49 protein-coding genes (2 of these 49 cut by a window edge) are annotated in these 57671 nt (G+C 61.8%); 36 read left to right on the top strand and 13 right to left on the bottom strand.

Annotated elements, in window-relative coordinates:
* A protein-coding gene (gene ligA / locus U5A57_RS05195) for an NAD-dependent DNA ligase LigA (RefSeq protein WP_321908808.1) crosses the window boundary here: on the top strand, positions 1 to 1815 show its 3' portion. It extends 255 nt beyond the left edge of the window; 1815 of the gene's 2070 nt are visible here — the last part of the coding sequence; its start codon lies off the left edge, out of view; its stop codon occupies positions 1813 to 1815.
* A complete protein-coding gene (gene def / locus U5A57_RS05190) occupies positions 1812 to 2345 on the top strand; it encodes a peptide deformylase (protein ID WP_321908807.1) in 534 nt (177 codons plus the stop codon). Before ligA ends, def begins: the two co-directional genes overlap by 4 nt.
* Before the next feature lie 78 nt (positions 2346 to 2423).
* On the opposite strand, the gene U5A57_RS05185 is transcribed toward def, so the two are convergent.
* The 4 genes from U5A57_RS05185 to map form a co-directional block, all read right to left on the bottom strand.
* Positions 2424 to 3362: a pseudouridine synthase gene (locus U5A57_RS05185; RefSeq protein WP_321908805.1), complete on the bottom strand. Its 939-nt coding sequence runs from the start codon at positions 3360 to 3362 to the stop codon at positions 2424 to 2426.
* The gene (locus U5A57_RS05180) at positions 3359 to 4306 is read right to left on the bottom strand and encodes a hypothetical protein (RefSeq protein ID WP_321908804.1); all 948 of its coding nucleotides are present in this window, start codon (positions 4304 to 4306) and stop codon (positions 3359 to 3361) included. The genes U5A57_RS05185 and U5A57_RS05180 overlap by 4 nt, the downstream gene beginning before the upstream one ends.
* A 258-nt stretch (positions 4307 to 4564) precedes the next feature.
* Positions 4565 to 7144, bottom strand: a complete 2580-nt coding sequence (locus U5A57_RS05175; protein ID WP_321908803.1) for a [protein-PII] uridylyltransferase — start codon at positions 7142 to 7144, stop codon at positions 4565 to 4567.
* Positions 7145 to 7438: 294 nt separating this feature from the next.
* Positions 7439 to 8260, bottom strand: coding sequence for a type I methionyl aminopeptidase (gene map, locus U5A57_RS05170; RefSeq protein WP_321908801.1), 822 nt, complete (start codon positions 8258 to 8260; stop codon positions 7439 to 7441).
* 421 nt (positions 8261 to 8681) lie between these two features.
* Here map and rpsB point away from each other — a divergent pair, with 421 nt between their 5' ends.
* From rpsB to U5A57_RS05090, 16 genes are all read left to right on the top strand, one after another.
* On the top strand, positions 8682 to 9437 hold the full coding sequence (rpsB, locus tag U5A57_RS05165) for a 30S ribosomal protein S2 (RefSeq protein WP_112172807.1): 756 nt from the start codon (positions 8682 to 8684) through the stop codon (positions 9435 to 9437).
* Positions 9438 to 9648: 211 nt separating this feature from the next.
* Positions 9649 to 10530, top strand: a complete 882-nt coding sequence (tsf, locus tag U5A57_RS05160) for a translation elongation factor Ts (RefSeq protein WP_158757668.1) — start codon at positions 9649 to 9651, stop codon at positions 10528 to 10530.
* A gap of 252 nt (positions 10531 to 10782) precedes the next feature.
* The gene (gene pyrH / locus U5A57_RS05155) at positions 10783 to 11499 is read left to right on the top strand and encodes a UMP kinase (protein WP_028204061.1); all 717 of its coding nucleotides are present in this window, start codon (positions 10783 to 10785) and stop codon (positions 11497 to 11499) included.
* Positions 11500 to 11591: 92 nt separating this feature from the next.
* Positions 11592 to 12152, top strand: a complete 561-nt coding sequence (gene frr, locus U5A57_RS05150) for a ribosome recycling factor (RefSeq protein ID WP_028204060.1) — start codon at positions 11592 to 11594, stop codon at positions 12150 to 12152.
* A gap of 72 nt (positions 12153 to 12224) precedes the next feature.
* Positions 12225 to 13001 (top strand): isoprenyl transferase, encoded by a 777-nt coding sequence (locus U5A57_RS05145; RefSeq protein ID WP_321908793.1) that lies wholly within the window; start codon positions 12225 to 12227, stop codon positions 12999 to 13001.
* Positions 12995 to 13804, top strand: coding sequence for a phosphatidate cytidylyltransferase (locus U5A57_RS05140; protein ID WP_321908791.1), 810 nt, complete (start codon positions 12995 to 12997; stop codon positions 13802 to 13804). The genes U5A57_RS05145 and U5A57_RS05140 overlap by 7 nt, the downstream gene beginning before the upstream one ends.
* A 38-nt stretch (positions 13805 to 13842) precedes the next feature.
* Positions 13843 to 15024: a 1-deoxy-D-xylulose-5-phosphate reductoisomerase gene (locus tag U5A57_RS05135; protein WP_321908789.1), complete on the top strand. Its 1182-nt coding sequence runs from the start codon at positions 13843 to 13845 to the stop codon at positions 15022 to 15024.
* 109 nt (positions 15025 to 15133) lie between these two features.
* A complete protein-coding gene (gene rseP, locus U5A57_RS05130; protein ID WP_321908788.1) occupies positions 15134 to 16522 on the top strand; it encodes an RIP metalloprotease RseP in 1389 nt (462 codons plus the stop codon).
* Positions 16523 to 16590: 68 nt separating this feature from the next.
* On the top strand, positions 16591 to 18897 hold the full coding sequence (bamA, locus tag U5A57_RS05125) for an outer membrane protein assembly factor BamA (RefSeq protein ID WP_321908786.1): 2307 nt from the start codon (positions 16591 to 16593) through the stop codon (positions 18895 to 18897).
* 68 nt (positions 18898 to 18965) lie between these two features.
* A complete protein-coding gene (locus U5A57_RS05120) occupies positions 18966 to 19517 on the top strand; it encodes an OmpH family outer membrane protein (protein ID WP_321909194.1) in 552 nt (183 codons plus the stop codon).
* A gap of 47 nt (positions 19518 to 19564) precedes the next feature.
* A complete protein-coding gene (lpxD, locus tag U5A57_RS05115; protein WP_321908785.1) occupies positions 19565 to 20638 on the top strand; it encodes a UDP-3-O-(3-hydroxymyristoyl)glucosamine N-acyltransferase in 1074 nt (357 codons plus the stop codon).
* A gap of 225 nt (positions 20639 to 20863) precedes the next feature.
* Entirely contained in the window at positions 20864 to 21328 is a 465-nt protein-coding gene (gene fabZ / locus U5A57_RS05110) for a 3-hydroxyacyl-ACP dehydratase FabZ (RefSeq protein ID WP_112172932.1), read from the top strand.
* A gap of 78 nt (positions 21329 to 21406) precedes the next feature.
* Positions 21407 to 22195 (top strand): acyl-ACP--UDP-N-acetylglucosamine O-acyltransferase, encoded by a 789-nt coding sequence (lpxA, locus tag U5A57_RS05105; protein ID WP_321908781.1) that lies wholly within the window; start codon positions 21407 to 21409, stop codon positions 22193 to 22195.
* Positions 22196 to 22198: 3 nt separating this feature from the next.
* Positions 22199 to 23368, top strand: coding sequence for a lipid-A-disaccharide synthase (lpxB, locus tag U5A57_RS05100; protein WP_321908779.1), 1170 nt, complete (start codon positions 22199 to 22201; stop codon positions 23366 to 23368).
* Positions 23365 to 24135: a ribonuclease HII gene (rnhB, locus tag U5A57_RS05095; RefSeq protein WP_321908778.1), complete on the top strand. Its 771-nt coding sequence runs from the start codon at positions 23365 to 23367 to the stop codon at positions 24133 to 24135. Before lpxB ends, rnhB begins: the two co-directional genes overlap by 4 nt.
* A 100-nt stretch (positions 24136 to 24235) precedes the next feature.
* Positions 24236 to 25021 (top strand): RNA methyltransferase, encoded by a 786-nt coding sequence (locus tag U5A57_RS05090; RefSeq protein WP_321908777.1) that lies wholly within the window; start codon positions 24236 to 24238, stop codon positions 25019 to 25021.
* A 69-nt stretch (positions 25022 to 25090) separates the two neighbouring features.
* Here the strand turns inward: U5A57_RS05090 and U5A57_RS05085 are convergent, their stop codons facing one another.
* Positions 25091 to 25906 carry a pyruvate, water dikinase regulatory protein gene (locus U5A57_RS05085; RefSeq protein WP_321908775.1) on the bottom strand — a complete coding sequence of 272 codons (816 nt, stop codon included), beginning with the start codon at positions 25904 to 25906 and terminating at the stop codon, positions 25091 to 25093.
* Between the two features lie 399 nt (positions 25907 to 26305).
* Between U5A57_RS05085 and ppsA the strand changes: the two genes are divergently transcribed.
* The 3 genes from ppsA to U5A57_RS05070 all read left to right on the top strand — a co-directional run bounded on the left by ppsA (position 26306) and on the right by U5A57_RS05070 (position 30344).
* Positions 26306 to 28705: a phosphoenolpyruvate synthase gene (gene ppsA, locus U5A57_RS05080; RefSeq protein WP_321908774.1), complete on the top strand. Its 2400-nt coding sequence runs from the start codon at positions 26306 to 26308 to the stop codon at positions 28703 to 28705.
* Positions 28706 to 28842: 137 nt separating this feature from the next.
* Entirely contained in the window at positions 28843 to 29328 is a 486-nt protein-coding gene (locus tag U5A57_RS05075) for an NfeD family protein (RefSeq protein ID WP_321908773.1), read from the top strand.
* Positions 29329 to 29384: 56 nt separating this feature from the next.
* A complete protein-coding gene (locus U5A57_RS05070) occupies positions 29385 to 30344 on the top strand; it encodes a stomatin-like protein (RefSeq protein ID WP_321908771.1) in 960 nt (319 codons plus the stop codon).
* 72 nt (positions 30345 to 30416) lie between these two features.
* On the opposite strand, the gene smpB is transcribed toward U5A57_RS05070, so the two are convergent.
* Entirely contained in the window at positions 30417 to 30863 is a 447-nt protein-coding gene (gene smpB / locus U5A57_RS05065; RefSeq protein ID WP_028204044.1) for an SsrA-binding protein SmpB, read from the bottom strand.
* Between the two features lie 102 nt (positions 30864 to 30965).
* On the opposite strand from smpB, the gene U5A57_RS05060 reads away from it, so the two are divergent.
* Positions 30966 to 31403: a type II toxin-antitoxin system RatA family toxin gene (locus U5A57_RS05060; RefSeq protein ID WP_042265786.1), complete on the top strand. Its 438-nt coding sequence runs from the start codon at positions 30966 to 30968 to the stop codon at positions 31401 to 31403.
* Positions 31400 to 31732, top strand: coding sequence for an RnfH family protein (locus tag U5A57_RS05055; protein ID WP_321908769.1), 333 nt, complete (start codon positions 31400 to 31402; stop codon positions 31730 to 31732). Before U5A57_RS05060 ends, U5A57_RS05055 begins: the two co-directional genes overlap by 4 nt.
* A gap of 93 nt (positions 31733 to 31825) precedes the next feature.
* Here the strand turns inward: U5A57_RS05055 and U5A57_RS05050 are convergent, their stop codons facing one another.
* Positions 31826 to 32878 (bottom strand): DMT family transporter, encoded by a 1053-nt coding sequence (locus U5A57_RS05050; RefSeq protein ID WP_321908768.1) that lies wholly within the window; start codon positions 32876 to 32878, stop codon positions 31826 to 31828.
* A 268-nt stretch (positions 32879 to 33146) separates the two neighbouring features.
* Between U5A57_RS05050 and guaB the strand changes: the two genes are divergently transcribed.
* The 3 genes from guaB to guaA all read left to right on the top strand — a co-directional run bounded on the left by guaB (position 33147) and on the right by guaA (position 37112).
* A complete protein-coding gene (gene guaB, locus U5A57_RS05045) occupies positions 33147 to 34607 on the top strand; it encodes an IMP dehydrogenase (RefSeq protein ID WP_321908767.1) in 1461 nt (486 codons plus the stop codon).
* Positions 34608 to 34613: 6 nt separating this feature from the next.
* Positions 34614 to 35336: a hypothetical protein gene (locus U5A57_RS05040; protein ID WP_321908765.1), complete on the top strand. Its 723-nt coding sequence runs from the start codon at positions 34614 to 34616 to the stop codon at positions 35334 to 35336.
* A 192-nt stretch (positions 35337 to 35528) separates the two neighbouring features.
* A complete protein-coding gene (gene guaA, locus U5A57_RS05035; RefSeq protein WP_321908764.1) occupies positions 35529 to 37112 on the top strand; it encodes a glutamine-hydrolyzing GMP synthase in 1584 nt (527 codons plus the stop codon).
* 124 nt (positions 37113 to 37236) lie between these two features.
* Here the strand turns inward: guaA and tssE are convergent, their stop codons facing one another.
* The 6 genes from tssE to tssK all read right to left on the bottom strand — a co-directional run bounded on the left by tssE (position 37237) and on the right by tssK (position 45021).
* Positions 37237 to 37662, bottom strand: coding sequence for a type VI secretion system baseplate subunit TssE (tssE, locus tag U5A57_RS05030; RefSeq protein WP_321908762.1), 426 nt, complete (start codon positions 37660 to 37662; stop codon positions 37237 to 37239).
* Positions 37663 to 37673: 11 nt separating this feature from the next.
* Positions 37674 to 40406: a type VI secretion system ATPase TssH gene (tssH, locus tag U5A57_RS05025; RefSeq protein ID WP_321908761.1), complete on the bottom strand. Its 2733-nt coding sequence runs from the start codon at positions 40404 to 40406 to the stop codon at positions 37674 to 37676.
* A gap of 140 nt (positions 40407 to 40546) precedes the next feature.
* Positions 40547 to 41032, bottom strand: a complete 486-nt coding sequence (locus U5A57_RS05020; protein WP_321908759.1) for an Hcp family type VI secretion system effector — start codon at positions 41030 to 41032, stop codon at positions 40547 to 40549.
* A 94-nt stretch (positions 41033 to 41126) separates the two neighbouring features.
* Entirely contained in the window at positions 41127 to 42920 is a 1794-nt protein-coding gene (locus U5A57_RS05015; RefSeq protein WP_321908758.1) for an OmpA family protein, read from the bottom strand.
* The gene (locus U5A57_RS05010; RefSeq protein WP_321908756.1) at positions 42917 to 43672 is read right to left on the bottom strand and encodes a DotU family type IV/VI secretion system protein; all 756 of its coding nucleotides are present in this window, start codon (positions 43670 to 43672) and stop codon (positions 42917 to 42919) included. Before U5A57_RS05010 ends, U5A57_RS05015 begins: the two co-directional genes overlap by 4 nt.
* Positions 43669 to 45021 (bottom strand): type VI secretion system baseplate subunit TssK, encoded by a 1353-nt coding sequence (gene tssK / locus U5A57_RS05005; protein WP_321908753.1) that lies wholly within the window; start codon positions 45019 to 45021, stop codon positions 43669 to 43671. The genes U5A57_RS05010 and tssK overlap by 4 nt, the downstream gene beginning before the upstream one ends.
* Positions 45022 to 45593: 572 nt before the next feature.
* On the opposite strand from tssK, the gene tssB reads away from it, so the two are divergent.
* The 10 genes from tssB to U5A57_RS04955 form a co-directional block, all read left to right on the top strand.
* Positions 45594 to 46106, top strand: coding sequence for a type VI secretion system contractile sheath small subunit (gene tssB / locus U5A57_RS05000; RefSeq protein ID WP_321908750.1), 513 nt, complete (start codon positions 45594 to 45596; stop codon positions 46104 to 46106).
* A gap of 82 nt (positions 46107 to 46188) precedes the next feature.
* Positions 46189 to 47736, top strand: coding sequence for a type VI secretion system contractile sheath large subunit (gene tssC, locus U5A57_RS04995; RefSeq protein WP_321908748.1), 1548 nt, complete (start codon positions 46189 to 46191; stop codon positions 47734 to 47736).
* Between the two features lie 104 nt (positions 47737 to 47840).
* Complete coding sequence (locus tag U5A57_RS04990; RefSeq protein WP_321908746.1) at positions 47841 to 50180, top strand: type VI secretion system tip protein VgrG; 2340 nt, start codon at positions 47841 to 47843, stop codon at positions 50178 to 50180.
* A 65-nt stretch (positions 50181 to 50245) separates the two neighbouring features.
* Entirely contained in the window at positions 50246 to 52603 is a 2358-nt protein-coding gene (locus U5A57_RS04985; protein WP_321908744.1) for a hypothetical protein, read from the top strand.
* On the top strand, positions 52600 to 53490 hold the full coding sequence (locus tag U5A57_RS04980) for a hypothetical protein (RefSeq protein ID WP_321908741.1): 891 nt from the start codon (positions 52600 to 52602) through the stop codon (positions 53488 to 53490). The genes U5A57_RS04985 and U5A57_RS04980 overlap by 4 nt, the downstream gene beginning before the upstream one ends.
* A gap of 112 nt (positions 53491 to 53602) precedes the next feature.
* The gene (locus U5A57_RS04975) at positions 53603 to 54385 is read left to right on the top strand and encodes a hypothetical protein (RefSeq protein ID WP_321908739.1); all 783 of its coding nucleotides are present in this window, start codon (positions 53603 to 53605) and stop codon (positions 54383 to 54385) included.
* A gap of 210 nt (positions 54386 to 54595) precedes the next feature.
* Positions 54596 to 55057 carry a hypothetical protein gene (locus U5A57_RS04970; RefSeq protein ID WP_321908737.1) on the top strand — a complete coding sequence of 154 codons (462 nt, stop codon included), beginning with the start codon at positions 54596 to 54598 and terminating at the stop codon, positions 55055 to 55057.
* A gap of 55 nt (positions 55058 to 55112) precedes the next feature.
* On the top strand, positions 55113 to 55373 hold the full coding sequence (locus U5A57_RS04965; protein ID WP_321908736.1) for a PAAR domain-containing protein: 261 nt from the start codon (positions 55113 to 55115) through the stop codon (positions 55371 to 55373).
* Positions 55373 to 56611: a hypothetical protein gene (locus U5A57_RS04960; protein ID WP_321908734.1), complete on the top strand. Its 1239-nt coding sequence runs from the start codon at positions 55373 to 55375 to the stop codon at positions 56609 to 56611. Before U5A57_RS04965 ends, U5A57_RS04960 begins: the two co-directional genes overlap by 1 nt.
* Positions 56608 to 57671, top strand: partial view of an ImcF-related family protein gene (locus U5A57_RS04955; RefSeq protein ID WP_321908732.1) — the 5' end (the start) only. Its footprint extends 2539 nt past the window's final position; 1064 of the gene's 3603 nt are visible here — the first part of the coding sequence; its start codon is at positions 56608 to 56610; the stop codon falls past the right edge of the window. The genes U5A57_RS04960 and U5A57_RS04955 overlap by 4 nt, the downstream gene beginning before the upstream one ends.

The following is a 57671-nucleotide window of genomic DNA, read 5'->3' as shown; positions in this document are numbered from 1 at the left end:
GACGTGCCGATGCTGTCGCTGAACAACGGCTTTGCGGATGAGGACATTGTCGCGTTCGACAAGCGCGTGGCCGATGCGCTCGGCAAGATCGAGGGCGCCGAAGTCGGCGCAGTCGAATACGCCGCTGAACTCAAGTTCGACGGCCTCGCCATCTCGCTGCGCTATGTCGACGGCGTGTTCGTCCAGGCGTCCACGCGCGGCGACGGCGCGACCGGCGAGAACGTCACGGAGAACGTGCGCACGATCCGCTCGCTGCCGCTGCGCCTGAAGGGCAAGCGCGTGCCGAAGGTGCTCGACGTGCGTGGCGAGGTGCTGATGTTCCGCCGCGACTTCGAGCGCATGAACCAGCGTCAGCGCGACGCCGGCCACAAGGAATTTGCGAACCCGCGCAACGCGGCGGCGGGCAGCCTGCGTCAGCTTGATCCGAAGATCACCGCGCAGCGGCCGCTCTCGTTCTTCGCTTACGGCATCGGCGTTCTCGAGGGCGAGCCGATGCCGGCCACCCATAGCGAACTGCTCGACTGGTACGCGGAAATGGGCTTGCCGGTCAATTCCGAGCGTGCGGTCGTGAAAGGCGCGCAAGGTCTGCTGGAATTCTTCCGCGCCGTGGGCGAGAAGCGCGATGGCCTGCCGTACGACATCGACGGCGTGGTCTACAAGGTGAATCGCCGCGACGAGCAGGACGCGCTCGGCTTCGTTTCGCGCGCGCCGCGCTTCGCGCTCGCGCACAAGTTCCCGGCGCAGGAAGCGCTCACGAAGCTGCTGGCCATCGACGTGCAGGTGGGCCGCACTGGCGCGATTACGCCGGTTGCGCGGCTCGAGCCGGTGTTCGTCGGCGGCGCGACGGTGACGAACGCCACGCTGCACAACGAAGACGAAGTGCGCCGCAAGGACATCCGTATCGGCGACACGGTGATCGTGCGGCGCGCCGGCGACGTGATTCCCGAGGTGGTCAGCGCGCTCATGGACCGCCGACCGGCCGACGCCCAGGAGTTCGTGATGCCGACCGAATGCCCGGTCTGTGGATCGCGCATCGAGCGTCTGCCCGACGAGGCGATCGCTCGCTGTACAGGCGGTCTCTTCTGTCCGGCGCAACGCAAGCAGGCGCTCTGGCACTTCGCCCAGCGCCGCGCGCTCGATATCGACGGCCTGGGCGAGAAGATCATCGACCAGCTGGTTGACCAGAACCTCGTGCGCACGCCCGCCGATCTTTTCAATCTCGGCTTCGGCACGCTTGCGCAGCTCGATCGCATGGCCGACAAATCGGCGCAAAACCTGCTCGACTCGCTTGAAAAGGCCAAGTCCACGACGCTTGCGCGTTTTATCTACGCGCTCGGCATCCGGCACGTGGGTGAGTCGACGGCAAAGGATCTCGCCAAACACTTTGGCTCGCTCGATCCAATCATGAGCGCTTCGGTCGAGGAACTGCTCGAAGTCAACGATGTGGGGCCGATCGTCGCGCTCGCCATTCACGAGTTTTTTGCGGAAGAGCATAACCGCACGGTGATCGAGCAACTGCGCGCGCCGGGCAAAGTAACATGGGCGGAAGGTCCGCCCGCGCCGAAGGCGCCAGTGGGCGTGCTGGCCGGCAAGACGGTGGTGCTCACCGGCACGCTGCCCACGCTCTCGCGCGACGAGGCGAAGGAAATGCTGGAGGCGGCCGGCGCAAAGGTGGCCGGCTCGGTGTCGAAGAAGACCGATTACGTGGTGGCGGGCGCCGACGCGGGCAGCAAGCTCGCAAAAGCCGAGGAACTCGGCGTGCCGGTGCTCGACGAAGAAGCAATGCGCAAGCTCCTGGAGGGGCAAACGACATGATTCGCGAAATTCTCAGAATGGGCGATCCGCGCCTGCTCAGCATTGCCCGGCCGGTCGATCACTTCGATACGCCCGAACTGCACGAACTCATTGCCGATATGTTCGACACGATGCACGCGGCGAACGGCGCAGGCCTCGCCGCCCCGCAGATCGGCGTCGACCTGCAGCTGGTGATCTTCGGTTTCGAACAGAACGAGCGCTATCCCGAAGCGCCGGCCGTGCCGCAAACGGTGCTCATCAACCCGGTCATCCATCCTCTGTCGCACGACATGGAAGAGGGCTGGGAGGGGTGTCTTTCGGTGCCGGGCATGCGTGGTGCCGTGAGCCGCTATTCGATGATTCGCTATGACGGCTTCGATCAGTACGGCCAGCCCATCGAGCGTGTGGCGGAGGGTTTTCACGCGCGGGTCGTTCAGCACGAATGCGACCATCTGATCGGCAAGCTGTACCCCATGCGTATTACCGACTTCTCGAAGTTCGGCTTTACCGAGGTTCTGTTTCCGGAACTCGATCCGAACAGCGACGACTGAAGATCGAAGCATCATGAAAAACGGGAGCCATCTGGCTCCCGTTTTTCATGCAACGCGGCGTTTGGCGCCGATGCGGCGTTAGAACGCCTCGTCAGCGGCCAGATAGCGCCATTGGCCTTGCGGCAGCGCGCCGAGCAGCACGCGGCCCATGCGCACGCGCTTGAGGCCCACGACCTTGAGGCCGACCAGTTCGCACATGCGGCGGATCTGGCGCTTCTTGCCTTCGCGCAGCACGAAACGCAACTGCTCGCCGTTTTGCCAGCTCACCTGCGCGGGCTTGAGCGGCACGTCGTCGAGCGACAGGCCGTGGCGCAGTTGCGCGAGCAACTCGGCCGGGAAGTGCTGATCGATTTCGGTCTCGATGTCGTTGTAGGTGACGCGTACGAGATATTCCTTGTCGATGTCCGAGCTCTCGCCGATCAACTGCTTGGCCACACGGCCGTCCTGGGTCAGCACGAGCAGACCGGTCGAGTCGATGTCGAGCCGGCCAGCCGGTGCGAGCGTGCGCAGATGTTTGGCCGAAAAACGAATGCCCGAGTGATCGCCGTCCCAATGATTCTCGCCGGTGATCAGTACGGCGGCGGGCTCGTAGCCGTCCTCGGCCTGGCCCGACACATAGCCCACGGGCTTGTGCAGCAGGATCGTCACCTGGCGCGCCTGCGCGGCGAGCGCTGACGGATCGACCTCGATGCGCTGATTCGGCGTGACCTTGGCCCCGAGCGTGTCGACGACTTCGCCGTCGACATACACCCAGCCTTTTTCGATCCACTCGTCGGCTTCACGGCGCGAGCACAGGCCCAGTTCGGACATGCGCTTGGACAGGCGCAGGGTGTTGTCGCCGTCGACTTCCTCTCGCGGCGTGCGGCGCGGTGCGGATTCGGCGTTGTCGGTACGCCGCGGGGGCTTCCCGGCCGACGTCACGGGGCGGGCAGTCTGGCGTGCGCCGCCGCTTTCTTCGGCGCTGCGGCGTGTGCGCGTCGCGCCGCCCTCACGGTCATCGCTTCGGACGGATTTCACCGGGCGCGCGAAGCGTCGCTCCGTTCCCTCGTCGCGGGCGCGTGCTGGGCGGCGGTCGTCACCTTCGGTACGTCGTTCGAAGCGACGCTCACCACTTTCTTCGCGGCCGCGCGGGGGGCGGCGGTCGTCACCTTCGGTGCGCCGTGCGTAGGGCCGTGCGTCACCTTCTTCGCGGCTGCGCGGGGGACGGCGATCGTCACCTTCGGTGCGCCGTGCGTAGGGCCGTGCGCTACCTTCATCGCGGCTGCGCGGGGGACGGCGATCGTCGCCTTCAGTGCGCCGTGCGTAGGGCCGTGCGCTACCTTCTTCGCGGCTACGCGGGGGACGGGGGTCGTCGCCTTCAGTGCGCCGTGCGTAAGGCCGTGCGCTACCTTCTTCGCGGCTACGCGGGGGGCGGCGGTCGTCGCCTTCGGTGCGCCGTGCGTAGGGCCGTGCGCCACCTTCTTCGCGGCTACGCGGGGGACGGCGGTCGTCGCCTTCGGTGCGCCGTGCGTAAGGCCGTGCGCTATCTTCATCGCGACCGCGCGGGGGGCGGCGGTCGTCGCCTTCAGTACGCCGTGCGTAGGGGCGTGCGCCACCTTCATCGCGGCTGCGCGGGGGGCGGCGGTCGTCGCCTTCGTCACGGCGCGTGAACGGACGTGCACCATTTTCCTCACGACCACGCGGCGGACGACGATCTTCGCCTTCGGCACGGCGCGCGTAGGGGCGTGCGCTACCTTCTTCGCGGCTACGCGGCGGACGACGATCGTCGCCTTGAGCGCGGGGAGCGAAACGACGCTCACCGCCTTCCTCACGAGCACGCGGCGGGCGCCGGTCTCCACCCTCGTCACGGCCGCGCGCAAATCCACGCGCCTCGTCGCCGGTGCGACGGGCGGGGCGGCGCTCGTCGCCGTAGCCGCCTTCGCGAGCAGGCCGCGCTGGACGGCTCGAACCGTCGCGTTCACGCGCCGTGGTTGGCCGTGCCGGGCGCGTGTCGCCGGCGCGAGGCGCGGTGCGCTCGCCCGAGGCGCGCGCAGGCTTGCCGGCCGATGTCTTCGCAGCCGACGCCGGCCGAGCGTCCGCCGGCCGCGCCTCAGCCGGCCGTACCGGCTTACGCGCGGTCGTGCTGCCGCGGCGGACGGGGGCGCGTTCCGGAGTGGTCGGGCGCGGATGTTTGGCTGTCAGTTTGGCTCGCATGGATCTGGGTATTTCGCTTGGGTCATTCACACTGCGATCGCGCGCAGCAGTTCGGTTTCGACGTGAATCTGCCGGCGGTTGTCGGAAAGTCCCGATCCGTCGAGCAGAAACACGTCTTCCACACGTTCGCCGAGCGTATTGATCCGCGCCGCATGGACGCCGACATGATGCTCCGCGAGTACGCGCGCGATGGAATAGAGGAGGCCCGGCCGGTCGTTCGCCGACACGGACAGGATGTAGTACTGGCCGCGCTCGTCCGCCCGCAGGTCGACGCGCGGCGTCACCGGGAAGGTGCGCGACAGGCGTGAGAGCCGGCCCTTTGACGGTTCGGGCAAGGTATTGTCCGTCGCTTTCAGGCGCGCCGCGAGTTCCTGTTCGACGAGGTTCGCGATATCGCGGTAGTGCACGTCGCCCTCGGTGTGGGCGACGATGAAATTATCGAGCGCATAGCCGTGGCGCGTGGTGCTCACGCGCGCGTCGAGCACGGAAAGTCCACTGCGGTCGAAGTACGCGCACATCGTCGCGAAGAGGTCGGGTCGGTCCTGCGCGTAGACGAGCACCTGCAGCGCCTCGCCGATGGGCGACGGGCGCGCGCGTACGACCGGCTCGGGTGCTTCGACGTGGCGATAAAGCACGCGCGTTTGCCAGGCAATGTCGGCGGCGTCGTGGCGCAGGAAATAACCCACGTCGAGCTTGTCCCAAAGCGCGCGGTGCGCGTGCTCCGGCACGGTCTCGAGACGCAGCAGCGCGAGCGCCAGTTCCTGACGCGTCTTGAGCTCCGAGTGCGCGTCGGGCTTGGCGCCGCCGAGCACGGCAAGCGTCGAGCGGTAGAGGTCTTCGAGCAGCTTGCCCTTCCAGTTGTTCCAGACCTTCGGGCTCGTGCCGCGAATGTCGGCGACCGTCAACAGGTAGAGCGCCGAAAGGCGCCGCTCCGTGCCCACCAGGTCGGCAAAGCGCTTCACGACCTCGGGGTCGGTGATGTCCTGCTTTTGCGCGACCTGGCTCATCGTCAAGTGCTGCTGGACGAGCCAGACGATCAGGTCGGCGTCGTCGCCCGTGATGTCGTGCTCGCGGCAAAAGCGCCGCGCGTCGGCCATGCCGAGTTCGGAGTGGTCGCCGCCCCGGCCCTTGGCAATGTCGTGGAACAGCGCTGCGACATAGAGCACCCACGGGCGTTCGAAATTGGCGATGAGCTGGCTGCAGAACGGATACTCGTGCGCATGCTCGGCGACGGCGAAGCGGCGCATGTTGCGCAGCACCATCAGGATGTGCTGATCGACCGTGTAGACGTGATAGAGGTCATGCTGCATCTGCCCGACGATACGGCGGAAGTTCAGCAGATAGCGGCCGAGCACGCTCGTCTGGTTCATGAGCCGCATGGCGTGCGTGATGCCAGCCGGCTGCTTGAGGATCTCCATGAAGAGCCGGCGGTTCTCCGGGTCGCGGCGCCAGTTCTGGTCCATGGTCTCGCGCGCGTTGTAGAGCGCGCGCAGCGTGCGCGCCGACAGGCCCTTCACGCCGGGCACCTGCTCGTAGAGCAGGAAGGCTTCGAGAATCGCGTGCGGCTCGCGTTCGAACACGTCGTCGCTGACGATTTCCAGCATCCCCTGCTTTTCGACAAAGTGCTCGGAGAGCGTGCGCGTGATGCCGCTCGTGCTCGGGAAGAGCTGCGCCTCGATGTTCTGGATCAGGATCGTGGAAAGCTGCGTGACTGCCTTCGCTGCCCAGTAGTAGCGGCGCATGAGCTGCTCGCTCGCGCGCCGCGCGCCGCTTGCCTTGTAGCCGAAGCTCTCGGCCACTGCCGTTTGCAGGTCGAACACGAGGATGTCCTGGCGGCGGCCCGCGATCACGTGCAGGCGCGCGCGCAGCGCCTTGAGAAACGCCTCGTTGCGGCGGAGTTCGCGCGCCTCGCGCCCGGTGATGAGGCCGCGCTGGTCCAGTTCCTTCCAGCTGCTGCCGAAGGCCGCGGCCTCGGTGATCCAGAGGATCAGCTGCAGGTCGCGCAGGCCGCCGGGGCTTTCCTTGACGTTGGGTTCGAGCGAGTAGGGCGTGTCCTGGAAGCGCGCGTGGCGCTGGCGCATTTCGAGCACTTTCGCCTGGAAGAACGCGCGCGGGTCCATGGCGTCGCGATAGCGCTGCGCGAAGTCGCCGAAGAGCGCTGCGCTGCCCGTGATGCGGCGCGCCTCGAGGAGCGACGTGCGCACGGTGACGTCGTTGGCGGCTTCTTCGAGGCATTGCGAGACGCTGCGCACGCTGCTGCCGATATCGAGTCCGAGATCCCACGCAAGGCCGATGAATCGCTCGATGCGGTCTTCGAGCAGCGCGAGCGGCTCGTCGTCCGGCAGCAGGACGAGGATGTCGACGTCTGACCAGGGCGCAAGTTCGCCGCGCCCGAAACCGCCCACCGCCACGAGCGCGAGCGTGTCCGGCAGCTCGCAGAGATTCCATGCGCTGCGCAAGGTGTCGTCGGTGGTGCGGGCGAGGGCGCGCATCAACGAATCGACATTGGTCGCGGTCTTGAAGCGCTCGAGCAACTGGGCCTTGGCGGCCTTGTAGTCGGACTTCAGCGACGACGTATCAGGAACGGCGACAGCGGGAACGCTCATGGGCTCGGATCGTGTCTGGCGTGGTTGGGCAGGCGGCCGGTCGTGCGCGCGACGGGTCTCGCGTTTGGCGGATGGCCGCGTGGGTTCGTCTGTTAGTGCGTCGGGTGCTTTACAGGCTGCTTTCCTGGCGGCTCGGCAGGCTGCCCTGGCGTGCTGCTGGCGCCGGGAGGCTTTCGCGTGCGGTGCCTCGCTCGCGTTGGGCGTACTCGCCCGAAGTGCAGGACGTTTTCTACGAGCACGTCCATTGTGCGCCGGATCGCGCCACGAAGCGCTTCCCGGCACTATTTACGGCAATCAGGCCGCCGTGCCCGCCATCTGCGCGACGATAGCCGGCTTGGCGGGCGTGCCCGCCGAGACCGTCAGGACCTCGTAGCCCGTTTCGGTCACGAGCACCGTGTGCTCCCACTGCGCCGAGAGACTGCGGTCTTTCGTCTTGACGGTCCATTGGTCCGGCATGGTGCGGATGTCGCGGCGGCCGGCGTTGATCATCGGCTCGACGGTGAAGATCATGCCGGGTACGAGTTCGATGCCCGTGCCGGGGCGTCCGTAGTGCAGCACCTGCGGGTCTTCGTGGAACACCGTGCCGATGCCGTGGCCGCAGTATTCGCGCACCACGCTGTAGCCCTGGCTTTCGGCGTAGCGCTGGATGGCATGGCCGATGTCGCCCAGATGGCCGCCGGGACGCACCTGGTCGATGCCGAGCCACATGCATTCATACGTGGTCTGCACGAGGCGTTTGGCGAGGATCGAGCCTTCGCCGACGATGAACATGCGGCTCGTGTCGCCGAAATAGCCGTCCTTGATCACGGTGATGTCGATATTGAGCGCGTCGCCGTTCTTCAGCGCCTTGTCGCCCGGAATACCGTGACAGATCACGTCGTTCACAGAGGTGCAGATCGCCTTCGGGTAGGGCGGATAGCCGGGCGGCTGATAGTTCAGCGGCGCGGGCACCGTGCCCTGCACATTGGTCATGTATTCGTGGCACAGGCGGTCGAGTTCACCTGTCGTCACGCCAGCGGTGACGAACGGCGTGATGTAGTCGAGCACCTCGCTCGCCAGGCGGCAGGCGACGCGCATTTGCGCGATGTCTTGTTCGTTCTTGATCGAAATGGCCATGGTATGCGCCCGAAAATGCAGTCGAATATTGAATTATCGCACCTAATGCAGGTGGTCGCTGACTTTCGCAAAGGCGGGGCGCGATCCGCCACGCGCTTTCGTGCCATATTCCGCGGGTAATAGCTGTCTTGAGTAAGGGGCAGTTTGCGTGCTATACTCTTCGGCTAAGTCGCTTCCCATGTCTTTCGAATTCATCTTCGGGATTTGTGCGGGAGAGTGGCTGAATCCGCCGTTGCCGCGGAGTGCTTTGCCGGGAGTGAATCCTGGCGGGTGCGCGAAGAACATTCGGAAGCATCTTCTTCAGGCAGCACACTCGCAAGCCGGCGCACCCAGGGTGTCGGGCGCGTCGATCTCCGGAAAACGGAGGGCGCACCGATACGGCAGCCGGCTTCAGACCCAAACCCTTGCGGAGAATTGAAACATGGCAGTTACCATGCGCCAGATGCTGGAAGCCGGTGTCCACTTCGGTCACCAAACGCGCTTCTGGAACCCGAAGATGGCCCCCTTCATTTTCGGCCATCGCAACAAGATTCACATCATCAACCTCGAAAAGACGCTGCCGATGTACAACGACGCGCTGAAGTACGTGCGTCAACTGGCAGCGAACCGCGGCACGATCCTGTTCGTCGGCACGAAGCGTCAATCGCGTGACACGATCGCTGAAGAGGCAAACCGCGCTGGTATGCCGTTCGTGAACGCGCGCTGGCTCGGCGGCATGCTGACCAACTTCAAGACGCTGAAGGTTTCGATCAAGCGCCTGAAGGACATGGAAGCAGCTGTGGAAGCGGGCGAGCTCGAGAAGATGAGCAAGAAGGAAGCCCTCCTGTTCGAACGCGAAATCGCCAAGCTGCAAAAGTCGATCGGCGGCGTGAAGGACATGGGCGGCATTCCGGACGCAATTTTCGTGGTCGACGTCGGCTATCACAAGATTGCCGTGACGGAAGCGAACAAGCTGGGCATCCCCGTGATCGCCGTGGTCGATACGAACCACTCGCCGGAAGGCATCGATTACGTCATCCCGGGTAACGACGACGCCAGCAAGGCTGTCGCGCTGTACACGCAAGGCGTGGCTGACGCGATCCTCGAAGGCCGTGCAAACTCGGTGAACGAAGTGGTTGCAGCTGTGCGCGGCAACGACGGCGACGACGAGTTCGTCGAGGTCAACCCGGAGGCGTAAGCTGCCCCCGTGTCCGGCAAGAAAAGGGGGCTTTCCATAGGCCCCTTTTTTTTAAGCCGCGACTTTCGTCGCCGCGTCATATGCGCGGCACCGTAGCCCTGTAGAAGCAGCTGTAAAAAAGCGTTTCACCGCAGGCGGAAACGGAAACGAATTTCTGCCGGCCGCGTCGAAAGGCGGGCGGCGTGTACCAGACAGACTCAAGGAGCGAATGATGGCGGCAATTACCGCAAGCATGGTGGCAGAACTGCGCGCAAAGACCGACGCGCCGATGATGGAATGCAAGAAGGCGCTGACGGAAGCCGACGGCGACCTGGCGCGTGCTGAAGAACTGCTGCGCGTGAAGCTCGGCAACAAGGCCAGCAAGGCCGCTTCGCGCGTGACGGCTGAAGGCGTGATCGCTTCGTTCATCGGTGCCAACGCTGGTGCGATCGTCGAACTGAACTGCGAAACCGACTTCGTCTCGAAGAACGACGACTTCATCGACTTCTCGAAGAAGATCGCCGAACTGATCGCCACGCAAAACCCGGCTGACGTCGCGGCTCTCTCGGCACTGCCGCTGGACGGCTCGACGGTCGACGCAGTGCGTCTCGCGCTCGTCGGCAAGATCGGCGAAAACCTCTCGATCCGCCGCTTCGCGCGTTTCGAAACCGCCAACAAGCTGGCTGCCTACCTGCACGGCACGCGTATCGGCGTGCTGGTCGAGTACACGGGCGCAGACGAGCAAGTGGGCAAGGACGTCGCGATGCACATCGCCGCGATGAAGCCGGTCTCGCTGTCGTCGGACGACGTTCCGGCCGACCTGATCGCCAAGGAGCGCAGCATCGCCGAGCAGAAGGCAGCCGAATCGGGCAAGCCGGCTGAGATCGTCGCGAAGATGGTTGAAGGTTCGGTCCAGAAGTACCTGAAGGAAGTCTCGCTCCTGAACCAGCCGTTCGTTAAGAACGACAAGCAGACGATCGAGCAGATGCTCAAGGCTGCTGGCACGACGGTGCAGAAGTTCGCCCTCTTCGTGGTGGGCGAAGGCATCGAGAAGCGCCAGGATGACTTCGCTGCCGAAGTGGCCGCGCAAGTCGCTGCTGCAAAGCAGCAATAAGACGGAAAGTCCGCCTGCCGTGTGTTACGCGGCAGGTGGCGCCGCAGTTGTTGCAGCATCGCAGTTGGTTGAGTTGTAAGCCGTGGCGAAGCAATTTGCCATGGCGGGCAGCGTAGCGACGACGCGCATGGTAGTCCCCCGCCGTGCGCGGCGTCGGAAATCTTCGCTATTTCTGGCGGCGCTTGCCCGAAGCCGTATTTCACCCCTACAGTTTCAAGTTATTGCCCTTTGCGCGCGATCCTGGATACCTCCATGCCCACACCCGCCTATAAACGCGTCCTGCTCAAACTTTCCGGCGAAGCCCTGATGGGCGATGATGCTTTTGGCATCAATCGCGCCACGATCGAACGTATGGTGGCAGACGTGGCCGAGGTGGTGCGTCTCGGCACCCAGCTCGCAGTCGTGATCGGCGGCGGCAACATTTTCCGCGGCGTCGCGGGCGGCGCAGCCGGTATGGACCGCGCAACGGCCGACTACATGGGCATGCTCGCCACGATGATGAACGCGCTCGCGCTGCAGGACGCCATGCGTCACGCGGGTATCGAGGCGCGCGTGCAGTCGGCGCTGCGCATGGACCAGGTCGTCGAGCCGTACATCCGCCCCCGTGCGATCCGCCAGCTCGAAGAAGGCAAGGTCGTGATTTTCGCCGCGGGCACGGGCAACCCGTTCTTCACCACCGACACGGCTGCTGCGCTGCGCGGCTCGGAAGTCGGCGCCGAAGTCGTGCTGAAGGCCACCAAGGTCGACGGCGTCTACTCGGCCGACCCGAAGAAGGACCCGACCGCCACGCGTTACTCGACGATCAGCTTCGATGAGGCAATTGGCCGCAACCTGCAGGTCATGGACGCCACCGCGTTCGCACTGTGCCGCGACCAGAAGCTGCCGATCCGGGTTTTTTCCATCGTCAAGCCGGGTGCGCTCAAGCGCATCGTTCTGGGCGAAGACGAAGGTACGCTCGTCCACGTGTAAACTCTCGTCTTACGAGAGGTTCGAACACGGGCCGCGCCGCCCATCAGCGCGCTGGCGGGCCCGTTCCGTTATGAAGGTTCGGAGGTATCAAAATGGCTGTGGCTGACATCAAGAAGGGCGCCGAGCAGAAAATGCAGCGCTCGATCGACGCGTTCAAGAGCGATCTGGCGAAAATCCGCACGGGCCGCGCCCATACCGGTCTGCTCGATCACATCCAGGTCGACTACTACGGCTCGCCCGTGCCCATCTCGCAAGTCGCCAACCTCACGCTCGTCGACGCACGTACGATCGGCGTTCAGGCGTGGGAAAAGAAGATGGTGCCGGTGATCGAAAAGGCGATCCGCGAGTCGGATCTCGGCCTGAACCCGGCCACGCATGGCGACCTGATCCGCGTGCCGATGCCCGCACTGACCGAAGAGCGCCGCAAGGAGCTCACGAAGGTCGTCAAGAACGAAGGTGAAACGGCGAAGGTGGCCGTGCGTAACCTGCGTCGCGACGCGAACGAACAGCTCAAGAAGCTCGTGAAGGACAAGGAAATTTCCGAAGACGACGAGCGCCGTGGCGGCGACGAAGTCCAGAAGCTGACTGACCGCTTCGTGACCGAGATCGACAAGCTCGTCCAGACGAAGGAAGCCGAGATCATGACGGTCTGAAGCCTTAGGGCTTCCAGATTCGCCAGATTTCCGGCGCTTTCCCTTTTTCACCGCAGTTACAGTCCGACGGCCATGACCTATACCAGCTCAACCGTTCGCGTGCCCGAGGTGGCGGCCGTGCCGCGCCACATCGCGATCATCATGGACGGCAATGGCCGTTGGGCAACCCAGCGCCGCCTGCCGCGCGTCGCAGGCCACACGCGCGGCGTCGACGCTGTGCGCTCGGTTGTCGAATCGTGCGTGGAGCGCGGCGTCGAATACGTCACGCTGTTCGCCTTCAGCTCCGAGAACTGGCGCCGTCCGACCGACGAAGTGTCGTTCCTCATGCGTCTTTTCGTCACCGCGCTCGAGCGCGAAGTGGCGCGCCTGCACGCGAACGGCATCCGCCTGCGCGTGGTCGGCGACCTGTCGATGTTCAACGAGCGCATCCAGGACCTGATTCGCCGCGCGGAAACCAAGACCGCGCGCAACACCCGTCTCACGCTCACGATCGCCGCGAACTACGGCGGCCGCTGGGACATCCTCCAGGCCACGCGCAAGCTCGTCGAGGAGGCCGCGACCACGGGTCAGCCAGTGGCGGTCACCGAAGACACGTTGTCCCAGCATCTGGCAATGGCCTATGCGCCCGAACCCGATCTCTTCATACGCACGGGCGGCGAGCAGCGGGTGAGCAACTTCCTGCTCTGGCAACTCGCCTACGCCGAGTTCTATTTCACCGACACGTTCTGGCCGGATTTCGACGCCGAAGCGCTCAGCCGCGCCATTGCGTCGTATGCCGAGCGCGAGCGCCGCTTTGGCCGCACGAGCGCGCAGGTCGTCTCCCAGAACGCCGATTCCCTTTCATGCTAAAGACCCGCGTCATTACGGCGCTCGTCCTGCTGGCAGTCTTCCTGCCCATCACGTTGTTCGCGCCCGTGGCGGCGTTCGGCGCGCTGATCGGGGTCGTGGTCGTGTTCGCCGCGTGGGAGTGGGCGCGCCTCCTGAAGGCGGGCGCGGCCGGCTCGATCGTCTATGCCGTGATCGCGGCGGCCGTTGTCGCGCTCAGTACGCGGCTGCCGGCGCCCCGGCCGCTCTTTCAGGCGGCGGGCGTGTTCTGGGTGATCGCCGGCCCGTACGTCCTGCTGCGCAAGCCCGTGCTAGCCGCAGGCGCCTGGCGCGCTTTCCTGCTGGCCGCGGGGCTCGTTATCTTCGCGGCCTGCTGGCACGCGCTCGTAGCGGCGCGCGCGGCGGGCGTGGCGTTTGTTTTGTCCCTGCTGCTCGTGGTGTGGCTGGCCGATATCGGCGCATACTTTGCAGGTAAGGCATTCGGAAAGCATAAGCTCGCTCCTTCGATCAGCCCCGGCAAAACCTGGGAGGGCGCCGTGGGCGGCTGGGCCGCCGTGATGGTGGTGTCCGGCGCGGCGATCGCGCTGCACGCGTTCGAACCCACGCTGTATTCCGCGCTCGCCGCCCAGAACGGGTTTGGGCGCGCGCTTTTCGTACTTACCGTGCTGGTCGCGTTCAGCGTGATCGGCGATCTGTTCGAGTCGATGCTGAAGCGCCAGGCTGGCGTGAAGGATTCGAGCGGCCTCCTGCCGGGCCACGGCGGAGTCCTCGACCGCATCGACGCGCTGCTGCCCGTGCTGCCGCTTGCCATGCTGCTGCTCGGCTAAAGGCGCCTGGCTAGAGACGCTCGGTTAGAGATTTGAATATGCAAAAACGACTCACACTGCTCGGTTCCACGGGCTCCATTGGCGACAGCACGCTCGACGTCGTCGCGCGTCATCCGCAACGCTTCTCGGTCTATGCGCTCACCGCGCACCGTAACGGCGAAAAGCTCGTCGAACAATGCCTGCGTTTTGCGCCCGAAGTGGCCGTGGTCGGCGACGCCGATACCGCCGCACAGGTCGAGCGCAAGCTGCGCGAGGCCGGTTCGAAGACCGTCGTGACCTACGGGCCGCAGGCGCTCGTCGAAGTTTCGAAGAGCGACGGCTGCGACACGGTGGTCGCTGCCATCGTCGGCGCGGCGGGTCTTGCGCCCACGCTGGCAGCGGCGAAGGCTGGCAAGCAGATCCTGCTCGCCAACAAGGAAGCGCTCGTGATGTCGGGCGACATCTTCATGAACGCCGTGTCCGACAGCGGCGCCGTGCTGCTGCCGCTCGACAGCGAGCACAATGCCGTGTTCCAGTGCTTTCCGCACGAGAGCGCGCAGCGTGACGGCGTCACGAAGATCATCCTGACCGCTTCGGGCGGCCCGTTCCGCACGCGCGAGCCCTCGACGCTCGTGAACGTCACGCCCGACGAGGCCTGCAAGCACCCGAACTGGTCCATGGGCCGCAAGATTTCCGTCGACTCGGCCACGATGATGAACAAGGGCCTCGAAGTGATCGAGGCGCACTACCTGTTCGATCTGCCGGGCGAGCGCATCGACGTGCTGATTCACCCGCAGAGCGTGATCCATTCGATGGTCTCGTACGCCGACGGTTCGGTGCTCGCGCAACTAGGCAACCCCGATATGCGCACGCCGATCGCGCACGCGCTCGCGTACCCGGATCGTGTCGATTCCGGCGTGGCGCAACTGGATCTCGCGCAAATCGCGACGCTCACGTTCGAAAAGCCCGACTACGCGCGCTTTCCGTGTCTCGCGCTCGCCATGCAGGCACTGTCCGCCGGCGGCGTGGCGAGTGCGGCGCTCAATGCGGCGAACGAAGTCGCCGTGGAAGCCTTTTTGAACCGGCGCATCGGCTTTATGGCCATCGCCCAGACGGTAGATGCCGTACTCAACGCGCTCGAGAACCGCAACGCGTCGAGTCTCGAAGTCGTGCTCGAAGCCGACGCGGCCGCCCGCCGCGCGGCTCACACCATCATCGACAGCCTGCCGGTGCCGGCCTGACAGGTCAGCGAGGGGCTTGCGGAAGGGCCCTTGTGGCCCCTCAGGCACGCGAGCCCGACCTCGGGGCCGCTCCCGCACCGGTGCGCTGCTTCCAGCCCAGGAGGCGCTCATGAACCTGCTTACCGAACTGGTCGCATTCGTCGTCGCGATCGGCGTGCTGGTCGTTGTGCACGAATACGGGCACTACAGCGTCGCGCGCTTGTGCGGCGTGAAGGTGCTGCGTTTCTCGATCGGTTTTGGGCGGCCGCTCGTCCAGTGGGTCAGCAAGAAGAGCGGCACCGAATGGACCATCGCGGCGCTGCCGCTCGGCGGCTACGTGAAGATGCTCGACGAGCGCGAGTCGCCCGACCAGATTCCCGCGAGCGATTTGCCCCACGCGTTCAACCGCCAGTCGGTCGGCAAGCGCATTGCGATCGTCGCGGCCGGGCCGATCGCCAATTTCGTGCTGGCTATCGTGCTCTTTGCGGTGGTCTACGCGAGCGGTGTGACCGAACAGAAGGCCATCGTCGCGGCGCCGCCCGCGCAATCGGCGGCGGCGCGGGCCGGCTTCCAGGGCGGGGAAACCATTCTTTCGGTGAGCGATGCAAACGGCAGTCGCACCGAGCCCGTGCGTTCGTGGTCCGACCTGCGCTGGAAACTGCTCAGCACGGCGTTCGATCAGGGCCATGTCGTGCTTGCCGCGCGTGACGGCGAGGGCACCTACGATTTCCCGCTCGATCTCTCGCAACTGACCAGCAAGGATCTCGACGACGACTTCATGGCGAAGCTCGGCCTCGAGGCCGGCGGCAACACGCTCAAGGTAGCGGCAGTGGAAGCGGGTAGTGCGGCGCAACATGCCGGGCTGCAAGCGGGGGATCAACTGCGCGCCGTCGACGGCCGGGCCGTGGACAGCGCAAGCACTTTCATCGCCTACGTGAAGGCGCACGCGGGCAAGCCCGTGCAACTCACGGTCGCGCGCGGCGACGCTGCACCGAACACCCAGCAGATGCTTACGCTCACCGTCACGCCGACGCTCCAGCGCGACGCGCAGACCGGCGAAGACGTGGGCCGAATCGGCGCCGCGCTTGCGGCACAGGCGCCCTCCGTGGACGTGCGTTACGGACCGCTCGAGAGCGTGCGGCTCGGTGCGTATCGCACGTGGGACATCGCGGTGTATTCGCTGCGGATGTTCGGCCGCATGATCACGGGCGAAGCATCGCTGAAGAATCTGTCGGGGCCGGTGACGATTGCTGACTATGCCGGCAAGAGCGCGCGACTGGGCCCCTCCGCGTTCCTGTCGTTCCTCGCCCTCGTGAGCATCAGCCTCGGCGTATTGAATCTGCTCCCAATTCCGGTATTGGACGGGGGGCATCTGTTATATTATGCGGTTGAAGCCGTAACGGGCAAAGCCGTCTCGGACCGCTGGCAGCTCGTGCTGCAGCGCGCGGGACTTGCCTGCATCGTCGCACTGTCGGCGATCGCGTTGTTCAACGATCTGGCTCGGTTAATCCATTTTTAAAGATGTCTGGCGGCGTCCGAGGGCGGGCCGCCTGACCTGATGCAGCTATACATAATTGGGGAAGCACGTTGTTTAGACCTCATCGCTTGGTTCCAAAAACGGTTGCGGCCGCGGCGATCGCCGCACATGGACTCGTTGCCCACGCAGCAACGACGCCTTTCGTGGTTCAGGACATTCGCATCGAAGGGCTGCAACGCGTCGAGCCGGGCACGGTGTTCGCCTACCTGCCGATCAAGCAGGGCGACACCTTCACCGACGACAAGGCGTCCGAGGCCATCCGCGCACTCTATGCGACGGGCTTCTTCAACGACGTGAAGATCGCCGCTGAAGGCGGCGTGGTGGTGGTGCAGGTGCAGGAACGCCCGGCCATCGGCACGATCGACTTTGCGGGCATCAAGGAATTCGACAAGGACAACCTGACCAAGGCGCTGCGCGCGGTCGGTCTCTCGCAAGGCCGCTACTACGACAAGGCGCTCGTGGACAAGGCCGAGCAGGAGCTCAAGCGCCAGTACCTCACGCGCGGCTTCTACGCCGCCGAGGTCACGACCACGGTCACGCCGATCGACCGCAATCGCGTCGGTCTGCTGTTCTCGGTGGTCGAAGGTCCGAGCGCGAAGATCCGCCAGATCAACTTCATCGGCAACAAGACGTACAGCAGCGGCACGCTCCTCTCGGAGATGCAGCTGTCCACGCCGAACTGGTTCTCGTGGTACACGAAGAACGACCTCTACTCGAAGGAAAAGCTCACGGGCGACCTCGAGAACGTGCGCTCGTACTACCTGAATCACGGCTACCTCGAGTTCAACATCGACTCGACGCAGGTCTCGATCTCGCCCGACAAGAAGGACATGTACCTCACCATCGGCATTCACGAAGGTGAGCCGTACAAGGTGTCGGGTGTCCAGCTGTCGGGCAACCTGCTCGACCGCGAGGCCGAACTCAGGAAGCTCATCAAGATCAAGCCGGGCGATACCTTCTCGGCCGAGAAGCTGCAAGCCACGACCAAGGCCATCGTCGACAAGCTCGGCGAATACGGCTACGCGTTCGCGACCGTCAATGCGCTGCCGCAGATCGACCAGGCGAATCACACGGTCAACCTCACGCTGCAGGTCGATCCGAGCCGCCGCGTGTACGTGCGCCGCATCAACGTGGTGGGCAACACGCGTACCCGCGACGAAGTCGTGCGCCGCGAAATGCGCCAGCTTGAAAGCTCGTGGTTCGATTCGAACCGCCTCGCGCTCTCGAAGGACCGCATCAACCGTCTGGGCTACTTCACCGACGTCGACGTGACCACGGTGCCCGTGGAGGGCACGGCCGACCAGGTCGACGTGAACGTGAAGGTTGCCGAAAAGCCGACCGGCGCGATCACACTGGGCGCGGGCTTCTCGTCAACCGACAAGGTGGTGCTGTCGGCGGGCGTGTCGCAGGACAACGTGTTCGGTTCGGGCACGTCGCTCTCGCTGAACGTGAACACCGCGAAGACGTACCGCACGCTGGCCCTCACGCAGGTGGACCCGTACTTCACGGTGGACGGCATCAAGCGCATTACCGACGTCTACTACCGTACGTACCAGCCGCTGTACTACTCGACCGATTCGAGCTTCCGCATCATCACGATGGGCGGCGACCTGAAGTTCGGCATCCCGTTCTCGGAAGTCGACACGGTCTACTTCGGCGCGGGCTTCGAGCAGGACACGCTCGACGTCGACTCGAACACGCCGCAGAGCTACATCGACTACGTGAACGAGTTCGGCCGCGTGTCGAACAACGTGCCGCTCACGGTGGGCTGGTCGCGCGACGCGCGTGACAGCGCGCTCGTGCCGAGCAAGGGCTACTTCACGCAGGCGAATGCCGAGTACGGCACGCCGGTTGGCGGTACGCAGTACTACAAGGCCGACGTGCAGGCCCAGTACTACTACTCGTTCGCGCGCGGCTTCGTGCTGGGCCTGAACTTCCAGGGCGGCTACGGTAACGGCCTGAGCGGCAAGCCGTACCCGATCTTCAAGAACTACTACGCGGGCGGTATTGGTTCGGTGCGTGGCTACGAGCCAAGTTCGCTCGGTCCGCGCGACAAGACCACGAATGACCCGATCGGCGGTTCGAAGATGATCGTCGGTAACGTCGAGTTGACCTTCCCGCTGCCGGGCACGGGCTATGACCGCACGCTGCGCGTCTTTACGTTCGTCGATGGTGGTAACGTCTGGGGCACGGAAGGCAACAGCACTGGCGCGAACGGCCTGCGTTACAGCTACGGTTTCGGTCTCGCGTGGATTTCGCCGATCGGCCCGCTCAAGCTGAGCCTTGGCTTCCCGCTCGTCAAGCACGAAGGCGACCAGTACCAGAAGTTCCAGTTCCAGATCGGGACGGCGTTCTGACGTATGTTTTGCCCGGCTGTTGCGCGCACCGCGCGCAGCGCCGGAATCCAGGAAACGAGAGGATGACTTTGCTAACGGGTATGTTTTCCAGACGGACGATCGGGGCGATTGCCGTGTCGCTGGCGCTCCTCGGTGTTGGCATGGGTGTGGCGCAGGCGCAGGAAGCCAGGATCGCGGCGGTCAATTCCGATCGCATCCTGCGCGAATCCGCTCCCGCGAAGGCCGCGCAGACCAAGCTCGAAGCCGAGTTCGCCAAGCGCGACAAGGATCTGCAGGACATGGCGCAACGCCTGAAGTCGATGTCCGATTCGCTCGACAAGAACGGCCCGTCGATGTCGCCGACCGATCGCGCGCAGAAGCAGCGCGACCTTTCCGCGCTCGACAGCGACTTCCAGCGCAAGCAGCGCGAATTCCGCGAAGACCTGAACCAGCGCCGCAATGAAGAACTGGCGGCAGTGCTCGACCGCGCGAACAAGGTGATCAAGCAGATCGCCGAGCAGCAGCACTACGACCTGATCGTGCAGGAAGCGGTGTACGTGAGCCCGCGCATCGACATCACCGATCAGGTGCTGAAGGCGCTCGCGGCGAACAGCGCCGGCAGTGGTAGCAGCAGCAACTAAAGCAACGAAAAGTCACTACAGGCAACTAAGGCAGGAGCAGCACGCGCATGGCATTTACGCTTGAGGACATTGTCGGGCGGTTCGGCGGCGAGGTGGTGGGCGATGCGACGCAACGCGTCAGTTCGCTGGCGCCGCTCGACCAGGCGGGTCCGCAACAGCTCGCGTTCCTCGCGAATCCGAAGTATCTCGCCCAGGTGGAGACGACCCGCGCGGGCGCTGTGCTCATCAGCCCCGGCGACCTCGAGAAGCTCGCATCGCGCGAGGGACGCAACTTCATCGTCACACCGAATCCGTATGCTTACTTCGCGCGTGTCGCGCAGGCGTATATCGACCTTGCCGCGCCGAAGGTGCAGCCCGGCATCCACGCCAGTGCCCACGTCGACGCGAAGGCGCAGGTTGCCGCGAGCGCGGTGATCGGCCCGAACGTCACGATTGAAGCGGGCGCCGTGATCGGCGAAAACGTCAGGCTTGACGCGAACGTCTTCATTGGCCGCGGCACCCAGGTGGGCGAGGGCTCGCACCTGTATCCGGGCGTGACCGTCTACCACAGCTGCAAGCTCGGCGCGCGTGCCATCGTGCATGCCGGCGCCGTGATCGGCTCGGACGGTTTTGGTTTTGCCCCCGATTTCACGGGCGAGGGCGACGCACGCACGGGTAGCTGGGTCAAGATTCCGCAGGTGGGCGGCGTGGCCATCGGGCCCGACGTCGAGATCGGCGCGAACACCACGATCGACCGCGGCGCGATGGCCGATACGATCATCGAAGAATGCGTGAAGATCGATAACCTCGTCCAGATCGGCCACAACTGCAAGATCGGTGCGTACACGGTCATCGCGGGCTGTGCCGGCATTGCGGGCAGCACGACGATCGGGCGCCATTGCATGATCGGCGGCGCGGTGGGCATTGCGGGGCACGTCACGCTGGCCGACTACGTGATCGTTACGGCAAAGTCGGGCGTCTCGAAGTCGTTGCCGAAGGCCGGCATCTACACGAGCGCCTTCCCGGCGGTCGATCACGCCGACTGGAACAAGAGCGCCGCGCTGTTGCGTAACATCGACAAGCTGCGCGACCGTATCAAGGCGCTCGAGGCGGCGGTTGCCCAGAAGCCGCAGGGCGAATAAGAAAGCAGTATCGAGGTGGCGGGCGGCGTGTCGCGCAAGCGGCGCGCCGCTTTGCCTAGCGAACGACCAAAGTTGCCCGCCCGGGGCTACCCGCCCGGGGCAATCCTCATGCACGGGAGCCCGGGCGTGGCGCATACTTCGCGTCAGCGCGGGCGTGTTTGGTCAAGCGCCTCGAATATCGAAATCGAAAGTCACACGCGCAATTCCTGCGTGAGCAGAACCACCATGAACATCGAAAAACTCAACTTCGACATCCACAAGATCCTCACGCTGTTGCCGCACCGCTATCCGTTCCTGATGGTGGACCGGGTTCTCGAGCTGGAGCCGCACAAGAGCATCAAGGCGTTGAAGAACGTGACGGTCAACGAGCCCTTTTTCACGGGGCACTTCCCGCAGCGTCCGGTGATGCCTGGCGTGATGATTCTCGAGGCGCTGGCGCAAACCGCCGCGCTGCTCACGTTCTCGGAGGAAGAGCAGGACTTCGAGAATACGCTGTACTACTTCGTGGGCATCGACGGTGCGCGGTTCAAGCGCGTAGTCGAGCCGGGCGACCAGCTCATCCTCAACGTGACGTTCGAGCGCTACATGCGCGGCATCTGGAAGTTCAAGGCGGTAGCCGAAGTCGAAGGCTCCGTGGCCTGCGAGGCGGAACTCATGTGCACCGTCAAGAAAATGGACGCGGCGCAATAAGAAGCGCCGCCGCATGCCGCAGCGCGCCTTGACCTCGAGGCGCCGCAGCACGGAAACAGAATCGGAGAGCGAGGACCAATGAGCAGGATCCATCCCACTGCGGTCGTCGAGTCGGGCGCGCAGATCGACGAATCGGTCGAAATCGGGCCGTTCGCGGTCATCGGTGCAAACGTCACCATCGGCGCCCGCACGACGGTCGGCTCGCATAGCGTGCTGGAAGGCCACACGACGATTGGCGAAGACAACTCGATCGGCCACTACGCGTCGATCGGCGGCCGTCCGCAGGACATGAAGTACAAGGGCGAGCCCACGAAGCTCGTAATTGGCAACCGCAACACGATCCGCGAGTTCACGACCCTGCATACGGGCACGGTGCAGGACACTGGCGTCACGATCATCGGCGACGACTGCTGGATCATGGCCTACGTGCACGTTGGCCACGATTGCCGTCTCGGCAACAACATCATCATGTCGAGCAACGCGCAGCTCGCGGGGCACGTGATCGTCGACGACCACGCGATCATCGGCGGCATGACCGGCGTGCACCAGTTCGTGCGCATTGGTACGCACTCGATGGTCGGCGGCGCCTCGGCGCTGGTGCAGGACGTGCCGCCGTTCGTGATCGCCGCCGGGAACAAGGCGGTGCCGCACGGCATCAACGTCGAAGGTCTGCGCCGCCGCGGTTTCTCGCCCGACGCGATTTCCGCGCTGCGCTCGGCGTATCGCACGCTCTACAAGAACGGGCTCTCGCTCGAAGAGGCGAAGGTGCAGCTCGCCGATCTCGCTCAGGCGGGCGGCGACGGCGACGTGTACGTGAAGGCGCTGCTCGACTTCGTCGAGCAGTCGCAACGCGGCATCATTCGCTGATCGATGGCGCTGCAAACGCGTCCGCTGCGCCTCGCGATCGTCGCCGGCGAGCCGTCCGGCGACCTGCTTGCGGCATCGCTGCTCGCGGGTCTGAAGGCCCGCTTGCCCGATACTACGCAGTACTACGGAATCGGCGGCCCGCGCATGATGGCAGCCGGCTTCGACGCGCACTGGCCAATGGAAAAGCTCTCGGTGCGCGGCTACGTCGAGGCGCTGCGGCACATTCCCGAGATTTTGCGCATCCGCAATGAGCTCAAGCATCAGTTGCTGGCCGATCCGCCTGACGCCTTCATCGGCGTGGATGCGCCTGACTTCAACTTCGGTCTGGAGCACGCGCTGCGCGACGCGGGTATTCCGACGATCCACTTCGTCTGCCCGTCGATCTGGGCGTGGCGAGGCGGTCGCATCAAGAAGATCCAGAAGGCCGTGGATCACATGCTGTGCGTGTTCCCGTTCGAAACGGCGCTGCTCGAGAAGGCCGGGGTGGCGGCGTCGTATGTGGGGCATCCGCTCGCCGACGAGATTCCGCTCGATCCGGACATGGGCGGCGCGCGCCGCACGCTCGGCCTGCCGGAAAGCGGCCCGGTGATCGCGGTGCTGCCGGGCAGCCGCCGCTCGGAAATCAATCTGATCGGGCCGACCTTCTTCGACGCGATGCAGATCATGCAACGGCGCGAGCCGGCGCTGCGCTTCGTGATGCCGGCGGCGACGCCTGCAATCCACGCGCAGTTGCAGGAGCTCGCGAACGCGCACCAGGGGCTCGCGCTCACGATCATCGATGGCCAGTCGCAACTCGCCATGACGGCCGCCGACGCGATCCTCGTGAAAAGCGGCACGGTCACGCTCGAAGCGGCGCTGCTCAAGAAGCCGATGGTCATCTCCTACAAGGTGCCCTGGCTCACGGGGCAGATCATGCGCCGCCAGGCCTATCTGCCTTACGTGGGTTTGCCGAACATTCTCGCGGGCCGCTTCGTCGTGCCGGAAATCCTGCAGCATTTCGCGACGCCGGAGGCGCTTGCCGACGCGACGCTCACGCAGTTGCAGGACGAGGCAAACCGGCGCACGCTGACCGAGGTGTTCACGCAGATGCATCTGACCCTGCGCCAGAACACGGCGGAGCGTGCGGCCGAAGTGGTCGCGAGCATCGTCGAACGCCGCAAGGGGCGGGCATGAGCGAGGGTACGATCAAGCGCGCAAAAGCGCCGGCCGTGAAAAAGCCGCCGTCGCAGGCAGCACTCAAGCTTGCTGCGCGCCGCAAGGCGGCGCGGCAAGCCGGGCTGCTGTTCGAGTCGCCAGACGATGTCATTTGCGGCGTGGACGAGGCGGGGCGCGGGCCGCTGGCCGGGCCCGTGGTCGCGGCCGCCGTGATCCTCGATCCGGCCCGGCCGATTCGCGGGCTCGACGACTCGAAGGTGCTGACGGCGCAGGCTCGCGAAGCGCTCTACGAGCGCATCGTCGAACGCTCGCTCGCGTGGTGCGTTGCCTCCGCGAGCGTCGAGGAAATCGACACGCTCAACATCCTGAACGCAACGATGCTGGCGATGCGGCGTGCGGTCGAAGGCTTGAGCATCGTGCCGACGCTCGCGAAGATCGACGGCAATCGCTGCCCGGTGATGCCGGTGCGCAGCGAGGCGGTGATCGGCGGCGACGCGCTCGTGCCGAGCATTTCGGCGGCGTCGATCATCGCGAAAGTCACGCGCGACCGCATGCTCGTCGATCTGCACCAGGCGCATCCGCATTACGGTTTCGACGCCCACGCGGGCTACGGCACGCCGCAGCATCTCGAAGCGTTGCGCGTGCATGGTCCGTGCGAGCATCACCGGCGCTCGTTTGCGCCCGTGCGCGACGCGTACGCATTGCACGGCATCGTCCTCGCCGGTGCTTCGACGGTGGTCACTGCCGGCCCGGAAGAAGGCGACGCCTTCGCGCCACTGTCTTGAGCCGCTAATGGCGTCCCGCGCGAGCGGGCGCCATAGTGCGTAGTGCAGGCGCCGCTGTTCTTCTTTCTCTCGATTCTCATTTGACACGCCAGGCCCGCCCGTGAAAGCCATTACCTCGCGCGACAATCCGCTCTACAAACGCCTGAAGGCGTTGGCCGGCTCGACGCATCAACAGCGGCGCAGCCACCAGGCTTTGCTCGAAGGCTTCCACCTCGCGAGCGCCTGGCTCGATGGTGGTTCGCAGCCCGAATACTGCGTGGTGACCGAAGGCGCGCTCACGCATGAGGAGGCTCAGGCCATCGTCGCCCGCGTGGACGAGCGCCGCGTGATCACGCTGCCCGACGCGCTCTTCGGGCAACTCTCGAACGTCGTGCATGGCGTAGGGCTGCTGCTGCTCGTCGACATGCCGGAGGCACAACTGCCCGAACGCGTCGGCTCGACTTGCCTCGTGCTCGACGGCTTGCAGGACGCTGGCAACGTCGGCTCGATCCTGCGCAGCGCGGCGGCCGCCGGCATCGACAAGGTTTTTTGCACGCCGGGCACGGCCTATGTGTGGTCGTCAAAGGTGCTGCGCTCAGCAATGGGCGCGCACTTTCTCCTGCAGGTGTTCGAGAACGTGGAGGCCGAAGCGCTCGTCGAAATGCTTGGCGTGCCGGTCGTCATCACCGATTCGCACGGGGCGCAGGCGATCGACGAGGCCGATCTCACGGGCCAGGTCGCATGGGTGTTCGGCAACGAAGGGGCGGGCGTGTCGCAGGTGTGGCGCGACGCGGCGGCGCTGCGCGTGACGATTCCGCAGCCGGGCGGCATGGAGTCGCTCAACGTCGCGGCGGCGGCGGCCGTGTGCGTGTTCGAGCAATGCCGGCAGCAACGGCATGCGCGTTGACGCTCGCAGCAGTCAGTAATAAAAAAGCCCGCGTCGTGACGCGGGCTTTTTTATTTCAGGCAGGCCGTTTCAATACGACGGCTTGTCGATGCGAATTTCCTGCAGGATCGTGGTGGCGATTTCCTCGATCGACTTGTGCGTTGACGAGAGCCACTTGATGCCTTCGCGGCGCATCATCGCCTCGGCTTCGTTCACTTCATAGCGGCAGTTTTCCAGCGCGGCGTACTTGCTGCCCGGACGCCGCTCGTTGCGGATCTCAGTGAGACGCTGCGGGTCAATTGAAAGGCCGAAAATCTTCGTGCGATGCGGCAGCAGCGAATTCGGCAGCTTGCCGCGCTCGAAATCGTCGGGAATCAGCGGATAGTTCGCGGCCTTCACGCCGTACTGCATGGCGAGGTAGAGGCTGGTAGGCGTCTTGCCGCTGCGTGACACGCCCACAAGGATCACATCGGCGTCGGCGAGATTGCGGTCGGACTGGCCGTCGTCGTGCGCGAGCGAGAAGTTGATCGCCTCGATACGGTTCTTGTATTCGTCGGTGTCGGCGTTCTGGTGGCCGCGACCCATCGCGTGGCTCGACTTCAGTTCCAGCTCTTGCTCGAGCGGCTCCACGAAGGTCTGGAACATGTCCATCACGAGCGCATTCGCGCGCTTGACGATTTCGTTCGAATTGCTGTCCACGAGCGTTGTGAACACGATCGGCCGGCGGCCTTCCTGCACGGCGGCTTCGTTGATCTTCTCGGCGGTCGAGTAGGCCTTGTCGGTCGAATCGACAAACGGCACGCGCACGAGGCGGAATTTCTGGTCGAACTGCGACAGGATCGAATGCGCGAAGGTTTCGGCAGTGATCCCGGTACCGTCGGAGACGATGAATACGGTTGGCGGCATCGGTTGAGGCTGGGTACGTGAGCTGCAGGGCCGCTCGGGACAGGCTTGGGCGCCCGGAAAGCCCCGTCCGGCGGGACCGAGGGGCAATTCTCGCCGACTGGCACAAATTCCAGAGTCGGCACGGTAGAATAGCGGCAACCTGTTGGATAAGCAATTGCAGTGCAACCGCGCCAAACAGCCGCCTATCGCGGCGCATTCTGGTGTCAATTTGCAGCGATTCCATCTAACTCCATGTAATCGCGCGCATCTTCGTGCTTTTCCATTGAACGGAACTTCGCTCGGCGCCTGAGCGATTGCTTCTCCAACAGGTTGCGCAAGACGCGAATCCGCTTCCAATGGGCGGACCGCGTTCGAGCCCACTTGCGCAATCGTGAATTTTTTTCACACTTAGGGGCTTGTATGACTAACACCGTTGCCAAGGATCAGGCTTATGTAGTGCCTTTCGAGCAGTTGCGGATGACCGATGTCGAGATCGTGGGCGGCAAAAACGCCTCGCTCGGCGAAATGATCAGCCAACTGGCTGAAGCAGGCGTGCGTGTGCCCACGGGCTTCGCGACGACTGCGCTCGCCTTCCGCGACTTCCTGAAACATAACAACCTGACCGAACGGATCGCCGCTCGTCTGGAGACGTTCGACGTCGACGACGTGAAGGCGCTGGCCGAAGCGGGCAAGGAGATCCGTCAATGGATCATCGACGCGCCGCTGCAGCCGAAGCTCGAAGCGGACATCCGCGCCGGCTTCGAAACGCTGCAGGCCGGTTCGCCGTCTGAGCTGTCGTTTGCCGTGCGTTCGTCGGCAACGGCGGAAGACTTGCCCGACGCATCGTTTGCCGGTCAACAGGAAAGCTACCTCAACGTGGTAGGCATCGAAGACGTGCTCGATCGCCTCAAGCACGTGTTCGCGTCGCTCTACAACGACCGCGCTATTTCCTATCGCGTCCACAAGGGCTTCACCCACGCCGAAGTCGCACTGTCGGCTGGCGTGCAGCGCATGGTCCGTTCGGACCGCGGCGCCGCAGGCGTGATGTTCACGCTGGATACCGAGTCGGGCTTCAAGGACGCCGTCTTCATCACGTCGAGCTACGGCCTCGGTGAAACGGTTGTTCAGGGCGCCGTGAATCCGGACGAGTTCTACGTCTTCAAGACCACGCTCGCACAGGGTAAGGCTCCGATCATCCGCCGCTCGATCGGCTCGAAGCTCATCAAGATGGAATTCACGCAGCCGGGCGAACCGGGCCGCGTGAAGACGGTCGACGTTACGCACGAACAGCGCAACCGCTTCTCGATCACCGACGAAGACGTGATCGAGCTGGCCAGGTACGCCGTCATCATCGAGCAGCACTACCAGCGTCCGATGGACATCGAGTGGGGCAAGGACGGCCTCGACGGCAAGATCTTCATTCTCCAGGCGCGTCCGGAGACGGTGAAGAGCCAGGCCGCGGGCAAGGTCGAGCAGCGCTTCAAGCTCAAGGGCCAGTCGCAGGTTCTGGCAACGGGCCGCGCAATCGGCCAGAAGATCGGCGCGGGCCGCGTGAAGGTGATTCACGATCCGTCCGAAATGGAACGCGTGCAGCCGGGCGACGTGCTGGTCGCCGACATGACCGACCCGAACTGGGAGCCGGTAATGAAGCGTGCGGCGGCGATCGTCACGAACCGTGGCGGGCGTACCTGCCACGCGGCGATCATCGCGCGTGAGCTGGGCGTGCCGGCAGTCGTTGGCTGCGGCGACGCGACCGACGTGCTGAAGGACGGTGCGCTCGTGACGGTGTCGTGCGCGGAAGGCGACGAAGGCCGCATTTACGACGGTCTGCTCGAAACCGAGGTCAGCGAAGTCCAGCGTGGCGAGCTGCCGGCCATTCCGGTCAAGATCATGATGAACGTCGGCAATCCGCAGCTCGCGTTCGACTTCTCGCAACTGCCGAACGCAGGTGTTGGCCTCGCGCGTCTCGAGTTCATCATCAACAACAACATCGGCGTTCACCCGAAGGCGATTCTCGAGTACCCGAACATCGACGCGGACCTGAAGAAGGCCGTGGAAAGCGTTGCACGCGGCCATGCGTCGCCGCGCGCGTTCTACGTCGACAAGCTGACGGAAGGCATCGCCACGATCGCGGCGGCGTTCTATCCGAAGCCCGTCATCGTGCGTCTGTCCGACTTCAAGTCGAATGAGTACAAGAAGCTGATCGGCGGTTCGCGCTACGAGCCGGACGAAGAGAACCCGATGCTCGGTTTCCGCGGCGCGTCGCGTTACATCGCCGAGGACTTCGCGCAAGCGTTCGAAATGGAGTGCCTGGCGCTCAAGCGCGTGCGTGAAGAGATGGGTCTCACGAACGTCGAGATCATGGTGCCGTTCGTGCGCACGCTCAAGCAGGCTGAGCGCGTGGTGGGCCTGCTCGAGAAGTTTGGCCTCAAGCGCGGCGTGAACGATCTCAAGCTCATCATGATGTGCGAAGTGCCGTCGAACGCGATTCTCGCCGAAGAGTTCCTGCAGTACTTCGATGGTTTCTCGATCGGTTCGAACGACCTCACGCAGCTCACGCTCGGCCTCGACCGGGACTCTGGCATGGAACTGCTGGCCGTCGACTTCGACGAGCGCGATCCGGCCGTGAAGTTCATGCTCAAGCGCGCGATCGAAACTTGCCGCCGCCTGAACAAGTACGTCGGCATCTGCGGTCAGGGCCCGTCCGACCACCCGGACTTCGCCCAGTGGCTCGCGGAAGAAGGCATCGCTTCGATCTCGCTGAACCCGGACTCGGTTGTCGAGACGTGGCAGCAGCTGGCGAAGTCGCAGTCGAAGTAAGCGTATTGCCGAGGGTGCGAATCCTCGGGGGAGCTTGATGCGGCTTCCTGAGCGGCGTTACACGCTGCGGAAAAAAGTGTCAGCTTCGTGCTATAACACCCCGGTCTATCCGGGGTGTTTTACTTTGGGAGGTCGCCGTGGGTCCGCATGGTTTGTTCTGGTGGATTGCCGCCGGCGTGCTCATCGTCGCCGAGCTGATGACCGGCACCTTTTACCTCTTGATGATCGCGCTAGGCTTGCTCGCAGGCGCGCTCAGCTATGAGCTTGGCGCGCCGCTCGACGTCCAGTTGATTGTCGCGGCGGTGGTTGGGCTCGCAGCTGTGGTCACGCTGCGGCGCTCTCGTTTCGGCCGCCGCCGGCGCATGACCGATGCCTCGACCGATCCGGGCGTGAATCTCGATATTGGCGCAACACTCGCCGTCGCCGCCTGGCGCGATGGCCGCGCGCGCACGATGTATCGCGGCGCCGAATGGGATGTCGAACTCGCACCTGGCGAGCCCGAAGATGCGCCGCTCTATGAAATCAAGGCGGTGCGCGGCAGTTGCCTGATCGTTGCGGCGAAGCGCGAGCACCGCGAACCCAAGGCGTCCGGCACCGCTCAAGACGGCGCACGCCACGCATAGCGGGTCGCATTCGAACTCACACCAGCAAACTACACAGAAGCGAACGGAGGTCCCGTATGCAAGTCCCAGTCGTCGGCCTGATTCTGCTCGTGATCGTCATCGTGCTGATCGCGCAGACCATCAAGATCGTGCCGCAGCAGCATGCCTGGGTGCTCGAACGGCTTGGGCGTTACCATGCCACGCTCACGCCAGGCTTGACGATCGTGTTGCCGTTCGTCGATCGGGTGGCCTACAAGCACGTGCTGAAGGAGATTCCGCTCGACGTGCCGAGCCAGGTTTGCATCACGCGCGACAACACGCAGCTTCAGGTGGATGGCGTGCTGTACTTCCAGGTGACCGATCCAATGAAAGCGTCGTACGGGTCGAGCAATTTCGTCTTCGCGATTACACAGCTTTCGCAGACCACGCTGCGTTCGGTCATCGGTAAGCTCGAACTCGACAAGACCTTCGAGGAACGCGACTTCATCAACCATAGCGTTGTGTCGGCGCTCGACGAAGCCGCCTCGAACTGGGGCGTGAAAGTACTGCGCTACGAGATCAAGGATTTGACGCCGCCGAAGGAAATCCTGCACGCGATGCAGGCGCAGATCACCGCCGAGCGGGAAAAGCGCGCGCTCATCGCAGCCTCCGAAGGCCGCAAGCAGGAGCAGATCAACCTGGCGGCCGGAGCGCGCGAGGCAGCGATCCAGAAGTCGGAAGGCGAGCGCCAGGCGGCGATCAACCAGGCGCAGGGTCAGGCGGCCGCTATCCTTGCTGTGGCGGAGGCGAACGCGCAGGCCATCCAGAAGATCGGCAACTCGATCCAGGCGCAGGGCGGTATGGATGCCGTCAACCTGAAGGTGGCCGAGCAATATGTGAATGCTTTCGCCAATCTCGCGAAGCAGGGCAATACGCTGATCGTGCCGGGCAATATGGGCGATCTGAGCACGATGATCGCTTCGGCACTCACGATCGTGAACCGGGCGGGTTTGCGCGAGGGGCAGATCAGCGGTGCCGGTGCGACAAAGGGTCCATAGGCGCCGAGACCGCCGAAAATGACAACGGGCCGCATGAGCGGCCCGTTTTTCATCTGAACGATTCCGGAAGAATCAGGTGGGCGAGCGCATCAGGCGCGCCTTTTCGCGCTCCCAGTCGCGTTTCTTCTCGGTTTCGCGCTTGTCGTGCAGCTTCTTGCCTTTAGCGAGGCCGATCTCGCACTTCACGCGGCCACCCTTGTAATGGAAATTCAGCGGTACGAGCGTGAAGCCGCGCTGCTCGACCTTGCCGATCAGCTTGTCGATTTCCTCGCGCTTCAGGAGCAGCTTGCGGATGCGCGTGGGGTCGGGCTGGATGTGCGTCGAGGCCTCTGGCAGCGGGCTGATGTGCGTGCCGATCAGATACAGCTCGCCGTCCTTGATCATGACGTAGCTTTCCTTGATGTTGGCTCGCCCGGCGCGCATGGCCTTGACTTCCCATCCTTCCAGCACGAGCCCGGCCTCGTGACGCTCTTCGATGAAGTAATCGAAGAACGCTTTTCTGTTGTCGATGATGCTCATAGGAAAATGGGATCGGCCCAACTCGTTTAAAATTACGATTTTAGCAAAGCGGGCTCCCGAAAGCCCGTGGCGCTTTCACCCTAGCCACGCATTGCGCAATTTATGGCGGATGTCCAGAAAACCGTGTTGATTCGCCATTCGGCGGAGCAGATGTTCGACCTCGTCACCGACGTCGCCGACTACCCCAACTTCCTGCCGTGGTGCGGCGGTGTCGAGATTCGCCGTCAGGACGAAAGCGGCATGGAGGCGAAAATCGACATCAACTTCAAGGGCATCAAGCAGCACTTCGCCACGCGCAACTCGCAAAAGCGGCCCGAACGCATCGACATGGAATTCGCCGACGGCCCGTTCCGCAAGTTCACGGGCTACTGGCGCTTCACGCCGCTGCGCGCCGACGCCTGCAAGATCGAGTTTGCGCTGCATTACGAGTTTTCAAACATCATTCTCGAAAAACTCATTGGGCCGGTGTTCCATCACATCGCGAACACCTTCGTCGACTCTTTCGTGAAGCGCGCCGACCAGCGCTACGGCAAGCCATGAGCGCGAACCTTTCCGTTGACGTCTGCTATGCACTGCCGGACGCGCAAACGCTCATCAGCATCGAGCTGCCGCCCGGCGCGACCGTCCAGCAGGCCATCGACGCGAGCGGCATCCTCGCACGCCATCCCGAGATCGATCTGGCAAAGCTCAAGGTGGGCGTGTACGGCAAGCTCAAGCCACTAGACACCGTGCTCGCCGACCATGACCGCGTGGAAATCTACCGGCCGCTGATCGTCGACCCGAAGATGGCGCGCCAGCGCCGCGTCGACAAGACCCGCAAGGAAGGTTCGATCGAAGGGCGCAAGTGGTTGCCCAAGGACTCGCGCTAGGGCTCGAAGCGGGTTGCAACGGGCGGCCGCACAAACGTAATGGGCGAGACAGCGTGCGCTGTCTCGCCCATTTGGCCTTTAGGGGCATCGCGCTCAGGCGGTGGTAGTCCGACCGCTTCGCTTCGCGTCGGTATGGGAGTGCGTGAGGCGGCTGTCGTTGCCGATTCCTGGTAGATCGCCGTCCGGCACGATGCCGTCGCCGTGCGCGGTCTCTGCGGGGCCGCCCGAATGCTGGCGTACCGACCAACTTACGCCCGCCACCAGCAGCACGACGGCCGCGACTTCCAGGCCGCGCGGCAGCCGGTGATCATAGATAAAGCCGTAGAGCAGGGCGAACAGCGTTTCGAAGGCGATCATCTGACCCGAGAGCGTGAGCGGCAGGCGCTTGGCGGCGGCGTTCCACAGGCCGTTGCCGAGCCACGAGGCGCCGATCGCGAGCACCAGATTCAATTGCCAGAACGTGGTCCAGCGGCCGGCGGCGACGGTTTCCTGGACCCAGTGCGACGGCACGACGAGAATGCCGAGCCAGAGCAGCCCGCCTAGCCCGCCCGTCACCACGCCCCAAAGCACCGACCATTCGTTGCCGCCGAAGTGCGCATTGCGCTGCAGATAGCGGGCGTTCTCGACGGCGAACCAGGTCCAGCACACGAGCGCGCCGACGGCGCAGCCAATGCCGGCAATGCGCGTGAGGATGCTCGCGCCGCCCGCGTCGCCAGCCGCGGTGAAGACGTCCACGTTGATGCAGACGATACCGGCCGCGATCATCGCGAGCGGCCAGATCAGACGTGAAAGCGGCACGGCGCCGTGGTCGCGACGGCCGAGCAGCGTGACCGTGACGGGCAGCACGCCGACGATCAGCGAGGCCGGCGCAATGCCAACCAGATGAATGGCGCTAGCGAGAAAGAGGTAATAGAGCACGTTGCCCACGAGCGCGAGTTTCACGAGCGCGATGAGATCGGCACGCGTCAAGCGCGGCCAGACCCGGCGCAGCATGGGCAGGAGCGCGGCGAGCGAGACAAGCCCATACATGACGTAGCGGCCCGCGCTCAGGAGCAGTGGCGAGAATTCCGCCAGTTGCCGGGGCACGACGAACACCGTTCCCCATAACGCGCCGGCGAGCACGCCGTACAACACACCACGCTGCATTTGTATTGCCTCCAGAAACTTCGGGTGGCCCAATCGGGCCGTTTTAACAGAACGGCCGAAGCTTAACTGGAGGCGTGCGTGGCCGTCTTGTTCAATCCTGCACCGCGTGCCCGATATTCGGGTCGGAGGCGTGGCGCACCCGCACGCCTTGCGCCGGCCGGGCCCGAGCGTGGAAATAATCCCGAAAACGGCGCTAAGCTACTGTTAGCGCTGATGATTTCCAGGGCGCTATCGCGTATAATCTGCTTTTGCGCCTATAGGATTTGCCATGCGTCTGATCCAGAAAGCACTCACGTTCGATGACGTGCTCCTCGTTCCCGCCTTCTCCGACGTTCTCCCGCGCGACACCAGCCTGAAGACCCGGCTGACCCGCAATATCTCCCTGAACATTCCGCTCGTGTCGGCCGCTATGGATACCGTCACGGAAGGCCGTCTGGCAATTGCCATGGCGCAGCAGGGCGGCGTCGGCATCATTCACAAGAACCTCACGCCGGCCGAGCAGGCGCGCGAGGTCGCGAAGGTGAAGCGCTTCGAGTCGGGTGTGGTGCGCGATCCGATCACGATTCCGCCGCAAATGAAGGTCGCCGACGTCATCGCGCTTTCGCAGCAGCATGGCATTTCGGGCTTCCCGGTCGTGGAAGGCGCGCAGCTCGTCGGTATCGTCACGAACCGCGACCTGCGTTTCGAAACGCGTCTGGACGAGCCGGTGCGCTCGATCATGACGCCGCGCGAGCGCCTCGTGACCGTCAAGGAAGGCACGCCGCTGACCGAAGCCAAGGCGCTCATGCACAGCCACCGCCTCGAGCGCGTGCTGGTCGTGAACGACGCGTTCGAACTGCGCGGTCTCATGACCGTCAAGGACATCACGAAGCAGACCGAGCACCCGGCCGCCTGCAAGGACGAGCACGGCAAGCTGCGCGCAGGCGCGGCCGTCGGCGTGGGTCCGGACAACGAAGAGCGCGTCGAGCTGCTGGTGCAGGCCGGCGTGGACGTGATCGTGGTCGACACGGCGCACGGCCACAGCAAGGGCGTGCTCGAGCGCGTTCGCTGGGTCAAGAAGAATTTCCCGCACGTCGAGGTGATCGGCGGCAACATCGCAACGGCTGATGCGGCGCGCGCGCTCGTCGAGTACGGAGCGGACGGCGTGAAGGTCGGCATCGGCCCGGGTTCGATCTGCACGACGCGTATCGTGGCAGGCGTGGGCGTGCCGCAGATCAGCGCGATTTCCAATGTCTCGGAAGCGCTCAAGGGCACCGGCGTGCCGTGCATCGCCGACGGCGGCGTGCGCTACTCGGGTGACGTTTCGAAGGCGCTCGCAGCCGGCGCGAACGCTGTGATGATGGGCAGCATGTTCGCGGGCACCGAAGAGTCGCCGGGCGACGTGTTCCTGTATCAGGGCCGCCAGTACAAGTCGTACCGCGGCATGGGCTCGGTCGGCGCGATGAAGGACGGCGCCGCGGACCGCTACTTCCAGGACAACTCGGCCAATATCGACAAGCTCGTGCCGGAAGGCATCGAAGGCCGCGTTGCCTACAAGGGGCCCATCAACGCAATCCTGTTCCAGCTGATCGGCGGGGTGCGCGCCTCGATGGGTTACTGCGGTTGCCGCACGATCGACGACCTGCATGCGAAGGCAGAGTTTGTGCAGATCACTGGCGCCGGCCTGAACGAATCGCACGTGCACGATGTGCAGATCACAAAGGAAGCGCCCAACTACCACGTGGACTAAGCCCCGATGAAGCCGCTGCTGCGCGTGCTGCTGATTGTCGATGCGTTGACGTTGCTGGGGTTTGGCGTGCTGTTCGTTCTCACGCCCTCGACCCTGGTGTACAACGCGCTGCAACTGGTGCAAACGCAGCCGGCACTCGTTGGGCAGGCGTTTGGTGTGGTGCTGTTGGGCTTCGCGTGGCTTGCGCTGCGTGCGGCCTTCCACGGGGAGATGACAGTGCCTGTGGGCCGCACCGTGGGGCACGTCAACTGGATTGCCGGCGTGCTGATGCTGGTCTGGCTGATCGGGTTGCGTGCGCCGCAGCTCACCGGGTTGGGTCAACTGGTGGCTGGCGCGGTTGGCGTGTGGCTGATCCTCCTCGGCCTCGGCGGCGTCCGGCTCGCGGGCGCGGTGCGCAAGCGCCAGAAGGGGCAGGCGAGCGGCAACGCCGTGCAGCAGCGTAAGGCGGCGAAGGCGCAGCCGGAACGCCGTGACGAGCCGGTAACGTACTCGAAGCCGGGCTTTCTGAAAACGATGGCGTGGGGCGGTGCGCGCGAGGCGAAACGGCCGGCGGCGCCGGTCGAACCGGTCGTGGAAGTGCCGACCGTGACGCCCGCAGCGGTTCCGCCGGTTACGCCGCGTCCAGCGACGGTTGCGCCGCCGGCCGCCAGTGCGGTGCAAGCTCAAGAGGCGCGCCAGGCGGCTCGCGACGAAGCGGCCGACGCACCGAGGCCCCCGCTGCGTGGCTGAGGCCGCGCTCAGACCCGGCCTCCGAAACACCAGACTTAATGCGTCCACAGCAGCGTCCAAAGCTCACCCGAATTTGCGCTACCCGGTTCCGCCGTAGTGCGCTGCCCTGGTCCCGATGAATTCACGCTGCGCGCGTTTTTATTGTCGCGCGGCTTTCCGTATCCGTTCTTTTTTTAGGTCTCGTCCGCAGCCATGCACGACAAAATCCTGATCCTCGACTTCGGCTCGCAAGTCACCCAGCTCATCGCGCGCCGCGTGCGCGAAGCCCACGTCTATTCGGAAATCCATCCGTACGATGTGGACGACGCGTTCATTCGCGAATTCGCACCGAAGGGCATCATCCTCTCGGGCGGCCCGAACTCGGTCACCGACACCGATACCCCGCGCGCGCCGCAAGCCGTGTTCGAACTGGGCGTGCCGGTGCTCGGCATTTGCTACGGCATGCAGACGATGGCCGAACAGCTCGGCGGCAAGGTCGACGGTGGCCACCTGCGCGAATTCGGCTACGCCGAAGTGCGCGCGCGCAACCACACGAGCTTCCTCGAAGGCATCGAAGACTTCCGCACGAGCGAAGGCCACGGCATGCTCAAGGTGTGGATGAGCCACGGCGACAAGGTCACGGAAATGCCGCAGGGCTTCAAGCTGATGGCCTCGACGGAATCGTGCCCGATCGCGGCGATGGCCGACGAAGCGCGCCACTTCTACGGCCTGCAATGGCACCCGGAAGTCACGCACACGGTGCAGGGCCGCGCGATGCTCGAGCGCTTCGTGCTCGGCATCTGCGGCGCCAAGGCCGACTGGGAGATGGGCCACTACATCGACGAAGCCGTCGAAACGATCCGCAAGCAGGTGGGCAACGAGCACGTGATTCTCGGCCTCTCGGGCGGCGTGGACTCGTCGGTGGCCGCGGCGCTGCTGCACCGCGCGATTGGCGACCAGCTGACCTGCGTGTTCGTCGATCACGGCCTGCTGCGTCTGAACGAAGCCGAGCAGGTGATGACGATGTTCGCCGACAACCTCGGCGTGAAGGTCATCCACGTCGACGCAAGCGAAGCGTTCATGTCGAAGCTCGCGGGCGTGACCGACCCGGAAGCGAAGCGCAAGATCATCGGCGCAGAGTTCGTCGAGGTGTTCCAGACCGAAGCGGGCAAGCTCAGCGACGCGAAGTGGCTTGCGCAAGGCACGATCTATCCGGACGTCATCGAGTCGGCTGGCAAGGGCAAGAAGGCCGCGCACACGATCAAGAGCCACCACAACGTGGGCGGCCTGCCGGAAACGCTCAACCTCAAGCTGCTCGAACCGCTGCGCGAACTCTTCAAGGACGAAGTGCGCGAACTGGGCGTGAAGCTCGGCCTGCCGCACGAAATGGTCTATCGCCATCCGTTCCCGGGCCCGGGCCTTGGCGTGCGGATTCTCGGCGAAGTGAAGCGCGATTTTGCGGATCTGCTGCGCCGTGCGGATGCGATTTTCATCGAGACGCTGCGTAACACGATCGACAAGGAAACCGGCAAGTCGTGGTACGAACTCACGAGCCAGGCGTTCGCTGTGTTCCTGCCGGTGAAGAGCGTGGGCGTGATGGGCGATGGGCGGACTTATGAGTATGTCGTTGCGCTGCGCGCGGTGCAGACGCTCGATTTCATGACGGCGCATTGGGCGCATCTGCCGCATGAGTTGCTTGGGCATGTGTCGAATCGCATCATCAATGAGGTGCGTGGCATCAACCGAGTGGTGTACGACATCTCGGGCAAGCCGCCTGCGACGATTGAGTGGGAGTGACACCAATCTGAGCTGTAATCTGGCCAGGCGAGGCAGATACTGGTAGAAAAATGAAAAAGCCCGCGATGTTGCGGGCTTTTTCACATCCACACCTCGATCTATGACGGCGTCGCGTCGGTCGCGTTCAATCCTGCCTCTGTATCCGGCGTGTGAGACGCATGCGCCCCGGCGGCTCGAAGTACGTTCCGAACCGCACGAGGCCCGCCTTTTTCAAATGACAGGTCATCTCGAAGCTGACTAGCACACCGGGGTCGTCGTTTGCCAGGATCGAGACATCGATCGACCGGATACGCGGCTCGTACTTTAGCAGCGTTACCTGCATCTGGTCCCGGAGCTGATGTGCCGAGGCTGGCAGCGCCATATAGATGTTCGTCAAGTCAGGCAGGCCATAATCGGGCAGGTGCTTGAGCGAGCCCGCGCGAGTGTTCAGGATCCGCTGCACGTTATGCTGCACGCTCAGGCATTCAAGCGTGCGATCGTCGTATGCGTCCAGCGATTCCCCGCCGATCTGGCCGAGGAGCATGTCGTAGAGTGACGGTCCTGTGGACATTGGGTTTGTCCTCAGCCTTCGGCGTGAGCAAGCGTGCCCGTTTCTGCTGTTGCCTGTTCGCGGTCGACAAAATCAATCGTGAGATTTCCGTCGGTCGAACTGGACAGCACGATCTTCGCCGGAACTGTGGCGCTGGCCATGCGGGTGAGGAGTTCACGGGAAACCGATGGCAAGATGCGCTGGTTCAGGAACGCGTCCACATTGCGCGCGCCAGAATGGCGTTCGAGACATAGCTGCGCCATCGTGTCAATCAGCGTGTCGTCGCAGACGAGTTCGACCGCATGCTGTCTGCGAAGACGCTCGTCGACCTTTGCCAGTTTCAGCCGCACGATCGTGGCGAGTGCGTGCACGTCGAGGGGGCGATACACCAGGGTCTGGAAACGCGCGAGAAGGGCCGGCTGAAAGTGTGCGAGAAGTTGTGGCCGGATCGCGTCGAGCAGGGCCGCGTGTGCAATCTGCGGTGTATCCAGCACAGCTTCGTCGATCTGTTCACTGCCCAGGTTGGAGGTCATGAGGATCACGCAGTTGCTGAAGTCGATTTCACGGCCTTCGCCGTCTCGCATGGTCCCGCGGTCGAACACCTGGTAGAAGATATCCAGCACGTCGCGGTGGGCTTTTTCAACTTCATCGAGCAGCACGACGCTGTAAGGGCGCTGGCGCACCGCCTCGGTCAGGATGCCACCGCGGCCATAGCCGACGTAGCCTGGAGGCGAGCCCTTGAGTTGCGATACCGTGTGCGATTCCTGGTACTCCGACATGTTGATTGTCGTGAGTGCAGCCTCGCCCCCGAAGAGCAGGTCCGTGAGCGCGAGGGCGGTCTCCGTCTTGCCGACGCCCGACGGACCCGCGAGCAGGAATACGCCGAGTGGCGCGTGTTCGTTCTTGAGACCTGCTTTCGCCGTGCGCAGACTCTCCGCGAGCGCAGCAAGCGCCTCGTCCTGCGCGACGACCCGTTTCGCGAGCTGGGTCTCCAGCGCGAGCAGGCCCTGCAACTCGTCTTCGAGGAGATTGCCAACCGGTACGCCGGTCCATTCAGCCACCACGCGCGCGATCGCCTGAGCGTCCACATCGGCAAAGATCAACGGTGCTTTGCCCTGCGCTTGTGCGAGCGCTTCGCGCGTTTCGACAAGTGAAGCGTTGCTGCCGGCAGCCCCAGCGCCGCGTTGTTCGAGCAGCGCCTGTACGAGGCCGAGTTCCTGTCCGTAACGCTTCTGCAGCGTTTCCATGTGGGCGTTCGCATCGATGAGGGCAACATCGAGTGAAGCACCTCGCCCTGGTGCGCTTTCGATGCCGGCGCGCGCGTCGTCTTCGAGGGTGGCTAATTCCAGCTTCAGCGCGGCCACCGCGGCGTGGGCGCGTTGCAATTCCGCCGGCGGCGATTCGAGACCCATTCGCACGCGCGCGGCCGCCGTGTCGATAAGGTCAACCGCCTTGTCTGGTAACTGCCGTGCAGGAATGTAGCGGCGGGATAGCTTGACCGCGGCCACCAGCGCCTCGTCGCGGATGTGGACATTGTGGTACGTCGCGTAGCGATCCTTGAGACCGCGCAGCATCAGGCAGGCTGCCGCGTCATTGGGCTCGCCGACCTTGATCATCTGGAAGCGACGCTCGAGCGCGGCATCGCGCTCGAAGTATTCTTTGTACTCCGACCACGTCGTGGCTGCGATCGTGCGCAGCCCGCCGCGTGCCAATGCCGGCTTGAGCAGATTGGCGGCGTCGGCGCCGCCAGCTGCATTGCCCGCGCCGATCAGGGTATGCGCCTCGTCGATAAAAAGCAAAATCGGCACGCTTGATGCCTGCACTTCGTCGATCACGTTCTTGAGGCGCTGCTCGAACTCGCCCTTTACACCCGCGCCAGCCTGCAGCAGGCCCAGGTCGAGCGTGAGGATGCGCACATCGCGGATCACGTTGGGCACGGTGCCCTCGGCCACGCGCAGCGCAAGGCCTTCGACGAGCGCGGTCTTGCCCACGCCAGGTTCGCCTACAAGAATCGGGTTGTTCTTGCGGCGCCGCGCGAGCACGTCGACCATCTGCTGGATTTCGCGGTCGCGCCCGAACACCGGGTCGATCTTCCCATCGCGTGCCTTTTCCGTTATATCGATTGCAAAGCGTGCCAGGGCGTCGCCTTCTACGCTGCGCTTCGTAGCCTGCGCTGGTTTTGCTTCGGTAACCTTATTAGCCGAGCCGACCTGACTCGGGACAGCGGTTTGGTCAGAGGGAACTTCTGGCTCCGCCCGCTCGTTCTCGCAGGTTCGCAGCCCGAGACGGGGCAGCAGGCGCTCGATCTGTGCGGTGCTGACTGACAGCAACTGCCACGCATTGGTCGCGCGCAGGACATGGGGCGCCTCGACGATGGCCTGCAGGATATTGGCCGAACGGATGGTCGTCTCGCCTCTGTCGGCCAGATTCAACGCGTTGGACCAGGCATATTGAAGCACGGCGGCGAGCTGCGGAGAGAGGCTGGGGCGGCCACGCAGGTTGCGTGGTGTGTGGTCGATTGCATTGAGCAGTGCTTCCCATACGGCGTCGATATTCAGTTCATAGTGGTTCATGATCGCCGGGATATCGCCGTCCCCGGCCTCGATCAGTTTGAGCAGCCAGTGTTCGACCGTAATCTCGTCTGCGAGCCGTGTCTGGCACAGGCTTGCCGCGGCCTCGAGCGTGTTTGCGCAGTGGGGATTGAGCCGCTGCAGAAGCTGGCTGGCGTCGCGAAAGTAGGAGTTTCGGTCGTGGTGCACGGTCATGGTCGAGCTGTTGGTACATCAGAAGAAGGGGCGCGCCAACTGAAAGCGGTCGCCCCTTGCGGGAAAAAACCAGTCTGCCCGAGGGCAGACTGGTAAAAGGAGGCCGTCCATGCGTGGCAGGCCTCCAGACTACCGTTGGATCAGGAACGCTCGTTCCAGGTATCCGAATGGATGATGTTGCCGTCCTTGTACGACCAGGTGATCTTTTCGTAGCGCAGCTCGACTTCCTCCAGATGGTTGTGCTTCTCGAAGTCAGGCACCTTGATGTCGAGCATCTTCGGACGCACGGCGACGACCTTCACGTTCTCGAGTTTCGTGTTGAAGTACTCTTTTTCCTTGCCCGCGTCATCGATCTTGTACCACTTGATCTCGGCCGACTTGAGCGTTTGGCCGCTCGTCACGGCCTTGTAGAGGTACGGCGTCGACGCGTCTGTTTCCTTGAACAACGTGATCGGTGCGTGAACGCGCGTGCCTGTCAGCTTGCCGGTGTTGCCATCGGTCGGAATATGCAGGCTGTGATTGAACTGGGTGATTTCGATGCTGCCTTCGCGGCCCTGGACGGTCACCGAACCCTTGATGTCCGCACCACCATCGTCCTTCAGCCACATGTATGACGGAATTGCCATTTACCACTCCCTTCTTTTTTGCTGCGACAATCGCCCGGAATCAGTAATCGGGCTTCAACATCCCGAAGCCTGCGCTTCGGGGGCTAAAAAGTAACTACCCTGGTGTGTTTGCCGAACGAACCTGCGGCGCAGCCGTTGCTGTTGCCGGGTGGATGCCGGCATCGTCGGGAACGAGCGTGATCTCGACCCGGCGGTTGCGCCAGCGTCCTTCGGGCGTGTCGTTATCCGAGACGGGGCGGGTATCGCCATAGCCCTGGATGGCGAACTGTGTGGCGGGAATGCCCGACGCATCGACGAGCCAGTCGCGCACGGCGCCTGCGCGCGCAACGGACAGCGCCAGATTGCTGCGTGGGTCGCCGACGGTGTCAGTGTGACCAGCCACGAGAATGCGCTTGCCAGGATTCGCGCGGATCATCTCGAGGGCGCCGACCATGACCCGGTTCGAGCCTTCTCTGAGCTGCGCCTTGCCGCTGTCAAAGAGCGACATGCTGTCGAGGGACACGATGGCGGGCGGCGGCGGAGGCGGCACGTACGAGGCGATCGCGTCGTCCAGCGGCGGGATCAAACCCGCGCCGTGGTACATCCCGAATGACAGGTTCAGCGGCATGCCGGTACGGGCATAGCGGTCGAGCAGATCACGATCGGCCACGAGCGAGCGCAGGGCGTCGCGCCTGGGTGCGTCGTGCGCAGCAGGTATCGAGCGAAAACGTGCGAGGTCCGCGCCGATCCTCGTGAGGAGTGCTTCGTTGTTCTTTGCGGAGCCCCAGAAAGCAATGCCCGCCGCGCAGGCGAGGAGTGCGAGCGCGTGAGCGAAGGCGCTCATCCAGGGCGAGACCCAGCGGGGAGCAGGCAGCGCCTCGATCAGCGGTTGCGGCAGCGGCCATGGCGTCGGGGACGCGATCACCTCAGCAGGGGCGACCGTCGTACGCTGTTCGACTTCGCGCTCCCAGAGGGACGCTGGCCCGCTTGCTGGTCCGCAGTCAATCCAGCCCGCGCCGTATAGCGGCCACGGGGCGGCGGGCTGTTGTCGGTCCGCGAGCGTCCCTAACACGACACGCTGCGTCCATTCGATGAGGCAAGCAAGGCTGGCTGAGCGTGCAACCAGCGTGGCGGCCTCACGCCTGCTGGCGGCAGCTTCAATGGCCTCACCGGCGGCATGCACGGCAGCTTCGAAATTCCATGAGCCCGTGTGTGGTGTGCTTGTCGTTACGCCGTGCCATTGCGCGGCGACAGGGCCGTCAACGCTCGTACCGTCTACCGCGGCGTGCGTGCCTCTCGTCAGGCGCTGGTAGACCGACACATAGGCTGGCAGACGCGTGCCGAGCATGCGGCAGGCATCGGCTATTGACTGGCGCGCCAGGCGCAGTTTCTGTGTGAGTGCGTCCGTGTTGGGATGCATTGCGGGAGCGACACTCAGCACAATGCCGTCGGGCGAGCGACCGTCGCGCCAGTGCCGCACCGCAATGGCCAGACGCGGGAGATCGCGCGGTTCGTCGACACGCAGCCAGATCGCGCCGTCGCCAATCCAGACGAGGCGCGAGGTGCCGTCACGGTCAAACAGCGCAGGCAGCGCGTCACCTGTGAGCATGACAAGCGGCATGCCGGTATGTAGCCCGTCAGGGATGGCGGTCATCGCTGCGCCAAGGGCGGCCAGAACCTGCGCATTCTGCCGGCGTGCCAGTGCGAGCTGACGGGTGCGCCACACGAAAAGGCCAACCGCCACGGCAATGGCCACGGCCGTGAGCACCCAGGCGGTCACGCGCGAGAGCGGCAGCACGAGCCAGATCAGCGTGAGCGCGAGAACGAGGGTGAGCAGGACGATGAGGCGAAGCGGGTACGCGCGCCCGTGGGCGCGTCCCTCGCTTCCTTCGAGCTGGACTGACTTCACGGACGCGACTTCCCCGAAAGAAGTTGGGCGAGCTGCATATCAAGGCCCCCATGCCATACGAGCCACAGCAGAGCTGCCACCACGCAGCAGATGCCGAGGATCGCCCACGATGACAGCCGGTAGAGCCAGTCCGAAGGACGGCGCACGGTGTGATCGGTGGTGAAGGGTGGCGTCGCCGCTGTGCGCGACTTGCTGATCCGCGTATTCAGCGCGCTGGCCAGTTCATCGAGCCTGGCTTCACCGTCCAGCGCATAACGCCCGATAAAGCCCATGCCGAGCACGCTCGAGTAGCATTCGAGCAGATCGACGTTGGCTACCGGGGCACGCAGGCGTTTCTCCAGGCGCTCGAACACACGCTCGCCCGCGTCATGCATGTCAAAGAACTCGACCTGCAGTGGGCGAAGCTCCCACGTGGCACGGTCATTGCCGGCGAGGTGACGCAGGGCGACTTCGTCAAGCAGGCCGCATTGCGCGATCCTCGCGTCCATACACACGTCGTCCGGGTAGCCCCGTTGATGGAGCCCGTCAGCAAAGTCGTGGATGAGCTCGCGGCAACGCTTCTGCATGCTCCCGGCCGTTCGGGCAATCCCGCCTTCGGTAACCGAGGTCACGAGCAAGGCTGTGTTGCGCAACAGGTCGCGGATGCCGCTGACAGGGGGCTCGCCGGGTGCCGCGACGACGTCCCTCGAACGGCCCATCTGCAATGCAGGCTCCGTGCGGTTGAAATTTCGCCTGAAATTGAGACCGATCATGAGCGCAGCACCGCGTAAAGTTCAAGCGTGGCGTCGGGTATCGACGAGGGCAGATAGACTTGGGCTGCACGTGCCGCGAGCATGCGCGCATGGGCAGCGCTACCTGCATCCAGTGCAAAGTATTGGTTGTCCAGCCGCACGGGAATCGCGGCCGGCACACGCTGCACCGCCTTCAGTGGAATGCCAGGCAGCGCTGCGTTGACGATCTGTCCGACGTCGTCTGGTGCGCCGATCTTGCAAAGTTTGGGTACCAGTTCGACGAGATCGAAGGCGGTAGACGAAGCGTGCACGGACAGATACCAGTCGACGGCGCCGTCGAGCAGACGTTCGTCGAGAATCTGCGCCGCCCATGTGGTCGGCGTTTTACTCACAAGGCCAATTGCCACCACGCGCGACGGAATGATGGCGTCCAGCAGATCCCGGACCATTGATTCGAGCTTAGTGAATACCTCGTCAGCGCGCACGTGATCGTAGACGGGAATGTCCGTGAGCAGCGCCGTTGTTGAGAAAGTCGCGAGCGCGCTGACAAGCCGTGCGAGCGTCAGATATAGCTGCTCGGGTGTCCGGGTCAGATTCGTCGCGTAGTGACGTAGCTCCGGCCATGCACTATGGATGCAGTGCAGTAACCAGAATAGCTGCACATCCGCAACGCCATATTCGGTCACTTCGCCAACGCGTTCGCTACGACGCGCGCCAAGTGCTGCACTCTTCGCAAGCAGGATGTCTTCGAGACGATTGATACGCGCGGCATGCAACGGATGCGCCGCGAGTGTCAGGCAGGCTGGCACAAACTTCTCGTCGACGCGAAACTGACCGCTTGCTGTACGCGCGATGCGGGCAATCGCGCAGACCGTGTCATCGGCGTGCTCCTCGAAATCAAACAACAGCCGTACGGCCAACCGCTCGGCAGAGATTTCGGTTTCGCTCGCCCCGTTCAGGTCGTTGACCTTCGCGTACTCCCGATATGACCTCCGCGGGCGCGCGAGCGGCGTCTCATCCATACGGCAGTTGTTGCCATTGGCGTCCGGGAGGGCAAGCGCCGCGTAGATGACGATGCTCTGCCGGTCTGCGATCAGTGCCTGGTTGAGATCACGCGCGGGCGGCAATGCGTCAGCGAGCGACGTGTCGATCGGTGTGCCGTCAGGAAAGCGAAGTTTCAGGGTGACGAGCTTCAGGCGTCCCGTCTCGAGTGCCTCGTCGTCGATCGAGACGGCAAGCGTGCCCCAGGCATAGGCCAGAGCGGCCGTCGCGATCTGCTGCATCGCGAACCCCGTATAGCGATCCTGCTGCTGGAAATGTTGCTGGGAAAGGATCAGCCCTTCGTGCCACAGCGGTTTGTCGATTCGCATGGGTGAGGTGGTCTTTGCTGTTGTTGATCTGCGGGCTTTTTGTGTGGGGCAGGCGTCGCTTCGGACGTATCGCACATCCCGGTGCCGTCCCGATTCGAACGCATCGCGCTGCATGATGCCATCGGTGAACCCGCTTCTGGTTGATATGGACTACTTATTGATTATGATTGTGAGGAGATGATGAAAAGGATCTTTCGAGAAATTGAAATGCATTTGTTTCGTTATTTGAGATGGATCAAAAGCGTATAGTGCTCGGCGAGATGGGAAACAAGGCAGACATCTATGCCAAAATAAAATCAATCAGATTGATCGGCATACCGACAATCAAAACGCATATCGAGAAAAGTTATTGGCTGACATCATGGAGGGATCGTGTTTTTTCGAATGATTACTCGAATTGACAGCTGCCGGTTTGAACTATTAAATGGCTGCCGCATGAGGCCGCAGCGAAAACTGGAGTAGGTGTCTCGAGGTAACTTGTCCTGAATTGGATAAATCCGAAATACGGGCCACTGCCATGAGAATCTGGGGATTTCTGCGGGAATTAATCGAATATATTCGTGGAGCCCAAATTGGACAGCTTTCAAAGAGAAATCCCAAAATCACGGGTCTCAATTACGCTTGACCTCCATACCGGGGGTGCTCAAAAGAAAGTCGAACTACCGCTCAAGCTGCTTGTTGCCGGCGACTTCAGCGCAGGACGCGAACAGGCAGCCCTTGCCGCGCGCAAGAAAGTCAGTATCGACAAAAACAATTTCGACGCGGTTCTCGCTGACTATGCGCCCGACCTGCGACTGGAAGCGGACAACACGCTTGCCGCCGACGGCACCGAACTGCCGGTGAATCTCTCATTCCGTTCGATGAAGGACTTCGAACCCGAGCACGTTGCCCGCCAGATTCCCGAGTTGCGTGCGCTGCTCGCGATGCGCAATCTGCTGCGCGATCTCAAGTCGAACCTGCTCGATAACGGGACGTTCCGCCGGGAGTTCGAAAAGGTTTTGAAGGACAAGGGGCTGTCCGACAAGCTGCGCGGCGAGCTCGCGCAGATCGCCACGGCAGCCACCCAGCCGGAAGGTCATGCCTGAACGGGGCAAGGCCCGCCAGGCCTTCACCGCATTCCGAACTTACGTAGTCGCACGAACCACACGAAAGCAGAAAGGTAAGGACATGAAACAGAATGAATCCCGCCAGGGTGCGACCGAGACCGTCGTGCACGACGCCCCGGCAGCGGCTGCCGACAGCGTATACGCGGCGCTGTGCAGCAAGATCAACCTCAAACCGGTTGCTCAAGCGCGTCCGCTCGAAGCGTTCCGTGACAGCGACATGCTTTCCGAGGCATCGGCCGACGAGCGCATCGCGCGCGGCATGGGCGCGTTTCTCGAACTGGTCTCGAAGTCGAGCCAGCCTGTTGACCGTCTCGACAAGTCGCTGCTCGATTTCCACATTGGTCAGATCGACCGGCAAATCAGCCGGCAGCTCGATGCGGTCATGCACAACCCGCAGTTCCAGGCGCTCGAAGGCCGTTGGCGTGGCCTGAAATTGCTCGTCTCGCGCACGGACTTTCGCAAGAACGCGAGGATCGAGGTGCTCGACGTGTCGAAGGATGCACTGCAGCGTGACTTCGAAGACACACCGGAAGTCATCCAGAGCGGCCTTTACCGTCACACGTATATCGACGAATACGATACCCCCGGTGGCCAGCCCGTCAGCGCGATGATCAGCGACTACGAGTTCGAGAACTCGCCGCAGGATATCGCCCTGCTGCGCAACATCTCGAAGGTGGCCGCGGCAGCTCATATGCCGTTCATTGGTTCGGTGGGCGCGGCGTTCTTCGGCAAGAAGTCGATGGAAGAGGTGGCCGCCATCCAGGATATTGGCAACTATTTCGACCGTGCCGAGTATCTGAAGTGGAAGGGCTTCCGCGACACGGACGACGCACGGTATGTGGGCCTCACGATGCCGCGCGTGCTGGGTCGCCTGCCTTATGGCAAGGACACCACGCCGGTTCGTGCCTTTAACTACGAAGAGGCCGTCAAGGGCCCGGATCACGACCGGTATCTGTGGGTCAATGCGTCGTTCGCATTCGCGACCAACATGGTGCGCAGCTTCGTGAACAACGGATGGTGCGTGCAGATCCGCGGCCCGCAGGCCGGCGGCAAGGTCGACGATCTCCCCGTCCACCTCTACGACCTCGGTACCGGCATCCAGCCGAAGATCCCGACGGAAGTGCTGATTCCCGAGACGCGCGAGTTCGAGTTCGCGAACCTGGGCTTCATCCCGCTCTCGTTCTACAAGAATCACGACTTCGCTTGTTTCTTCTCGGCGAACTCGACGCAAAAGCCGGCGCTGTATGAGACGAAGGAAGCCACGGCCAACAGCCGCATCAATGCGCGTCTGCCGTACATCTTCCTGCTTTCGCGCATCGCGCACTACCTGAAGCTGATCCAGCGCGAAAACATCGGCACGACCAAGGACCGGCGTCTGCTTGAGCTCGAGCTCAACAACTGGATCAAGGGGCTCGTGACCGAGATGAAGGATCCGGGTGATGAACTGCAGGCGTCGCACCCGCTGCGTGATGCGAAGGTGACGGTTGAAGACATCGAGGACAACCCGGGCTTCTTCCGAATCAAGCTCTTCATCATCCCGCACTTCCAGGTGGAAGGCATGGATATCGGGCTCTCGCTCGTGTCGCAGATGCCGAAGGCGAAGAGCTGAACGTCGGCAGGCGTCAGTCGCGGTAACAGGGGAAGCCGGAGCATCTACCAGGGCGCTCCGGCGTCGGCTTATCCAGATCCTTCCAGTTGAGGCGCAGTCGCAGCATGTCGAACGACCAGTACCTGCAGGCTTATCAGTTGATCGTGGCGCCCCAGCCAGCGCCGTTCTCGGTGCAGGAATTCGAGGGGAGCGACGGCATCAGCGAGCTCTACCAGTACGATGTCCGCTTCACGAGCCCGGTGGCGGCCATACCGATGGATCAGGTGCTAGGGCGTCCCGCGAAGTTCGTGGTGACCCCGGTCGACCCGAACATGGACAGCCTGCGAAAGATGTTCGGCGAGAACGCGGCGCAGTTCAGCAAGGCGCCTGCGCCCTATAGCGTGTACGGCATCATCACTCGTTTCGAGGAGTTGGGTACGTCGGCGGACCAGACGCTCTACCGGGCGGTGCTGGAGCCGAAGATGGCTGATCTGGCGCGAGGGGTAACGAGTCGGTTGTTCCAGAAGCAGTCGGCCGACGAGATCATTACCGACACGCTGCGCCACTATGAATATCGTGCGGGCGTGGATTTCGAATTCAATCTGCGCGGCAAATACAAGCGCCACGAATACATTACCCAGTATCACGAGACGACGTTTGCCTTCATCCAGCGCCTGTGCGCCGAGGAGGGGATATGGTTTCGCTGGGAACAGAGGAAGGATCGCGCGGTGCTCGTCTTTGGTGACGACCTTGACGCGTATTCGCGCAAGCAGCGCGTAGTACCCCTACGGTCGGACTCCGGGCTCGAGAGTTCGGGCGCCGAAGCGATCAAGACACTCGAGCGGCGTACACGGCGGGTGCCGGAGTCGGTACAGCTGAAGGACTACAACCACCGTCAGGCCGATGTCTCGCTGCTGGTGGCCGCCAATGCAGCGCCCAACGACGCGACGACCAATGCGGTCGACTACCACTGGGGTGAGCACTACGAGACGCCTGCTGAGGGCCGTCAGATCGCGCGCCTGCGCCATGAGGCGTGGCTCGCCACGCAGATCACGTATCACGGAACGGGCAATCCGTTCTGGCTCGAGGCGGGCGAGGTGATGCGCATCGACCCGGAGCCCGTCGACGCACCGTACGGGATCTTCGTGACGTCGGTGACATTCTCCGGTGGCCGTAGCAAGCCCTTCTGGATCACGTTCGATGGGATTCCCGCTAACCGCGTGTGGCGTACGTCGCTCTCGTCGGTCGTGCAACCGCGCATCGAGGGTATTCTCCCGGCGCGCGTCACGTCGCCCGGAGATTACAAATATGCGTATCTGACAGAACAAGGCTGGTACGTCGTCATCCTTCCGTTCGACTTGGACACGTGGAGTCCAGGTGGTACAAGCCGTCCGGTGCGGCTGGCCAAACCCTACAGCGGCGACAACTACGGCCACCACTTCCCGCTCATCGATCCGGTGGAAGTCGGCCTCATCTTCACGGCGGGCGATCCTAACCGGCCGGTGATCATGGGTGCGATGCACGACAGCTCGCACCCGGACCTCGTCAACAACCTGAACAACACCCGTAACCTGATCCGCACTGCTGCGCAGAACGAGCTGCGTATGGAGGACAAGGAAGGCATCGAGCACATCCACCTGACCACGCCGTTCCAGACCAGTGAGCTGAACCTGGGGCATATGGTGGATGGGGACCGCAAGGAGCGCGGGCAGGGCGCTGAACTGCGTTCGGACGAACGGGTGGCAGTGCGGGGCGCAAAAGGCGTCCTTATCTCCGCGGAGGCGCAACCGGCGGCAGCCGGTCAGCAGCTTGCTATGCAGGATGCGGACGCGACCTTCAGGCAATCCGAGGATATTCTCAAGTCTCTTAATGACAGCGCGGAGGCAGCGAAAGCAATCCTCGCTGAAATCGACTGGCAACGAACGCTTGTCGAAGAGAATCTCACTAATCTCAAGAAGTCGGTGATAGTCGCTAGTGCCCCTGACGGCGTGGGCATTTCCAGTGGGGCTCATTTCCAGATTTCCGCACGCAAGCAGCTTTTCGCCACAGCTGGCGCGGGGATGGATATCGGCATTATGAAGCGTATCGCTATTGCAGCTGGTGAAGCGATTTCGATCTTCTCCGCGAGACTCGGCATTCGAATCTTCAGCGCGAAAGGCAAGATTCAGATTCAGTCACAGGGAGACGCAATGGAGGTCATGTCCATGCAAGACATGAATGTAAGTTCGTCAAACGGTCAGACTGTCATCACTGGCAGCAAGGGCGTCACCATCGGCGATGGATCTGGTGCTTACATCAAGCTCGCCGGCGGGAAGATCACGCTTGCCAGTCCCGCCGGCGAAATCGAGCTTAAGGGCAATTTGACGGTCAACGGCGCCGAAGGCGGCAATTTCAGCTTCCCTTCCTGGACCGCGACGCCTGTCAAAGACGTTAAGGGCCTTTTGAATTTCGGATTTTCTGAGTAAAGGCAATCATGGCGCACCCTCCGGCACAGACTCCAACGCAGGCCCCCGCATCTGCGAACACGCGCGTGGCACAACTTTCGTTCGCGTTTCCATTTCTGAAGCAGGGGCAGACAGCGGATGGGAAAGGAATTCCGTTCGCTGACGAGCACGACATTTATCGGCTCCTCGCGGAGCACGAACCTGGCGGCTTCTATCTCGTGAGTCCGAGCGGAATGTGGCATGGCGGCATTCACGTTACGGAGGCCGGTGCCGGACAATCGCTTGACCTTGACTCAGGGGTACGTTGTATCGCGGACGGAGAGGTAGCGGCTTATCGAATTAATAAGTGGCCGCTTGCAAGTTACCTTCCCATTCCCATGCCGTCGTTTGCGGCGGGCCTCTCAGGCGCTCCCGGCAAGAACGCGTTTTATACCTCGAACTACAGCACCGCATTCACACTGGTGCGTCATCAGATGGAGTTTCCGAAAGGCAACTGGCTCACGTTCTACAGCCTATACATGCATTTAATGGCTCAGGGAGAATACGCGAGTACACCGAAACGAAATCCTCCTGCATATTGGCCCAAGGATCTGGACGATTCAGATTGTGACAAGGTGACGATCACACTTGACTCCCATGGCAAGGGCATCGCTATCAAGGCGGGAGAACTGATCGGGCACCTCGGCTGCTACGACTCGCTGAGACTAGGCACAAGTGGTTCGCGCATGGTGCACATCGAAGTGTTCAGTGACGACAGCATCGTGCAGTTTATCGAGCAGGGACGCCAATGGGTGAATAAACCTGGTCGCACCTCGACTGACTGGGCTGATCTGGGGCTAACTGCCAGCCCAACCATTTTGCGCGCGCAGACCCAGACTACGCTCTTTCAGAACCATACGCTGGCTGGGCAAGGGCAAAATGCGCCCGTTACCGACGTCACGCGGGTCTATTCGCTCGCGGCACTGCAAAAGCGAAAGGACAATCCGTTTACTGAAAAGACAACGGACGCAAGCGCTAAATACAAGGTGAACTGGTGGAAGGTCGATAGCGCTGACACATTGAGAAATTCAATTGAAGGCTGGGTGCGTGAGTTCAATTTTCCCAAGGGTATGGTCACACGGGAGTTCGCGCAGAGCTGGATAGATTTTCTGCCACTTGACGGTGAGTCGGACCGCGCGCACAGCATATTCTCTACCACAGACGAATGGGTGGACTATGCAGGTGGCAGCGACGCGGCAGGTCTGGGTGATCGCACGAAGCTCAGCGAACTCATGACCAAGGTTTATGCGGTGCTCTTTACCAAGGGTGATGGCAAGCAGGCTGCTGTGGATCTATGCACGATGTCGAAACCGGCGGCTAACCAGTACCCCTGGCTCATGGAGGCGGCGTCTCGCATGATTGTCAAACACGAAAGCGAGTGGGCGAACCCGGGCAAGTGGAAGGAACTGATTGTCGCGCTTGAGGAGAAGTCAGACAACAAGGCGCAGTACGATAGCGAGCAGGAGCGTATTGACAAGCTGGCTTGGTGGACGGATGTGGCAGCAGGTATCGAGGAGTTCCCGACGTCCGATGTCTACCATTTACATCCTATTGCGTTAGTGGCAAATTTCCTCTCCGATAATTGCGCTTGCGCAAACAAGGAAATATCGGTAGAGACAGTTGGCAGGATTACGACTACTGCGTCCAATACGACTATCAAACGGTTCATTGATGGAATTAACAAATCGTTTGTTGATTATAAATTTGATTCTTGCCTTTCCCGGGCACATTTTCTATCGCAGGCCATAACCGAAAGTGCAGAATTTGCTTATACCAAGGAACAAGGCGATCACCACCCTTACGATCCGTGGCGCGGCCGAGGTCTCATCCAGGTTACTCTCAAAGAAAATTACACTGCATATCAAAAATATTCTGGAATGGATGTTACATCCAGTTCAAGTGCAATGGAGAAACTTGAGAAAAATCCTGATGCAGTGCTTTCAGCAGCATGGTTTTTTGCAATTCGTCATAATCTCCTGGCCGCTAGTGAGAAGGATGATTTTATTTGGATTACGAGAGTGGTGAATGGTGGATTCAACGGGTACTCAAAAAGATTAAATTACTTTAACAGGGCTGTGGAGGCCATGGAAATAAAAGGATGTTTAAAATTGAACAACAACGGCGTTTATAAATTTGAAGAAAGTGCTGCTTACAACGAAAAAAGAGCTTCATTTGCTTGGGGGCTTTGGAATGACCCATTTTTGAAAAAAGAGGGGATTGCGACCAAAACGAATGAAGAGGCTATCAAGGGATATAAAAGATATATTGAGCTGGATGATGCTGCGGGAAGGCCAACTGATGAGAAAGGAAACCCTCTCGATGGCGGTTGGTATTTAATAGGAGAGAAAACAAAAGTTCGAACGTACGCCGAAGGTCGTTTATCTGCATTAGGTGTCGGCAAATGATATTAAATAATCGTCATAATCGTGGTTTAAGGATCGTGATATTATTAATATTTACATTCCTTCTTGGTTCTCAGGCTAGATCCGCCGACACTGAATTTTCCGTTGTTGGTGTGTTCGAAGGCAATGGAATGCCGAGTCATTTTTTATACCGCCAAACTGAAGGCGGCTTGATGGTGAAGTATCACTCATCATCGCTGAATAAAGACTTCAATTATTCAGTCGAAAAATTTGATGAATGTAGTTCATTATCGTTGTACGTTGTCCCGCATCTACCTCAAATTGTAGTCGATGGAAGTTGTGCGAGCAACGGCGGTCAAATTTTTCAAAATGTCTATCAATGGGATAACATGAAGAAGAATTGGTGTTTAATCAGGGAAATAACCGGTGAAAGGCCGGATGTACCTGCCGGTAAAGTAATGCCATCCGAGCAGATCGAGAGAGTTTTAAACTGCCCGCTGCTTGGCGAAAGCGGCCCATATACGTATGAATCTCCCGCCGAGGTATCCAAGGATGTCACTACTGAGCTCGCCAGATTCAATCGTGCGCGGGAATCGAAACAGACGCTCCAAAAATTCTTGAATTCATTGTCACCATTTGACGCAAGAGAGTTGGCGCACTACATCACTACGGATAATGTCTCAGATATTAACGACCTTGCCTTCTATCTTACAGATGCAGGACGTGCATTCGACGCACTTCCGGCTCTGTTGACGATTAATCAAGACTTTCCCACGCGGGTTGTTGCTAAGTTAAATCTGGCAGACGCGTATTGGAAAAATGGTTATAAAAACGACGCTAAAATAGCTTACGCTCAATACGTTATTGAAATGACCAACCGTGGACTAGATTCGAAAATTCCGGAGCGAGCCAGAGTGCGCGCGCGTTGAATATTTCGGTAACTCGCGCGACGAATTCAGGCTGTAGGGATTTTTCAGTCGAAAATATATCGCAGAGAGATTTCTTTCATCTGAAGTAGAGAACTCGCTTTGAAATGTATCGATGATAAAACTATTGAAGTTGAGTCTCATTTTCTTGATAAGCGGCTCGGCATATGCAAAAAGCACGTGTTCGGATATTCATGGAAAACAAGGTTTTCACCCATTAATCTTGAAAAATGGAATAGTCTGTTTTGTTCAGGAGCCTGTGCTGAATTCGAATACCGGGGTGCCGATTGGTGAAGACGCAATTTCTCTATATTATATATCTAATGGTAATGCTCCAGTAAAGGCGATGGGGCGGGGCCTTCTCTATGATGATTCGCCTGGTAAAATCGTCGATTCATTTCCGTTGGCTACTGATCAGGATAATAACAGAATAGCCGTGATTCATTCTGTGGATGTGCGCCAGTCTCTTGTAGAGGAAAATTCATCTGGACAATTCTATTCAGTTTCTGTTTTTGTCATAGTCGACAACAACCTTCGTCGTGATGAGCGTGCCTCTGATTGGTTTGGAGCCGACTACAGCTGGATATCTAACAATCGGCGAGTAACATATGTATTTCCTTTTCAAACAAAGAAAGATGTTCGACGGGCGGTAGATTCATCATTCGCGTCATTAATGAATGGCGATAAAATTATTAGTGCAAAAGTTAAAAATAAGAGCTATCTCTTTGATTTGCCGAGTATTAAGGATGAAACAAAGAAGTATCTTATAGCGGGAGATAAGGTCACTGTTGACAAGGCCACGGCCGGGTGGTGTCAAATCAGCTATAACGGGGGTAAGAAGGCAGTACAGATGTGGTTGCTCTGCAGCGCGCTTTCAGTCGATACGCGATCAAATTGAGAATCACTGAACGATGCTGTGGACGGCTAGACACTCACGACAGCCCTTTGATGAGGGAAGGTAGTTGTTAGGTGTTGACAGATGATATTTATTTAACAACACCATTATGTCTTTATGCTATCAAGATCATTTTCATCTGAATTACTGTTTTTTCTAAAACTGAGGATGGTAGTATTAAATTTATTGATTTTATTCGTAATCTCGATTTTCGTGGTAAAAATTTCTTTTGCAGGCGCGCTAACACAGCCGCTACAAAGTGAAATGACTCTTTGCAGCGAAGGGGAAGACATTTATTTTAATTGTTCACTGAAAGATGGAAAAATCGTTTCCATCTGCGCAAAAGGCAACGTTTCACCGAATCGCGGGTATGTGCGATACAAGTATGGCATTGAAAATGATATTATCGAATACCCTAAAAAAAATCTCCCTCCCGGCGATAATTTTATTTTATCCGATGTTTCTGAGGGGGCTATACATGGATTACATCTTAAATTTTCCGTCAATAAATATATCTATGTAATTTCGTCCGTTTGGCCTGCTGGGTTATATGTATCAAGAAACAATAAAATTATCTTCGATAAAGAATGTAAAGCTTCGCGCTACAAGAGTTTTTCAAATAAAATTTTTGATGGAATAAATCAAGCAGCACCTTCCAGGGTGGATATACATTGAGCGAAGTGCTGGACTTGCCTTTCGCTTTTTCAATTATCTCAGTGACGAGTATTGAATGAAGAACTTCGTATATGAAGGTGATACTACCAGCCACGGCGGTAAGGTGCTGTCTGGATCGGACAGCATCAAGGTGAAAGGCCGACGGGCGGCGCGTGTAGGAGACCGGGTTTCCTGCCCATTGCACGGGGATAACGAGATCATCGAGGGGGGCAGTCGAGTGAAGGATGGTCAAATCATGCTTTCGCGCGATGGCGATCATACTCGCTGTGGTGCAACGCTCATTTCTTCCGGCAGCGGAGCACGGGTGAGTGACTGATGCCAGTCGATTTCAACCGTATCCCGCCGCGCGTCGCCGTACCACCTGCGCCGAGGGTATCAGTGGTGTCCTGGGGCCTGCTGCTTGCAATTGTGCTCGCGGCAAGCTTTACGTTCTCTGCTGAACACTGGTCGGCGAACCATCCTGGAGATACCTTGAAATTCGCAATGCGAGCTGGTGCCTATCCATTGCTGGCTTGGGCATTCCTTCTCGCCTTGTGGTTGGCGTACGGCCATGTGCGCAGAAGTCAGGCAATTGCGAAAAATCGCGTGAGCGATGAAGCCGAGATGGCATGCCACAGTTCCGCCAGCGAGCCGATCGCGGTCCTTGGGCAGGCATGGTGTTTTTCCTCAGACGACAACGAGAATTCCGCAGAGGTTTCGCGGCGCGGCACGTTGAAGCTGGCTTCGCGCAACAGTGCATATGCACCCGATAAGGTTGTGCTCGCGCGTTGGATTGATCTGCCAGGTTCACCTTTTTTTCCAGGTAACGCCCTTTCAGAATCTGCGAGGCACCGTGCTGCGGCGAGCTGGATACTCGAAAACCTGATCGCCAAGATCCAGTCTCAACTTCATGATTTTCCGTCAGGCACCCGAATACAGGTATTAGTGCATGGGCAAACGCGGCTCGCAATCAGTGAGCTGGATGTATTGGTCGATGAACAATTGAAAAAGACCGCTCCATCCCTGCGGTTCGATGTTTCGACCACTGACGCTGTGCTTCCGCTTTTCGCGACGGACGCCTGGCTTGACGGTCGTCGAAACGGCAACATCATTCTGTTGATTGCCCTTCAGCTCCATGATGCGATCAGTCGTCTCATTTCAGACGGAATAGCGGAAACGGGTGTGGCCCTACTCGTGAGTCCAGTAACGTTTACGCGGGACGCGTTCCAGTCGTCAGTGCGTTTGCATCGCCCTGCGCAGGGACCTTTCGACAGTGTGAGCGACGTACTCGGCCTTGCGACCCGTTGGGGGCGAACAACACCGGCATGCGCAAGCCCTGCTTGGTCACATGGCGTAGCGATCGAGCAGTTGAACGAGTTTCGTTTGGAGCGTAATTCGGGCGATCGATTGAAAGTTGATGCTCTTGAAGAGTCGGTGGGCAATTGCTCGGGTGCTGGTTCATGGCTCGCGTTGGCAATGGCTGCCGAATGCGCCAACGCAAGCGGTAAAGAGCAGCTCGTGATCTCAGGTGAAGGTAATGGTTTCACAGCCCTTGTATGCAGAACAAAAACATGACTGGTAACGAAAGCAAGAGCGGTTCTGCCGCACCTTTTTACGTCGGACTTGCGTTGACGATTCTTTTTTGGGGAGTCGGTCTCGCGGTTTGGTTCGAAGGACTTGGACAAGGATGGCCTAGCTCAACCAGGATCATTATCGTACTTGTGCTTGTCATCATCTGGTTGGCATTACTCATTTTAATAAAGTTCTTCGAGCTGATTCTCCTACAGATCGCAACGCTACGTGCTGCGCGCTGGCTTACCCACTATGACGTCAACCACCGTGCCGGTTCGGCTGGACAACAGGCACAAGCCGGCGACGAATCAGTTCCAACGGATTTCGCTGACAGCTTGCGTCAGATGCTCCGCGAACGGCACGGTTTCTTCTGGCGTTACCGGGAGAGTTGGGTGCTCGTCGCTGGGGACCTCCCAATCGTCAAACGCATTGCACCAGGTCTTGCCGAACTAGGTTATGCCTTCACGGGCGACACCATACTGCTGTATGCAAATCAGACCAGCACAACGATTGACACGAGCAGGCTTGATCAGATTCGTCAGCTGCGCCGTCGCCGGCCCGTTGATGCAATCGTTGCAGTGGCGCGCGCCAGCAGTTCCGTTAAGACTGGTTTCGAGGCAGATGCCATTGCCCAGCGCCTCGGCCGCCATGCACGTGCTTTGCGCTGGGCTGCGCCCGTCTATCTCCTGAACGCCACGGAATTCGATGGCGATCCGTCCATTCCCGATGAGCCAATCGGTTTCACGTGGTCGACTCCACGTGTCCATGCCGAAGATCTGGATCGCTCCCTGAATAGCCTCTCACACACGCTCGCGGATGCGGGCGTCATCCGCCTGATCCGCAACCGCCTGGATCGCTATCCGGCGCTCCTCTCCCAGCATATCGATGCGCGTCGCACCGACATCCTGCAGTTCGTCACGCAGATGGCACAGTCGCGCTACTGGCGCTTATCCATTCACGGGCTGCTGTTCGCACCGCTCTTCAAGGCACGCGAAGCAGCGGGTGATCCGCGGCCGCCCGAAGGCAGCCAGGAGAAACTTGAGGCTAAGGAGCAGCCTGATGA

Origin of the sequence: Paraburkholderia sp. J11-2, from assembly GCF_905220185.1 — a bacterium.
GTDB lineage: Bacteria > Pseudomonadota > Gammaproteobacteria > Burkholderiales > Burkholderiaceae > Paraburkholderia.
This window is presented reverse-complemented; position numbering and strand designations above follow the sequence as displayed.

Excerpts from the sequence above, each read along its gene's own strand:
- U5A57_RS05175 (WP_321908803.1), bottom strand. The coding sequence starts at position 7,144 with ATGAGCGTTCCCGCTGTCGCCGTTCCTGATACGTCGTCGCTGAAGTCC.
- def (WP_321908807.1), top strand. The coding sequence starts at position 1,812 with ATGATTCGCGAAATTCTCAGAATGGGCGATCCGCGCCTGCTCAGCATT.
- U5A57_RS05040 (WP_321908765.1), top strand. The coding sequence starts at position 34,614 with ATGAAGCCGCTGCTGCGCGTGCTGCTGATTGTCGATGCGTTGACGTTG.
- U5A57_RS05010 (WP_321908756.1), bottom strand. The coding sequence starts at position 43,672 with ATGATCGGTCTCAATTTCAGGCGAAATTTCAACCGCACGGAGCCTGCA.
- U5A57_RS05060 (WP_042265786.1), top strand. The coding sequence starts at position 30,966 with ATGGCGGATGTCCAGAAAACCGTGTTGATTCGCCATTCGGCGGAGCAG.
- pyrH (WP_028204061.1), top strand. The coding sequence starts at position 10,783 with ATGCCCACACCCGCCTATAAACGCGTCCTGCTCAAACTTTCCGGCGAA.
- U5A57_RS05135 (WP_321908789.1), top strand. The coding sequence starts at position 13,843 with ATGCAAAAACGACTCACACTGCTCGGTTCCACGGGCTCCATTGGCGAC.
- rnhB (WP_321908778.1), top strand. The coding sequence starts at position 23,365 with ATGAGCGAGGGTACGATCAAGCGCGCAAAAGCGCCGGCCGTGAAAAAG.
- U5A57_RS05145 (WP_321908793.1), top strand. The coding sequence starts at position 12,225 with ATGACCTATACCAGCTCAACCGTTCGCGTGCCCGAGGTGGCGGCCGTG.
- lpxD (WP_321908785.1), top strand. The coding sequence starts at position 19,565 with ATGGCATTTACGCTTGAGGACATTGTCGGGCGGTTCGGCGGCGAGGTG.
- map (WP_321908801.1), bottom strand. The coding sequence starts at position 8,260 with ATGGCCATTTCGATCAAGAACGAACAAGACATCGCGCAAATGCGCGTC.
- U5A57_RS04980 (WP_321908741.1), top strand. The coding sequence starts at position 52,600 with ATGATATTAAATAATCGTCATAATCGTGGTTTAAGGATCGTGATATTA.
- frr (WP_028204060.1), top strand. The coding sequence starts at position 11,592 with ATGGCTGTGGCTGACATCAAGAAGGGCGCCGAGCAGAAAATGCAGCGC.
- tsf (WP_158757668.1), top strand. The coding sequence starts at position 9,649 with ATGGCGGCAATTACCGCAAGCATGGTGGCAGAACTGCGCGCAAAGACC.
- rseP (WP_321908788.1), top strand. The coding sequence starts at position 15,134 with ATGAACCTGCTTACCGAACTGGTCGCATTCGTCGTCGCGATCGGCGTG.
- ppsA (WP_321908774.1), top strand. The coding sequence starts at position 26,306 with ATGACTAACACCGTTGCCAAGGATCAGGCTTATGTAGTGCCTTTCGAG.
- U5A57_RS05140 (WP_321908791.1), top strand. The coding sequence starts at position 12,995 with ATGCTAAAGACCCGCGTCATTACGGCGCTCGTCCTGCTGGCAGTCTTC.
- guaB (WP_321908767.1), top strand. The coding sequence starts at position 33,147 with ATGCGTCTGATCCAGAAAGCACTCACGTTCGATGACGTGCTCCTCGTT.
- smpB (WP_028204044.1), bottom strand. The coding sequence starts at position 30,863 with ATGAGCATCATCGACAACAGAAAAGCGTTCTTCGATTACTTCATCGAA.
- U5A57_RS04975 (WP_321908739.1), top strand. The coding sequence starts at position 53,603 with ATGATAAAACTATTGAAGTTGAGTCTCATTTTCTTGATAAGCGGCTCG.
- U5A57_RS05070 (WP_321908771.1), top strand. The coding sequence starts at position 29,385 with ATGCAAGTCCCAGTCGTCGGCCTGATTCTGCTCGTGATCGTCATCGTG.
- U5A57_RS05085 (WP_321908775.1), bottom strand. The coding sequence starts at position 25,906 with ATGCCGCCAACCGTATTCATCGTCTCCGACGGTACCGGGATCACTGCC.
- lpxB (WP_321908779.1), top strand. The coding sequence starts at position 22,199 with ATGGCGCTGCAAACGCGTCCGCTGCGCCTCGCGATCGTCGCCGGCGAG.
- U5A57_RS04990 (WP_321908746.1), top strand. The coding sequence starts at position 47,841 with ATGTCGAACGACCAGTACCTGCAGGCTTATCAGTTGATCGTGGCGCCC.
- tssC (WP_321908748.1), top strand. The coding sequence starts at position 46,189 with ATGAAACAGAATGAATCCCGCCAGGGTGCGACCGAGACCGTCGTGCAC.
- lpxA (WP_321908781.1), top strand. The coding sequence starts at position 21,407 with ATGAGCAGGATCCATCCCACTGCGGTCGTCGAGTCGGGCGCGCAGATC.
- tssK (WP_321908753.1), bottom strand. The coding sequence starts at position 45,021 with ATGCGAATCGACAAACCGCTGTGGCACGAAGGGCTGATCCTTTCCCAG.
- U5A57_RS05055 (WP_321908769.1), top strand. The coding sequence starts at position 31,400 with ATGAGCGCGAACCTTTCCGTTGACGTCTGCTATGCACTGCCGGACGCG.
- tssE (WP_321908762.1), bottom strand. The coding sequence starts at position 37,662 with ATGTCCACAGGACCGTCACTCTACGACATGCTCCTCGGCCAGATCGGC.
- U5A57_RS05050 (WP_321908768.1), bottom strand. The coding sequence starts at position 32,878 with ATGCAGCGTGGTGTGTTGTACGGCGTGCTCGCCGGCGCGTTATGGGGA.
- rpsB (WP_112172807.1), top strand. The coding sequence starts at position 8,682 with ATGGCAGTTACCATGCGCCAGATGCTGGAAGCCGGTGTCCACTTCGGT.
- fabZ (WP_112172932.1), top strand. The coding sequence starts at position 20,864 with ATGAACATCGAAAAACTCAACTTCGACATCCACAAGATCCTCACGCTG.
- U5A57_RS05020 (WP_321908759.1), bottom strand. The coding sequence starts at position 41,032 with ATGGCAATTCCGTCATACATGTGGCTGAAGGACGATGGTGGTGCGGAC.
- guaA (WP_321908764.1), top strand. The coding sequence starts at position 35,529 with ATGCACGACAAAATCCTGATCCTCGACTTCGGCTCGCAAGTCACCCAG.
- U5A57_RS04965 (WP_321908736.1), top strand. The coding sequence starts at position 55,113 with ATGAAGAACTTCGTATATGAAGGTGATACTACCAGCCACGGCGGTAAG.
- tssH (WP_321908761.1), bottom strand. The coding sequence starts at position 40,406 with ATGACCGTGCACCACGACCGAAACTCCTACTTTCGCGACGCCAGCCAG.
- U5A57_RS04960 (WP_321908734.1), top strand. The coding sequence starts at position 55,373 with ATGCCAGTCGATTTCAACCGTATCCCGCCGCGCGTCGCCGTACCACCT.